Below are 56398 nucleotides of genomic sequence, written 5' to 3' on the forward strand. Positions count from 1 at the left end.
ACTTCGACGTGAACACCGCCTTGCAGTACGACGCGTCGGAAATCGGCTTCCCGGTGCGCAATCCGAGCATCCCCGAGGAATGGACGCCCAATTCGGGAAGCCGCGCGACCATTGCCGGGGACAGCGGTGGACCGGCGACGACTGTCGGCTACATCACCGGTACCGGTGCCTATCTGCAGCTGACCCAAACCACCGCCACCGAGCAATTGCTGGTTCCGTTCGTGGCGGGAGAACCGGTGTACGCGTCGGGAGCACAGAACGTGTCGGGCCGAGACTGGGTGGTCTACGGCGAAGAGGGCTCGCGAACGTACTGGGTCTCCGATTTCGGCGACGTCCGAATACTGCTGGGCGGCACCGCAACCACCGAGGACTTCACGACACTCGCCGCAACCCTCGACGTCACCGAACCGCTCGCGCCCTAGCTGTCCTTCTCGGTGCTGGCGAGCGCGGTCTCGATCCGCTTGCGCGCGCCTGCGAGCTGTTCCTCGCAGCGGCTCGCGAGTTGCTCGCCGCGCTCCCACAGGGCCAGCGAGGCGTCGAGGTCGAGTCCGCCCTGCTCGAGTATCTTGACCACACCGACCAGTTCGTCGCGTGCTTCCTCGTAGCCCAGTTCCGACACCGGCTTGACTTCGTTCTCGCTCATCCGTGCTCCTTCTGTCATTTGACTCTCCCCATGACGGCGGCGGTGACGGCACCGTCGGCCACCCGCACTCTGATCTGTGTACCCGGCGGCGCATCCTCCACCGAACGAAGAACCTCGGGATCCGAGCCGGGAACCACACGCTGCACGACGGCATAGCCCCGGGCAAGTGTGGCAGCCGGTCCCAGCGTCGACAGCCGGGCCCGCAGATGCTCGACGAGCGTGTCCTGCGTCGTGAGTTCGCGCTGAACGTCGCGTCGGGCCGCGTCGGCGAGTCGCCGAATCTCTTCGCGGCGATGTTCGAGCGAGGCCAGCGGGTCCGCCAGCACCGGCCGGTGCCGAAGCATGTCCAGGCCGCGTGCCTCGCGCTCGACCCAGTTACGCAAAGCAGCAGCACTTCTCGATTTCAGTTCCGAGACCAGTGTTCGTTCCGCGACCGCGTCGGGAACCACGAGCTTGGCGGCATCGGTGGGGGTGGCGGCTCGCAGGTCTGCGACGTGGTCGCTGAGAGGACTGTCGGGTTCGTGGCCGATGGCGCTGACGATCGGCGTGGTGGCTCGGGAGATCGCGCGGCACAGAGCCTCGTCCGAGAACGGCAGCAGATCCTCGACGCTGCCGCCGCCACGGGCCAGGACGATGACGTCGACGCTGGGGTCTTCGTTCAGATCTTTCAGCGCGTCCAGAATCGCCGGCACTGCCTGTGGCCCCTGTACCGGGGTGTTGCGAACCTCGAATCGCACCGCGGGCCAACGCCTTTGCGCAACGGTGAGGACGTCCTTCTCGGCTGCGCTGGCGCGGGCGGTGATGAGTCCGATGGTGCCGGGCAGGAACGGCAGCGGGCGTTTGAGGCGCGGGTCGAACAATCCTTCTGCCGCGAGAAGAGCTCGGAGTCGCTCGATCCGGGCGAGCAGTTCACCGACACCCACTGCCCGAATATCGGTGGCGCGCAGCGAAATGGTTCCGCGACCGGTGAAGAACGACAGTTTGCCGTACAGGATGACTCGTGCGCCTTCGGTCAACGGAATGGGCGAACGTTCGAGCAACTGAGGTGAACACGTCACCGACAGCGACATGTCCGCCGACGGATCACGCAGCGTGAGAAAGGCGGTGCGGGTGCCGGGGCGCGCGTTGATCTGCGTGAGCTGCCCCTCGACCCAGATGCTGCCGAGTTTGTCGATCCAGCCGGCGACCTTCATGGCAACCGTGCGCACTGGCCACGGTTGTTCGGCGGAACTCGCGCCTGCCTGGGTGGGGCCGGACTGGGTCGAGGGAGTGCTCACTTGGCCTTGGCGGTGGTGATGCGGTTGGCGAGCATCGTCTTGAACGGTGCACGGGCGAGCGTGCCGTTCTCGTAGTCGAGGAGAGTCTCGAGGTCCTCGACCGAGAGCGTGCGCAGGCGTGCGCGCAACTGGGCCAAGGCCAGGGTGTCGAAGTCGATCATCTCGACGATCTCGGGCTTGTTCACAGTGGGAGCGCGCTTGGCCGAGGGGTTCTGGACCGGCTCGTCCAGGGGTGGCGTCGAATAGAGCGCGAATCGGCCGTTCGCCGCGATCGGCTCGGGTGCGTCCGGCACATCGACGTCATCGGTGACGACAGGTGCATCGAAGGCGTCGTCGCCGTTCTCGTCGAATCCGTCCTCGTCGAATTCGGCCCACGCGGGCTGCTCTTCGCGCGGAGTGCCGACGACCGGCAGAGTCGCGATGATCAGATCGCCCTTGATGGCCAGTGCCGTCACCTGCTGCTGGAATCGCATTCCGCGGGCCAGCGCTTCGCTGACGACGGTCATCGGCAGCATCAGGGCAGACCCGGGAAGCTTGCGAGCCTCTTCCACGACGGTCACCGCGACGCCTGCGGCCACGCGTGCTGCAAAGGGGACTCTAGTCATGCCCACCAGACTGCCCGAAGTCGTGAACTTTGGGTAGCCGACAGGCGGGAGAAGCAGCACGTTGCGCACCAGCACGTATCCTGGAAGGCATGTCTTCGGCCGTTCCTCTGAATCTTGGTATTACACAGTCCGCCGGTGCGGGTAAGTCCGCGTACGCCGGGGGCAAGCGAGTGCTCCTCGCTGAACCGCGTGGCTATTGCGCCGGCGTCGATCGTGCGGTCGAGACCGTCGAGAAGGCACTGGAACAGCACGGTGCGCCGGTGTACGTGCGGAAAGAGATCGTGCACAACCGGCACGTGGTCGAGACGCTGTCCGATCGCGGCGCGGTGTTCGTCGAGGAGACCGACGAGGTACCCGAGGGTGCGCTGCTGGTGTTCTCGGCTCACGGCGTCTCGCCGGCCGTGCACACGTCCGCGGCCGAGCGAAATCTGCGCACCATCGACGCCACCTGCCCGCTGGTGACCAAGGTGCACCAGGAAGCGAAGCGGTTCGCTCGTGACGACTACGACATTCTCCTGATCGGTCACGACGGCCACGAAGAGGTCGAGGGCACCGCCGGTGAGGCTCCCGAGCACATACAGCTGGTGGACGGCCCCGACTCGGTCGACAGCGTCACCGTCCGTGACGAGAACAAGGTGATCTGGTTGTCGCAGACGACACTGAGCGTCGACGAGACGATGACGACGGTCGCCAAGCTGCGCGAGCGATTCCCGACGCTGCAGGACCCACCGAGCGACGACATCTGCTACGCGACGCAGAACCGTCAGGTCGCGGTGAAGGTCATGGCACCGGAATGTGACCTGGTGATCGTCGTCGGCTCGAAGAATTCCTCGAACTCGGTGCGTCTGGTCGAGGTCGCGCTGAGCGCCGGTGCGCGGGCGAGCTACCTGGTCGACTACGCCAAGGAAATCGATCTCGCGTGGCTCGACGGGGTGGAGACCATCGGAATCACCTCGGGTGCGTCGGTCCCGGAGATCCTGGTGCAGGGCGTCATCGACCTGTTCGCCGAGCACGGATACGCGGACGTGCAGCCGGTCACCACCGCAAACGAAACCTTGGTGTTCTCGCTGCCCCGCGAACTTCGCCCGGCTCGCTAGGGCCTGTACTGCTGTTCAGGCCGATGCGGGTGGGGAATGTTCAGTCGGTGCGTCGGTCGCGGTAGCGAACCTGCGGCACCGGATGCGGGGGAATGTCATCCCGTGCAGAGGCCGGCAGCGAGTACTTGCCCGACGAATCGTTGGCGGGATAGGTGTTGCCGCCGGGAGCACTGGTCTGGGGTGTCACCACCGGGCGTCCACCGGTGCTGTAGGGGTCGGCCACCTCCCGAGGAGGTTGCACGCGCGCCGAACGTTCGCGGCGAGGTTCGGTCGAGTACCGAGGTTCGGCCGGCCGCGGACGCTGAGGCTGCTGAGACCGGGTTTGCGGATACTGCGGCCGCTGGTGATCGGGTTTCTGCTGCTCGGGTCTGGCGTAGTCCGGTCGAGGTGAGTCGGCGGCGGAGTATCGAGTCTGCGGAGATGCCGGCGGCGCGGACGAGCGACGGTCGGTGGCGGACCGGGGACGAGAATCGGTGCTTCTGCGGCCGACATACGGCTCAGCCACGATGTCGGTGGCCTCGGTTGGGGACACGGTGCTGCGATCGGCCGATGGGGCAGCTCGCCGGCGAGTGCGGTCGGGCCGCTCCTCCTGAGCTCGTCGCTGGGCCCTGCTGGGCTTGTCTTCACTGGTCTTGGCGCTGCGCCGAACCGTGTCACTGGACTTCGGGCTGCGCCGAACCGCGGCGGCATGTGTGTTCTGCCGTTTGAGCATGATGCGCAGTGCACCGAGTCCGACAGCCGCGACGGTGCCGAGCAACATCAACGGAAATCGATTGACCAGCGGAATCGCGACGTTGAGAAGGATGTCCTTGAGGCCGGTGCCGGGGTCTTCGGTGAAGTACTGGTAGGACAGCGGCACCGCCACGAACAGAATCAGCGGGGCTTGCACCATTGCGGTGAACAGCCCGCGGTAGCGAACCAACACCACTGCAGCTATACAGCCGAGAATGTAGAAGAACGCGAACGCGCCGGTCAGTTCCGTCCCGCGGGCGGCGTCGACGAGGAAGCCGAGAAAAGTCAGTCCCACGGCGATCGCGACAGCACCCCATGCAGGTACGCCGGGCAGGGTCGCGAGGATGGATCGGTGAGCCAGCGGTACCCCGGAGCGGGCACGTTGGGAGGTAGACACCCCTCGAGGTTAGCCGTAGTTCAGCCGACTGCATCGTCGACATGACCGAAGTCGCGCCGGTAGCGGGACGAATCGGACAGTGTAGGTCGTGCGTCCACCCGACCGATCTGCACCGGCTCGGCGTCGAACAGTTCGAGTTCGTGCAGTTTCCGCGCCGTCACACTCACCCTGCTGTCGACCGACCCGACGGTGGAATTGAAGGACTCCACCGCCTTGCCCAGGTTGGCTCCGAGCTTGTCCAAGTGCGCCGACACGACCCCGATGCGGGTGTACAGCTCTCGGCCCAACTGTTGGATGCGCGCCGCGTCCTCGGCCAGTGACTCCTGCTTCCAGGTGTAGGCGACGGTGCGTAACAGCGCGACCAGTGTGGTGGGGGTGGCCAGGATCACGTTCCGACCGAAGGCGTACTCGAGCAGTCCGGTATCCGATGTCAGTGCAGCATCCAGGAACGGATCACCGGGAACGAACAGCACCACGAATTCCGGGGTCGGCTCGAACGCCTGCCAGTACGCCTTGTCGGCCAACTGGTCGATATGTGTACGCAGTTGTTTGGCGTGCCGTCGCAAGTTCTTCTCGCGCGCCCCGGAATCCTCGTCCTGAGCGGCGTCGAGGTAGGCCGCGAACGGCACCTTGGCGTCGACGACGATCTGTCGACCGCCGGCGAGACGGACGATCATGTCCGGTCTGATGCCGTCCTTGCTGACCTGAGTGTCGAAATCGCAATGTTTGACCATGCCCGCCAGCTCGACGACCCGCTCGAGCTGGATCTCGCCCCAACGTCCCCTGATCTGCGGTGCGCGCAGTGCCGTGACCAGCTGGCCCGTCTGGGTCGAGAGGTGGATCGATGCCCGGTGCATACCGGTGACCTGCTCCGACAACCCCGCGTAGGCCTTGATCCGGTTGTGCTCGACTTGCCGCACATGCTCGGAGAGGGCATCGACGGCGTCGTGCAACGGCTCGACCAGGTGCGAGACCTGCTGACCGATCACGGTCGAATTACGACGCGCGGAATCCTCGTTGACCGCGCTCAGCGACTGGCGAAGCAAGGCCTCGTGCTCACGCATCGCGGCCAATTGAGCCTCGGCTCGCACCGCTCGATCGCCCGTGCGCGAGGCGTGCAGCAGCCAGCCGACGACCGCGCCGATGCCGAGGGCAACGAGCAGGCCGAACGCGGTGAGAATGTTCATGGCGCAGATGATGCAGGACGGCACCGACAAGTTCGGTCGGCCCAGTTCGTGGCCCAGGCTCACTTCCCGACAGGCCGATGCACCTCGAGGAGTTTGTCGGCGGCACCCGATAGCGTCGTCGGTATGAGAATCCTGCACACCTCGGACTGGCACATAGGTCGCACCTTTCACGGTGTCGACCTGTTGGCCGATCAGGGCGCGGTGCTGGGGTCCATCGCGGAACTGGTTGCGGCGCAATCGATCGATGTGGTGGTGGTGCCGGGTGACATCTACGATCGCGCCGTGCCCAGTGCAGATGCCGTCCTGGTCTGCAATCGCGGGCTCGAATCAATTCGGGCAGCCGGTGCCGTCATCGTCGCGACCTCGGGAAACCACGATTCGCCGGCCCGCCTCGGGGCCGGTGCTGCGTTCGCCTCCGCCGGAGGCCTGCACCTGATGACTCGGGTGGGCGATGTCGCCACCCCGGTCGTCATCGAGGACGAGCACGGCGACGTTGCGTTCTACGGCATTCCGTATCTCGAGCCCGAAACCACGCGTCTCGAACTCGATGTTCCCGCCGCGCGCACCCATGCCGAGGTACTCGGAGCCGCGATGAATCGCGTCCGCGGTGATCTCGCGGCGAGAACCGAGGCAGGGCAACACGTTCGCTCGGTCGTGCTGGCACATGCGTTCATCGTCGGCGGCGAGGCGACCGGTTCCGAGCGGTCCATTTCCTCGGGCGGTATCGAAACCGCGCCCGCGGCGGCCTTCGACGGAGTCGACTACGTCGCACTCGGCCACCTGCATTCTCCACAGGTTCTCACCGACAGGGTGCGGTACTCCGGTTCGCCGCTGCCGTATTCGTTCGGTGAGCGATCACACCGGAAAGCGGTGTGGATCCTCGAACTCGACGCGAACGGGCTCGGCAGCGTGGCACGAGTAGACCTGCCGGAGGTGCGCGGGCTCGCCCGCATCGAGGGCACGGTCGAGCAATTGCTCTCGGACACGGCCTATTCCGAGTTCGAGGACCATTATGTCTCCGCGGTGCTCACCGATGACGTCCGCCCGGTCGACGCAATGCGACTGCTGCAGCAGCGTTTTCGATATGCGATACATCTCGAGTGGCGCCGCCCCGAGGGTTCCGGCGAGCTTCGCTATCGCGACCGTGTGCGTGGGCGCAGCGATCTCGACATCGCCACCTCGTTTCTGACGGACATGCGTAGCGCGCCCACCGCAGCGGAGTCCGCACTCCTGGCTCGTGCCCTGGTCTCCGTGCAGCGTGAGAGCGAGGCGACTGACGGTACCGCCACCACCGGCGACCGCGGTGCTGCATGAGGCTGCATTCCCTCGAGATCACCGCATTCGGCCCCTTTGCCGGCACCGAGACGGTCGATTTCGATGCCCTCGGGGCAGATGGGCTCTTTCTGCTTCACGGCCACACCGGGGCCGGTAAGACGACGGTGCTCGACGCCGTGGCGTTCGCGCTGTACGGAACCGTGCCCGGGGCTCGTCGCGAGGGCAAGCGACTGCTGTCCGATCACGCGGCCGCGGGTGCGGTACCTCAGGTGACCCTGGAAGCGACTCTCGGTGGTCGACGCATCAAAATAGTGCGCAGTCCGGAGTTCCTGCGGCCCAAGCTCAGAAGCACCGGCACCACCAAACAACACGCCAAGGCCAGTCTCACCTGGCTCGACGGTCGCGGGCAGAATCTCACCCGGCTGAGCGAGATCGGTGACGCCGTCAATGCCCTGCTCGGCATGAGCGCCGACCAGTTCTTCCAGGTGGTACTGCTGCCCCAGGGGGAGTTCGCGCGGTTCCTGCGAGCCGACAGCGACGAGCGAGGGAATCTACTCGAAAGACTCTTCGACACAGGACGATTCGGTGATGTCGAGGAATGGTTCGCGCAGCGCCGCCGGGAACTGGCCGCCGAACTTGCCGACGCACACCACGCCATCGACATCATGCTCGGCAAGGTATCGCAGGCATCAGGAGTGCCCGAGCCCGTGAGCGAGGACGGTGAACAGTCGGATCCGCTCGAGTGGGCGGCCGACGTCCTCGGGAACGCCCGGCAGAATCGGACTCTCGCGCAGGGTCGGGCGGTGCTGGTCGACGCGGCAGCTCGGCGTGCCTCCGATGCGCTCACCCAGGCCACCGCCACCGTCGACCTGCAGCGGCGACGCCATCTCGCCGAGGGGCAACTCACGCAGTACCGGGAAGGGGATGCGGCACGTGCGGCGCTGAGAACCGAGCTGGCCGACTCGGTGGCCGCAGGACCGATCGCCGAGGCTGCGGCCGACCTTCTCCTGGCACGCGCTGCCGCCGACGCGGCGACGACCGCGCTCGCCGCGGCCGAGCACTCGCTGCCGAATTCAGCTGAGGGGCAGCGCTTTCACGACGCGCTGCACTGGCCACCCGCGCCGGGCGATCCGTCGGCCGAGCGCACTGTGGTCGCCCAGTTCGTGCGCGACTGGACCACCGACGTCGCGCGGATGCAGTCGTTGCTCCAAGTTGCGCGTGAAGCAGACCGCATCGAGGGAACCCTCGTCGACTATCGAGCACAGCAACGCATTGCCGCAGCGCAGATCGACCGCACCGTGCAGTTGCAGGCCTCGATGCCCGAGAAGATCTCGGCCGCCGACGCGCGGGTGGCACGAGCAGAGGCCGCCACGGCAGAGTTGCCGGGCCTCGACGAGCGTTGCGAGCGGGCCCGCGCTGCGGCCGAGTCGGCAATCGAACTGGTACGCAAGCGCGCGGTTCTCGTCGCTGCCGAACGCGCCCGCGACACCGCCGGTGCAACACACAACACGGCCTGGGAACGCCTGCTCGATCTTCGTGAGCGCCGCATCGACGGGATGGCAGCAGAACTGGCGGCCCGTCTGGAACCGGGCGAGCCGTGCGAGGTGTGCGGATCGGAGCTGCACCCCCATCCCGCCGCGGCACAGGCGTCGACTGCGTCGAAAGCGCAGGAAGACAAGGCTGCAGCCGCCGAACGCGCCGCGGCCACCGAGCGGGACCGAACGGTCGCGGCCGTCGCGGAGGCCAAACTCGCGGTGGACCTCCTGCACGATCGCACCGGGGGAGTGGCCCTTGCGCAGCTGACCCGGATTCTCGACGTCGCAACCAGCGCGGTGCAGGCTGCTCGTACGACGGCCGCGGACGTCGGTGCGGCGTCGGCTGACTCGAGCCGATTGCGCCGTGAATCGGACGCGCTCGCGGTCACTCTCAACGACCTCGTCGCCTCGCGTGGCGCGGTGGACGAGCGCATATCGGCCACCGAGGAATCGCTGGGGCGGATGCGCGCGTCCGTGGCCGAGGAAGTGGGGCAAGGCCAGTCGCTGGCCGAACGAATCACCGAGCGTGAAGCATTGCTCGACGGTGCCCGCAGAATCGCGGAGGCGCGGATCGCCTGGCTCGACGCCACCGCGCAGGCCGACGCGCTGCGCGGCGAACTCGACCGACGGGTGACGGCGTCGAATTTCGATTCCGTCGACGCCGCAGCCGGGGCCGTTCTCACCGCCGATCGGGTTCAGCGGATCGAGAACGAGCTCCGCGCCGCCGACGAGCGTCGGGCACACGCCGAGCACGTACTGCGCGAGCCCGCCATCGTCGCCGTCGCCGGGCAGCCGCCGGTGGATCTGGATCCGCTCCGATCGGTGTGCGACGAACTCGACGGCGAGGTCAGGTCCGCTGCCGCAACGGTGGCGGAATGCCGGAGGCGTGCAGACGATCTGGAGCGTCTGATCGCCGAATTGCTCACCGCGGCCCAAGCGATCGCGCCGCAACGGGCCGAATTCGACGAGCTCGCCAACCTTGCGGACGTGGTGGCCGGGCGGGGACAGAATGCCCGGAAGATGTCGCTGCGGTCCTATGTTCTCGCGTCCCGGCTCGAGGACGTCGCGGAGTCGGCATCTGCGCGGTTGCGTCGAATGTCCTCGGGGCGATACGAGTTCGTCCATTCCGACGAGGCTGGAGCCCGAGGTAAGCGCGGTGGCCTCGGCCTGGATATCCGAGACGACTACACCGGCGTCGTGCGTTCGGCCAAGACCCTCTCGGGCGGCGAAGCGTTCCTCGCGTCGCTTGCGCTCGCATTGGGGCTCGCCGATGTCGTGGCCGCCGAATCCGGTGGCGTCGTGCTCGACACGATGTTCATCGACGAGGGTTTCGGCACGCTCGACGCCGACACACTCGAATCCGTGATGGCCGTCCTCGACGAACTACGGGCAGGCGGACGCGTCGTCGGCGTCGTCAGTCACGTCGACGAGATGCGCCAACGCATCCCCAGTCGGCTCTACGTCAAACGGGAGCGCACCGGATCGACGCTTCAGGTCGTCGCGTCCTGATCCGAGGACGCATCTTCCGATTCGGCCTTCTCGTCCGCGTCCCTCGATGTGGCCAGGTCTTCGGCCGTCGGGGCCTGATCTTCGAGTTCGTCCTGGGCAGGCTCGTTCGACCGGGCGTCGACCTGCTCGGACAGGTATCGGATCAGCACGGCGGCAACCGCAGCAGTCGGGACGGCGAGAAACGCACCGATGATGCCGAACAGCGAGCTACCGCCCGTCACGGCGAGCAGCACGATCGCCGGGTGCAGATTCATGCTGCGGCTCTGCAGAATCGGCTGCAGCACATTGCCTTCCAACTGCTGCACCGCAACGATGATGGCAAGCACGATCAGCGCCGTCGTGAGCCCGTTCGCCACCAGGGCGACGAGGACCGCGAGTGCACCTGCGACGAACGCGCCGACGATCGGGATGAAGCCACCGAGGAACGTCAATGTCGCAAGAACCAGTGCCAACGGAACGCCGAGAATGATCAACCCGAGGCCGATGAAGAAGGCATCGATGAAACTCACGATCGCCTGGGTTCGGATGAATCCGCCCAGCGTCACCCACATCCGCGAGAGCACCTCGGCCAGGTGGCGTCCGGCCCGCCCGCCGGAGAATCCGTGCAACCACGGCAGGAACTTCGGTCCGTCCTTGACGAAGAAGAAGGAGAGTACGAGTACCAAGGCCAGCGTGATGAGGATCGAACCGGCGGCCGATACGCCGGTGAAGACGCCCGAGGCGATCATCGTGCCGCTGTCCTGTAGCCGCGAGACGATGGCGGAGACAGCGGAGTCGATCTGGTCCTCGCCGAGGTTCAGCGGTGGTCCCTTGACCCAGTTCTGAACCTGCGTGATGCCGCCCGAGGCTTTGTCGACCAAATCCGGCGCCTGCTCGGCAACCGAGGGAATGATCAGGGTGATCACGCCGCCGATGACGACGAAGAACACCACCAGCGAGACAGTGGCGGCCAATGCGGCCGGAAAACCGAGCCGCATCATCAACTTCGCCGGCGGCCACAGCACGGTCGCGACGATGACCGCCAGCAGTACCGGCAACAGGATCACCCACAGGTGACCGATCAGCCAGCCCAACACCCATGCCCCGGCCGCAATCGAAATCAGGATGAGCGACCACTTGGCAATCCACAGGCCGCCGACTCCGATGAGGTCACCGCGATCCTTGTCGGGCTTGGCCGATGCCCTGGATGTTCCTGACGATGCCGATTCGGTCACTGGGCTTCCTCACGCTCGGCGGATAGCAGATCGTGAAGAACCATAACGCCCGGTGTCGGCCGGTCGAATGCCACCGTCACCCGAAGCAGTGCCGGTCAGACCTGCTCGTGCGTCAGCAACCACGTCTTCACCGGCAGACCCCAACGAAAGCCGCCGAGAGCGCCGCCGATACGGACCACCCGGTGGCACGGCACGAACAGCGCGGTGGCATTGCGAGCGCACGCCGACGCCGCGCCGCGGATGGCAGCGGGTCGGCCCGAGAGCTCGGCGAATTGGGAGTAGGTCACCGGCTTTCCGGGCTCGACGGTGCGCAACACATTCCAGGCGTGCATCAGGAATTCACCGGACCGTTGGGCGACGGCGATCTCGTCGATGCGATCCAACTCGCCGCGGTGGTACGCGTCGACGGCGGCGGTGATCGCACCGAGATCGGCGCAGGTGCGCACGGTGTCGGGTCGTATCGCCGGGTGAACCAGCATTCGTAGTCCCTCGACGTCGGCGGTCCAGCCCGAGGCGAGGACGCGCTCCTGTGCGTCGACGATGGTGGTGAACGGGCCGATCGGGGTGTCCTGAGTGGCGGAGGCGGCGGTCATGCTTGTCTTCTTTCCAGTGCGGTGAGCCATAGGTGCATCGAGACGTAGGAACGCCAGGGTGCCCAGCGTGCGGAATTCTTCAACGAGACACCCAGTGCCTCGGCACCTTGTCGGACGACGAGGTCGGTATCGAGGAGAACATCGGGATCGCCGAGCAGGCGCATCACGACGTACCGAGCGGTCCACGGTCCGATACCTTTGAGCGCAAGCAATTCTCGTTCCAGATCGGGAGCTTCCCGCGCGGGATGCAGCACGACGGTTCCCGACGCGATGGCGTCGGCGACGCGGATGACGGTCTGCACGCGGGCCGCGGGCCCGGTGAGAACCTCGTGGCCACGTTCGGCGATGACCGCGGCCTCGGGAAACAGCCGGGTGACGGCTGCGTCACCCAGATCCAGCGGTGCCCCGAGAGCATCGACGAGCCGGGCGGTGTGGGTGGCCGCGGCCTTCAACGAGATTTGTTGTCCGATCACTGTGCGCAGCAACATCTCTGCGCCGTCGACCACTCCGAGCGCGCGAATGCCCGGGTGGGCGTCGACGCTCGGGGCCAATTGTGGGTCGTCACGCAGGGCGTCGTCGACGGCGAGGGGATCGGCGTCGAGGTCGAGTAGATGCCGGATTCGGGCGACAGCGGGAGCGAGATCGCGCATGTCCTGCAATGTCACTGCAGCACTGACGAATCCGTCCATAACCCGCAGTGACACCAGTCCGGCAGCGTGCGGCAGGCGCAGCGATCGCACGTAGGTACCGTCGGAGAACGATTCGATGCCGTCGACCACATGGCCTCGGAGAAACCACTCGATCCAACCGCGGTCCAACGGTGGGCGGTAGGGGAGCCGCAGGGTCACTGTTCCTCCGGCGGTGGGAGTCGCGGTGCGGTGCGCTTCCCGGCGCAGGGTCGTCGGATCGACCGCGAAGACTTCCTTGACGGTGTCGTTGAACTGTCGAACGCTGGAAAAGCCTGCAGCGAAGGCGATGTCGGCCATCGACATGTCGGTGGTTTGAATCAGAGTGCGGGCGGTGTGTGCCCGGTGCGCGCGAGCCAAGGCGAGGGGGCCTGCGCCGACCTCGGCCGTCAACACCCGGGTCAGTTGGCGGCTCGAGTAGCCGAGAGTGCCGGCCAGCCCGTCGACGCCACCGCGCTCGATCGCTCCGTCGGAGATCAGCCGCATGGCGCGGGAACTGAGGTCCGAATGAACGTTCCAGCGTGGGGAACCGGGAGTGGCGTCGGGCTGGCAGCGGCGACAAGCGCGGTAGCCCGATTGTTGCGCCGCCGCTGCGGTGGCGAGAAACGAGACGTTGCCGGGCTTGGGCGTGCGAGCCGGGCAGGAGGGCCGGCAGTAGATGCCGGTGGTACGGACGGCGGTGAAGAACTGGCCGTCGAACCGCGCGTCACGCGAGGAGACCGCGCGATAGCACCGTTCGAAGTCCAGTTCCGGCACCTGTCGTTCGCTGCTCATGGCTCTACTGTGTCAGCGCGACCCCGCCAGTGCTAGCGGAAATCGGACGGGGCTGCGCCCCTCGTGCGCCTTTTGCACCCCTCCAGGTATGCAAAAGGCGCACGAGGGCGGAGCCCTAACAGCAGCGGGCCCCTGGGTTCCGGTCTGCTTCTGCGTGCCGGTCCTTCCAGTACTGACGCACGGTCGGTGGTTCCTGCCCAGGGTGATGCCGAGCCAGGTGGGCGACGTAACGGTCGTAATCGTGATCGCCCATCACCGAGGTGATCCACCACCACAGCCCGCGCATCTAGTGCCCCGCCCCGGGTCGACGCACGGTGCCGGCGTCGATGAGTCGGTCCCATTCGGCTTGAATTTCCTTCTCCGCTTTCGTCGGCACGAATCCGGCGGGTCCGAAGATCTTCGACGGTACTTCCGGCTCCTCGTGGTCCGGAAGCCCGCCCGCGCGGACGGCCTGGATGCATACGGCGATTCCCGCGCCGGCGACGATCAGCACCAGGAGGGCGAAGAGGATCGACAGTGTGCCCTGGATGAAGGTGTTGCGAATGACCGCATCGATGGCCTCGGACGTCTTGGCGTTGCCGAATTCGCTGAGCCCCTGTGCTTTCGCGTCACGGAACTGCGAGTTCTGGGTCCAGTAGCCGATCGCCGGAACCGAGGAGAAGATCTTCTGGTACGACGCGGTCATCGTGACGATCAGGTCCCAGGCCAGCGGGAGCCCGGGGATCCAGGCCCACTTGTACAGTCCGCGCTTGACCACGATCGTCAGTACGACGGTCAGGGCGATGGCGGCGAGCAACTGGTTGGCGATGCCGAACAGCGGGAACAGTGTATTGATGCCGCCGAGCGGATCGGTCACGCCCATGAGAAGGATGGCACCCCAGGCGATGACGACGATGAACGAGCAGATCCACGCACCGGGACGCCAGGACGGATCCTTGAACTTCTTGGCCGACTCACCGGGCAGGTTGCCGATGCTGTCGGAGAGCATGAAGCGCGCCACGCGGGTACCGGCGTCGACCGTGGTGAGGATGAACAGGGCCTCGAACATGATCGCGAAGTGGTACCAGAACGACTTGAGCCCTGGCCCGCCGAACACCTGATGCAGCACCTCGGACATGCCGAACGCGAGTGTCGGTGCGCCGCCGGTGCGGGAGATGATCGACTCCTCGCCGACATCGGCTGCGGCCTGGCTCAATTCGGCCGCCGAAATATCGCCGCCGCTCAAGCCTTGTCCGTTGACGTAGGTCGCTGCGGTATCCGCGGTTCCGCCGGTGAGCGCCGTCGGTGCGTTGAGGGCGAAGTAGAGGTGCTGGTCGAGAATGCATGCGGTGACCAGGGCCATGATCGCGACGAACGACTCGGTGAGCATGCCGCCGTAGCCGATCATCCGCATCTGCTTTTCCTTCTCCAGCAGCTTCGGTGTGGTGCCCGAGGAAATCAGCGCGTGGAACCCGGAGAGTGCGCCGCACGCGATGGTGATGAACAGGAACGGGAACAGCGATCCGGAGAAGGCGGGTCCGTTGCCCTCGGTCGCGAAGGAGGTCATCGCAGGCATCTGAATCTCGGGCCGCGCGATGAGGATTCCGACGGCGAGCAGCGCGATGGTGCCCACCTTCATGAACGTGGACAGGTAGTCGCGCGGTGCCAGGAGCAACCAGACCGGCAGGATCGAGGCCATCAGGCCGTAACCGATCAAGCACCATGCGACGGTGACCTTGGAGAGCGTGAACCAGTCGGTGCCCCAGTCTGTTTCGGCCACCCAGCCGCCTACAATGATGGCCATGAGCAGCAGGACGACGCCGATCAGAGATACCTCGGACACTTTGCCCGGACGGAGGTAACGCAGGTAGACGCCCATGAAGAGGGCGATCGGGATGGTGAGGGCGATGGAGAAGACGCCCCAGGGGCTCTCGGCGAGCGCGTTGACCACGACGAGTGCGAGGACGGCGATGATGATGATCATGATGACGAAGACGCCGATCAGCGCAGCGATGCCGCCGACGACACCGAGTTCGTCTCGGGCCATCTGCCCGAGGCTCCGGCCGCGGCGTCGGGTGGAGATCCACAGCACCAGGAAGTCCTGAACTCCGCCGGCGAATACGACGCCGATGATGATCCACATCGTGCCGGGTAGGTAACCCATCTGGGCGGCGAGGACGGGGCCGACGAGGGGACCGGCTCCGGCGATGGCTGCGAAGTGGTGGCCGAACAGCACCCGACGGTCCGTCGGCATGTAATCCTTGCCGTTCTCCAGGATTTCGGCCGGGGTCGCACGATCGTCCCGGGGGAGGACTATCTTGCGTTCGATCAATCGGGCATAGAAGCGAAACGCGAAGATGTAGGTGCAGACGGCCGCGATGACGAACCAGACGGCATTGGGGTTCTCGCCGCGAACGATCGCGATGATCGTCCAGGCAACGCCGCCGAGCAGGCCGATGGCCACGAGGAGCAGACGTTTGGCGGTCGTCATCGGATGCGTCTCGACGACCCCGACAGGGGGCAGATCTGGATCCGTCTTCAGCAATTCGACGTGTGGATCGCCGGCCGCTTTCAGTGACATGTGTGGGTCTCCAAGCTCGCAGTTGTGACTGCGATCACCCTATTGGCGACGAGTTGGTTCGTCCTCGGATTGACGCATCGCGCTGCGCCCGGCGGTCGTTGGAGTGCGACGAACGGAAGGCAGCCGGAACGAACCGGAGCGTCAACTGCCGAGCGCGTCGTCGACGGCCCGGGCACTGAGTACCTGGTCCAACACCATTGCGGCGCTGCCGATGACTCCCGAGAGGTCCCCGTGGGTCGTGGCCTGAATGGTCAGAGCCTTGGTGGCCAGCGCGGTGGCGTTTCCGTAAACGGTCTCCCGCAGCCCGGCGACGAAGATGTCGTAGGCATTGGCCATGTCGCCCCCGACGATCAGTACCTCGGGGTTGAGCAGGTTCACGGCTCCGGCCAGGGTTTCACCGATGTGGCGTCCACTGTCGCGAATGAGTCTGCGGGCTTCGGGGTCACCGCTCACCGCGAGGTCGACGACGCCGCGGATGTGGCCGACTTCTCGGCCCTGTTCGGCGAGCGCGCGTACCAGCGCCCAGCCGCCGGCGATGGCCTCGAGGCAACCGCTGTCGCCGCACCTGCATGCAACTCCGGCTGCGGCTGCGGTTTTGGTGTGGCCGAATTCGCCTGCGGCTCCCAGCGATCCACGTTGCAACGCCCCGCCCGCGACGATCCCGGCACCGAGACCCGTCGAGGCCTTGACCAGTAAGGCGTTCTGGAATCGATCACGATTGTCCCGGCGTTCGGCGAGAACCATCGCGTTGGCGTCGTTGTCGAGAAACACCGGAGCCGACGTGATGTCGGCGAAGAACGGTGCCAGCGGCACCCCGTCCCAGCCGTGCATGATCGGCGAGTCCAAGCTGCAGCCTCGCTCGGTGTCGGCGGTGCCGGGGATGGACAGACCTACCCCGAGGATGCGATGCCCGGTCCGGTGCGACTCGTCGAGCAATGCCTGCAGCCGCTTGGTGATCTGCGGCATCAGCTCATCCGGGCCCACGCCGATCTCCTGGTCGACGGTATCGCCGGCGAGAAACTCTCCACCGAGAGTGAAGACGCCCAGTTGCGACCGGCTGCGTCCGATCGCGGCGGCGAGTACGACGCCTGCGTCTACATCGAAAGACACTCGCGCCGGAGGGCGTCCGCCGGTCGACTGGGTGTCCTCGGTTTCGATGACCAGTCCGAGACCGGTGAGTGCGGCGACGCGGGAGGCTACGGCCGACCGTGACAGGCCGGTGATCCGGCCCAGTTCGGCTCGGGTGTCGGCCTCTCCGTCGCGAACCAGAGCGAAGATCTCGCCTGCGGTCGCAGGCGGAGCGCTCAGGCGCGGCATCGACATATATGCCATTCAACCAACTGGCAACTTCTACGGCAACACCCTAAGAATTGCTACTTATAACTTTCAAGAACATAAGTTGGGTTGCTGATGTGCTTAACTCCACTTAGGCTGGGTCTCGAGAGACCGAACATCGGAGATGCTCATGGACACACTTCATCCGGTCCTGCGTCAGGTCACCGACCGCATCGCAGACCGTAGCCAGTTCGATCGCACCAAGTACCTCGCCCGAATCGCAGCCGCAGGGGATCGCGGTCCCGCCCGCGGCCGCCTCGCGTGCGCCAACATCGCCCATGGCTTCGCGGCCTCCGGCAAGGCCGACAAGCAGGCACTGCGCGGCATGGTCAAGCCCAACATCGCCATCGTGTCGGCGTACAACGACATGCTTTCGGCGCACAAGCCGTTCGAGACCTACCCCGCAGTGCTGAAGAGGTCCGTCATCGACGCCGGTGGCATCGCACAGTTCGCCGGTGGCGTGCCCGCCATGTGCGACGGCATCACCCAGGGCCGCGACGGCATGCAGCTCTCGCTCTTCAGTCGCGACATCATCGCGATGTCGACGGCAATTGCGCTGTCTCACGACATGTTCGACGCCACCCTGATGCTCGGCGTGTGCGACAAGATCGTTCCCGGAATGCTCATCGGCGCACTGAGTTTCGGCCATCTACCCGCGGTGTTCGTGCCCGCCGGTCCGATGACGTCCGGACTTCCCAACGGGGAGAAGGCAAAAGCCCGACAGCTCTACGCCGAGGGCAAGGTGGGCCGGGAAGCGCTACTGGACGCCGAGGCCGCGTCGTATCACGGCAGTGGCACGTGCACGTTCTTCGGAACGGCCAATTCCAATCAGCTGCTCATGGAGGTCATGGGCCTACATCTGCCCGGCTCGTCGTTCGTCAATCCCGGAACTGCAATGCGCGACGCGTTGACTCGTGAGGCCGCCCACGTCGTCACCGGTCTGACCTCGCTCGGCGACAATTACACCCCGGTGGGGGAGGTCGTCGACGAGAAGTCGATCGTCAACGGCTGCGTCGCACTGCTGGCCACCGGTGGTTCCACCAATCACACGATGCACCTCGTCGCCATCGCGAAGGCCGCCGGAATCACGCTGACCTGGCAGGATCTGTCGGACTTGTCGGCCGTCGTGCCACTGATGGCCAGGATCTACCCGAACGGCAAAGCCGACGTCAATCACTTCCATGCAGCAGGTGGCCTCGGGTTCGTCATCGGTTCTCTGCTCGACGCCGGGCTGATACACGAGGACGTCACGACCATCGCAGGCAAGGGCCTCACGCGCTACACGCAGGAACCCAAGCTCGACGGTGACGGTGTGATGTGGCAGGACGGCACTCGAATCAGCCACGACAACAGCGTGTTACGTGGAGCAACCGAGCCGTTCAGTGCTGACGGCGGACTGAAGATGCTGACCGGGCCGATCGGAAAGTGCGTCATCAAGACCTCCGCACTGGCCCCCGAACATCGGGTGGTCACCGGACCGGCACGTGTGTTCGACGACCAGGCGGACTTCCTCGAGGCATTCGACGCGGGCCTGCTCGACAGCGATTTCGTCGCCGTCCTGCGCTACCAGGGCCCACAGGCCAACGGTATGCCAGAGTTGCACAAGCTCACCCCGGCCCTCGGAATCCTGCAGGACAAAGGCCGTTCGGTCGCGCTGATCACGGACGGCCGGATGTCCGGTGCTTCCGGAAAAGTCGCTGCGGCGATCCATCTCACACCTGAGGCTGCGAGCGGTGGACCGATTGCGAAAATCCTCGACGGTGACATGATCACTCTCGATTCCGTCGGTGGCACATTGTCGATCGACGTTCCGCTCGCCGAGTTCGAGGCACGGCCGGTGACCGGTCGAGTGTTGGACGCCGACGAATGGTCCAGTACCGGACGCGATCTGTTCTCCGGAATGCGTGCGCTCGTCGGCCCGGCCGACGAAGGCGCAATGTTCGTGATGCGCTGAGTCCCTGTAACTCCAGAAGAAGGTAAGAACGTGACTGCATCCCTGCTCGACCGCGTACCCGTCATCCCCGTCGTCGTCATCGAGGACCTCGAGCACGCCGTGCCCATCGCCCGTGCCCTGGTGGCCGGCGGAGTACCCGTCATCGAGCTGACCCTGCGCACCCCGGTGGCGCTCGATGCCATCGAGCACATCGCGGCGGAGGTCCCCGAGATCCTGGTCGGTGCAGGCACTATCGTCACCCCCGGCCAGGCGAAACAGGCCGCCGATGCGGGTGCTCAGTTCCTGGTCTCGCCCGGTTGCACACCGTCCCTGACGAAGGCCATGCGAGACACCGGGTTACCGCATCTGCCCGGTGCTGCAACGGTGTCCGAGGTACTCGCGCTCCTCGAGGCCGGCTACACCGAGCTCAAGTTCTTTCCGGCCGAGGCGTCGGGCGGTGCGAATTTCTTGAAGTCGATCCATTCGCCGATCCCCGCCGCGCGATTCTGCCCGACGGGTGGCATCTCCACCGCAAACGCGTCGACCTACCTGGCGCTGCCGAACGTCGGCTGCGTCGGCGGTTCGTGGCTCACTCCGGCCGCAGCTGTCGCAGCACAAGATTGGGATGCCATCGTCGCTCTTGCGGCAGCCACGGCCGAACTGGTGTGAGCTGAACTCTCCGCAGATGGAACCAGATGTCACGGTGCGGCGTCCTACTAGCTGTCCGTCATCGAACCATCGGGGGAAATCTTCATGTCGTATCCGTACGAGCAGCCAGCGTCTCAGCCGTATCCAGCAGCGCAGCCCTATGCACAGGCACCCACCCTGCCGGCCTCCAATGCAGGGTGGGCCGTCGTGGCCGTCATCTTCTTCTGGCCGTTGGCCATTCCGGCGTTCAACCATGCGCTGAAGGTGCACCCGCTGTGGCTGATGGGTGATGCGCAGGGCGCGCACTATTCGTCGAATCGCGCCGGATTCTTCGGAAAGCTCTCGCTCGGAGTCTTCGCGGTGTTCATCGCGCTCTATATCGCCTTCATCGCACTGGTCATCGCGAACTCGTGATCGGCGGCTCAGCGGTCACCCGCGGGTGACCGCGATGCCGCCGTCCACGTACAGCGTCGTTCCGTGCACCATCGCTGCGCTGTCGGACACCAGGAACAGCACGCCGTCGGCGATGTTCTGCGGGGAGAGCACCTTTCCTGCCGGCGTTCCTGCTGTCATGGAGTCCAACACCGAACGAGCATCCTCGTTGCCCGGCGTCAGCGTCGCGCCGGGCGCGAGAGCGTTCACTCGAACACCACGTGGGCCGAACTCGGCGGCCCAACTGCGAACGAGCTGCTCGTCGGCGGCCTTGGTGGCGGAGTACATCGCTGCGAAGGGGCTCCCCATAGCGGCCATCCACGAACCGATGTTCACGATGACTCCGCTGCCGCGCTCGGCCATAGAGGGTGCCAGTTCGCCCACGAGCACGTGCGGAGCTCGGACGTTGACGGCAAGCATCGCGTCGAGCTGATCATCGGGAAGGTCTGCGGTGGCGGTGGCCGGATAGATGCCGGCGTTGTTGACGAGAATGTCCACGCGACCACCGAGTGCGACGTTGGCAGCCCTCGCGAAGTCGCGGATGTCCTGGTAGCTGCTGCAGAGGTCCACCGATACGAACGTTGCCATCCCACCGTCGGCGGTGATTCGATCGACCACTGCGGCTCCACGTGCGGCGTCCCGGCCGCTGATGATCACCGACGCTCCGTGCGCGGCGAGGGTCGTTCCTATTGCCGCGCCGATTCCGCTGCTCGATCCGGTGACGACGGCGGTCCGTCCGATGAGTTGCTGTGATGTAGAAGAAGTCATGACGTCATGTCTATGTGTGCTGCCGCCGGCGAGCCAGGCGTCGGTCAACCTAGGTCTGTCATGACCAGGCTCGTGGTCGCCGATGTCGCTATGTTGACATCATGAGCAATGACAGGTCGGCCCTCAGCGCCTTTTTGCGTGACCGGCGCGACCGAATCACTCCGATCGACGCCGGGTTGCGTACGTATCCCGGTGCCAGGCGGGTGCCGGGGCTGCGGCGAGAAGAGCTGGCGGTGCTGGCCGGAGTGAGTCCGGATTACTACAGCAAACTCGAGCAGGGTCGGCAGGCGAATGTGTCGCCAGAGGTACTGCGGGCAATCGCCCGGGCCTTGAAGTTGGACGAGGTGGAGTCAGCGCATCTGCTCGATCTCGCCTCCCCGGCCGGGCCCGTGAGCGATGCGCCCCAGCAGCCGAATCCGGGGCTGCTTCAGGTGATGAAGGCGCTCGATCATGTTCCGGTGATTCTGCTCGGGCGCAGCGGGGTCATCCTGGCCAGCAACTCGCTGGTTCGATCCGTGCTGAGTCTGCCGTCGTCCGCCGGGCACTCGCTGTTCCACTACCTGTTCCGCAATCCCATCGCCCGCGAGCGAATCGTCAATTGGTCGCAGTTCGCGGCGGCCTCGGTCGCCGGGCTGCGCCGCGATCTCGCTCGTCGACCGGGGGACCCTACCCTCCAAGCATTGATCGACGAATTACGTTCGGCCGAGCCTTGTTTCGAGCAGTGGTGGAGTGGCCAGGAGGTGGGCGAATTCGCGGGTGCAACCAAGATAATTCAGCACCCGGCGGCGGGTACCCTCCAGTTCGACATCGAGATTCTGGCCTCGCCGAGCGAGCCGGATCAGAGTCTGATCGTCTACACGGTCGAGGAAGGGTCGAGTACCGCGAAAGTCCTGCCGATCCTGGCGAGCTGGGACCCGAGTTCGGCGATCACCTCGTGACCGGTGAACTCGGTCGGATCACGTGATTCTCACGCCGCTCGGGGTGCACGGAATCGACGCTGCCCGGGCACTGTCCGAGCTGGCGGTGTCCTCAAAGTAGACTCCATAGACCGTGAGCCTCACCCTCGGAATCGTCGGACTGCCCAATGTCGGCAAGTCCACCCTCTTCAACGCACTGACCAACAACGATGTGCTGGCCGCGAACTATCCGTTCGCCACCATCGAGCCCAACGTCGGTGTGGTCGCGCTGCCGGATCCCCGGCTCGAGAAGTTGGCCGGGGTGTTCGGTTCGGAGAAGCTGGTGCCTGCGCTGGTGTCGTTCGTCGACATCGCCGGCATCGTCAAGGGTGCGTCCGAGGGCGCAGGCCTGGGCAACAAGTTCCTCGCCAACATTCGTGAGGCCGACGCCATCTGTCAGGTCGTGCGCGTCTTCGCCGACGACGACGTGGTGCACGTCGACGGTCGCGTCGACCCCAACGCCGATATCGAGGTCATCGAAACCGAACTCGCGATCGCCGATCTGCAGACCCTCGAGAAGGCCATCCCGCGACTCGAAAAAGAGGTGCGGATCAAGAAGGATCGCAAGCCTGCGCTCGACGCGGCATTGGCCGCGCAAGCCGTGCTGAACGAGGGCAAGACGCTGTTCTCGGCGAAGGCGAAGCTGGACTTCGAGCTGCTCGGTGAATTCCAGCTGCTCACCACCAAGCCCTTCCTGTACGTCTTCAACGCCGACGAGTCGGTGCTGACCGACGACGCGAAGATCGGCGAGCTCGCTCGTCTGGTTGCCCCCGCCGATGCGGTGTTCCTCGACGCGAAGATCGAGTCCGAGTTGCTCGAACTCGACAAGGAATCGGCAGCCGAGCTGCTCGAATCCGTCGGACAGACCGAGCCCGGTCTCGACGCGTTGGCTCGCGCCGGCTTCCACACCCTCGGTTTGCAGACCTACCTCACCGCGGGCCCGAAAGAGGCTCGAGCGTGGACGATTTCGCAGGGTGCTACCGCGCCCCAGGCGGCAGGCGTCATTCACACCGACTTCGAGCGCGGCTTCATCAAGGCCGAAATCGTCTCCTTCGACGACCTGATCGCCGCAGGTTCGATGGCCTCGGCCAAGGCGGCAGGCAAGGTGCGCATCGAGGGCAAGGAATACATCATGTCCGATGGCGATGTGGTGGAGTTCCGCTTCAACGTCTAGCCTGACGCGCGACATCACTAGGTCACCCGGGCACATCACTTGGTGGCAGCCCACTGGCAGCTCGCGGCCCCGGTAAATACTGAACTATTCCGATCGGTGCGGAACAAAACAGTCTGAATCCCGGATTTTTCACAAGTTGCTGACGATTGGTCCGATTCTCTCCCTTCCTTCGTGCAAGACTGCCTCGACAACAGCGGTCGCACAGCGCCGCGGGCAGTGGGGGTTCTATGTTCGGCGTGCGGCCGGTTCTGGTGGGGATCGCAGTTCTGCTCACCTTCGTAGCGGGCGTGCCCGCCGCTGCTCAAGACATCGACACCGAAAATCCTGCACCGAGCCGGCCGGCGCGGATCGAGAACCGAATCGATACCGGCCCGACGCTGACGTTGCTGTCGGTGTACTCGCCGAGCATGGATCGGACCATCGAGGTGCAGGTTCTGACCCCCGCGGAGCGTAGAGGCCCGCGCCCGACGCTGTACATGCTCAGCGGATCCGGTGAGAACGAACCGTCGAGCAGCATCTGGCTTCGCAAGGGCAACGCGGCGGAGTTCTTCCGTGACAAGAACGTCAACGTGGTTCTCCCGCTTGCCGGTCCAGCGAGCTTCTACGCCGACTGGGAGAACGACGACCCCCGCCTCGGCCGCTACCGCTTCGAAACTTTCCTGACGCAGGAGCTTCCGCCGTTGATCGACGCGGAGTTCGAGGGCAACGGCAGTGACGGTGTGGCGGGCCTGTCGATGGGCGCACAGTCGGCGATGATGCTGGCCGCCCGGAACCCGGACAAGTACTCGGCCGTCGCGGCGTACAGCGGGTGCTTTCTGTCCGAGGGCATAGTCGGGCAAACCCTCATGCGAAGCATCGTCGCCGCCTACGGCGGCAACGCGAACAATATGCTCGGTGGGCCCCTCAACGCGGGCTGGGCCGCCCACGACCTGCTGGTGAACGCAGAAGCGCTGCGCGGAATGTCCATCTACCTCTTTTCAGCCAGTGGCCTCCCCGGTCCGCACGAGCGGTACGAGACGCTCGAAGACCTCGACACGCTGGTGATCGGCGGGGCGATCGAAGTGGGCACCGATTTCTGCACGGGCCTGCTGCGTGACAGGCTCGTAGAGCTGAACATCCCGGCCACGTTCGATCTGGGCAGCCCGGGTACGCACTCGTGGCCGTACTGGGCCGACCAGCTTGCCAAGAGCTGGCCGACGCTGGCCGCGGGGCTCGAGCCGTGAGCTTGGAAGCAGCTGCGTGACCGACTCGAGGGCAAATTCTCGGCTCGACGAGGCGAGTTCCGCATCGTGTATCAGATCTACGAAGACCGAGTTGTCGTGCGAGTGATCGCAATTGCTCATCGACGGGACGTCTATCGGTAGCTCCACCGGTGAGCGTGGTCGTCTGCGGCTCACATCGATATTGGCTACGCTCCGAATCAGACGATAGGAGAACGTAGATGGGTCTGCAGGAACTCGAAACGTTGGTGAACCAGACGGCCACCGCCGGTGAACCTTTCGAGCGTGGAGCCGATGAGGCGGAGCAAAGATATCTGTCCTCGCTTGCGGCCCGGTCGAGTACGAAGCTGATCTGTGAGGTCGGGTTCAATGCCGGTTTCTCGAGTTGGGCATTTCTCGAAGCATCGCCCGATACGACCGTCGTCTCCTTCGACCTCGCCGCTTACGCCTACAGTGATGCTGCGAAAGCCCATATCGACGAGCACTTTCCGGGCCGTCACACCCTGATCCAAGGCGATTCGCACACCACCATCGCCGCATATGCGAAGGAACATCCGGACAAACGATTCGATGTCATCTTCGTCGACGGTGACCATTCGGTGGAGGGTGCTCGCGCGGACCTCGACGATCTGCGAGCGCTCGCCGCACCGGACACGGTCGTGATCATGGACGACATCACCCCGTGGCTCTGGTTCGGTGAAGGCCCCACTCAGGCCTGGCAGGAAGAAGTGGAAGCCGGCCGGATTCTGCACACCAGCTACTTCCGCGACGGCGAGCCCGTCGACGAGGTGACGCCCCCTGCTGCCCGCGCCTGGGCCGAAGGACGCTACCGCTTCTGACGCAACCGTTTGCCCACGGATTGTTCAGATGCCTACCTGTGAGGGTGGGCATCTGAACAATCTGTGGGCAAATGACTACCCTTTGCCGCGCAGTCTTTTCTCCAACGGCGTCGGGAACGACGGAACCACAGCGGTACCGTCGAGCAGGGCGGTGAGGCGTTCGGACTCTGCTGCAACGGCTTTCGACACCGTCGATCCGACGTCCTCGAGCAATTCGGTGACCACCTCGCCGGATCCAGTCACCGCCCAGCCGCCGACGATGCGGCCGCCGGACCAGATGGTCGGACCGATGTTGCCGAAGGTGTCGAACAGCGGGGCCTTGTGCTCACCGAGATACCAGGCGCGGTGCTTCCATCCCATCGGTGTGGGATCGAGCGCGGGCAGCAGCATGACGCTGGTGCCAGCAGGCTTGTCGAAGGTAGTGCCGGGCAGCATGATTCCATCACCCTCGGTCAGTTCGACCGTCACGGTGTCCAGGCCGGAGACTGCCCCACGAGTCTGTGTCTTGTTCCAGCCCGTCCACCATTGCAGGTCGTCGAGAGTCGCCGGACCGAATACCTCGAGCCAGCGTCGGGCAAGTTCGGCTCGTGCCTCGGTTTCGTCGAGATAGGGAATTCCGTCCGGCCACCAGTGATCGATCGGTGCCCATGCATGCCGCCGAGAAGTCCATGCTCCCCGCGGCTCCACGCGTACCAACTTTCCTTCGGCGGCCATCATCACCAGCACCTCGGAGGTGACGTATCGCTTGACGTCGTAGACCTTGTCGGTGGTCGGCAGCAGCGCGGTCTTGAGGCCGGGGACAGTGGACGAGAGCTCGGCCCCGGTCGCCGTGCCCATCGAGCGCAGCGCCGCCTCCGTATCTTTTTCCGTTGCTGCAAGCCAGGATTCGACATCGTCGATCACCGGTTCGGTCGGTAGTGTCGAGACCTGTTTGACCAAGCGCGCCCGCATGGTGCGCGCGACCCCGAGGCTCGCTGCAGAGTGGATCATCGGAACGTCGTCGTGAGCGACGACGAACATCGTGCGACGCATCGCCATCAGGCGGACCAGGCTTCGACGCTCGTACATCGCGTCGCGAACATCGGACAGTCCTAGTGATCGAGCGCGCGCCAGAACAGAGAGGTACACCGTCGCCGGGTCGGTGGCATGCAGTGCGAGCAATGACGACACCACCGCGTCGGTGGTCGAGGCGCGTGAGAAGTGCTGCGCGACGAGCCGGTGTCGCCGCTGTGCATCGGTGATCTTCACCGGCTCAGTGTGACGGCTTCTGGGGCACGAAACCATGGGGAGGTTTCGGCGATAGTCCAGCGGCGGTGTACGACGGGCGGATGCCGGGTGCGGCTCAGAGTCTGGCTTGGGCCAGGCGTTGGCTCGAGACGCATTCGGCCAGTTCGGCACGAATCTTGTCGCGTTGCGATTTCGTGAACCGCCAGATCTGCAAGGACAACGCGTGCTGTGCGTCTGTAATGCTGACACCGAGTAAATCAGCGACCGCTTGTTGTGCGTCCGCATCATCGTCGGATTCGCTTATCGTCTGCATGAGCTCGCCCCAGCGGTCAACGGCGGCGACGAGGACCGTGAGCACTTCAATCCGGTCGGCCAGCATTCGTACGACGAATGCTGGATCGTCCGGGCCGCCCGGGATTGCGTGTATCGGTCCGTCGCCTCGAAAACTCTCAGCACCCATATGTTCAGCATGGCAGACGGACAGTCCCCGTTGGCCGAGGTTTCGACTGCGTAGGTGCAGCGCTGTGGCTGGGAATTTCACGTTGCCGCTTCGTCCAGGACTGCCATGCTGCGGCAGGCTGGATTTCTCGGCGCTCTCGTATTTGTCGAAGATGTCCTTGGGTAGCGCGCTTTATGGGATGGTGCAGTTTCCGGTCGACGGAGGGAAATTGGTATGCGGGTTCGTCAGTCATCGATGCCCGTTGCGTGTGCGATTCTCATTTGTTCCACCGCGGCGGGGTGCGGTGCCGTGGGAACTGACGCCGTCGAGCGGACGAACGCCCCGGCCGCTGTCCACGCTTCGCCGACCGAAGACGTCACCTCGGACGGGACGCGTGATCCAGTCCCCGACCGGGTCACGGTCACTCAACCGGCTCACGTCGACACCAATGTACGGCCCGCCGACGTACCCGTATGGCCCGGTCCGGATCCTTCCGACTTCCTCGTCCCGAATCCGCCGGCAGGAGAAATTGGTCGACTCGCCGGTGCGGAGGCAGAGGATGTCTTCGTCGCGGCGCAGAAAAATCCCGGTGAGTTTTGGAACGTCGGGGGCGTCGTGCTGTGGTTAGTGGTTACGTAGTCCGGCGCGCGCAACGCCTGTTCAGTCGACTCGAGGAATCGACTGCGCGTGCAAGTCCGGTGTTGTTCACTTCCAATCCGGAATGCGCAGGAAGAGGCAGGGCGGATTCGATTATTCGAACGGCGGAATTGCTGTCTTCGAATCCTGCAGCAATTTCCACAGACTTGGAGAAGGTCCGATCCGGTCCGGTGGCCTACCTCCGGGACTCCGGATGCGGCGTTGAATGTAGATTGTGGCGACAAGTTCAGCGTGATGAGAGTAGCGAGCCCTGCACTCTTGGATTTCGTGGTTGTTGCTGTTCATGCTCAGAGGAAGCGCTGTTGAACAGAATCCGTCAGATTTTTCGACGTCCGATCAGTTGGGTTCTCTGTGCGCTTGTCTCCGCTGCATCCGTCCTCTTCGCAGGCTACAACTTTCAGGGCGACAGCCGTTGGGATGTTTTTCTGCAATGGCACCGAGGTCCGCCGCTTGTTGCGTTGGTCCTGGTTGGTTCGATCTGTGAGATTCTCTTCGCGAACGGCCGGATGCGTCGAACGCGGGCACTCATTTTGGTGCCGGCGGCGATCTTTCAACTGAAAGATGCGCTCTTTTTCCTGTACGCCCCGGATCCGACCAGGTTGCCGGGTATCGCTAGCGCCGTACTGATCCTGGTGGCTGCTGTGGTTGCGCTGGAGAAACAAGGTTCGGAAAGGTTTGTCTGATTTTTTGGCCGACAGGCCCGGGTCGCACTGGACGGCCCGGTGCCGGGTCGCTGGCTTATTGATACTCGGCCTGGGAACCTGGGAGGACATGAACCGATTGGGAAGAGGGTGACGGACACATGGTGCTTGCAGTGTGTGTCATCGCGCTTGCTGTGCTGCTCCACGTCGTGGCAGCTCGAATCGCGTCGCGTGAGAACTACGGCCGTAGGTTGCCCACCGTGAACGGCTCGTATCCGGTCAGGCCTGTCCAGCGTGCCCGAAGCGCTCAGTCCGCTGGATGGATGCTGAGTATCGTCGGTGCGCTACAGCTCGGCAATCATTTCTGGTTGACCGAGCCGTGGCTGGCCATGGGCGTCGTGGTGGCGGTTCTTCTGCTGGTGAACGGCTTACCGAGTGTGCTGGTGACTGCGCTGCACAACAGCAATCTGCGGACGGAAAACTAGGGCCGGAACAATTCCGACGCCTGCCACTGATAAGCGATCAGGACGTAAAGACTTTCCCAGGATTCAGGATTCAGGATTCCGTCGCCGGCGTGGGAGATGTTGGCGATTGTCGTCTCGTACCTCCGCGGGGAGAGATTTCGACAACTGTTCGACGAGCGACATGCCTCGACTGTTGCTGCGACCTGCACCTCCGCGGCTGAACCGACTGTTCTGGCTGCCTGGCCGACAGCGGGTGCAGCGCTCAGATCTCGATCCCCGTCGCCTCGACCACGCTGGCCCACAGTGCATCTCGCACCCGAGGGGAATCTCCACGCCAGGACGGGTAATGCGTCGGCCGCGGAGCTCGGTCGTGCCAGAACGTGCCGGTGCTGGTCAACGCGGGGTCGGCTGCCACGAGCCAGACGATGGTGTCGGCACCGTCGTCGGCGCTGCGCAGAATCGGTCTCAGCACCGAACCGAACATCGGCATCGAACCGGTGACGCCGGGAGTGGCTGCCCAACCCGGGTGCATGCTGTGCACCACCGGGTCGTCTTCTTGCGAAAAGTGTTCGGCCAGTTGCTCGGCCAGCACCACCTGCATGCGCTTGGTCCTGGCGTACGCCGTCATGCCGGAGTACCGGCCGCTCTCGTACTCGAAGTCCGAGTTCTGCATCGGCACCGCATACATGCCGCCGCTCGAGACGAAGACGACCCGTGATCCGGCATCGAACAGTTCTCGCAGTCCCACCGTCAACGCGACCGGCCCGAGAACATGGGTGGCGAAAGCGGATTCGTGTCCCTGAGCGGACATCGTTCGCTCCTCCGGCATGACCCCGGCGCAGTGCACCAGAGCGTGCACCGACGTGAGTTCCGAGGCCAGCGCTGCGATCAATGCCGCCACGGAATCGAGATTGCTGACATCGCACTCACGCACCACCAGGGAGGCGTCGGGCACCTCGGCTCGGATGGCAGCGACGGCGGACTCGAGTCGCTCGGCGGACCTGCCGACCAGATGCACTCGCGCTCCGAGCCGGGCGAGTTCTTTCGCCGTCGCCGCGCCCAATCCCGACGACGCGCCGGTCACCACCACGTCGATGGGGGAGGGAAAGGGTGCCGGATCGGCGGCCCAGAAGCGCCGACGCACCGTGGCACCGATTCGGGAGTATCCGGGAACGACAGTTCTGTCGAGGATGGTGTCCACCGTGCGGCTCAGCAATGACATAGTGCGCAAGTACCCCGAGGTGTCGGGATATATGCGCGTCGGCGCCGGCCGCTCGATGCCATGATGAGTCCATGGCGCACCCCACGGTCTCCGACGTCACCCGCGACATCCTCGCCGAACTGCCTGCTCATCGACGCGAGACGTTCCAGCTGCGTCTCGAGCAGTGGTTTCCCGATCTGCACGACGCGGTCACTGCCGTCTACCCCGACCCCGACGCCGTGGCGGCAACACTGGTCGAGATCGCAGCGCGTGCGTACGCAGCCCGCGCCGAGGATCTGCATCGGCTCGATCAGCGCCGATTGCTCGAGCCCGACTGGTTTCAGCAGCCCGACATGTTCGGCTACGCCTGCTACGTCGACCGGTACGGCCAGACCTTGCGCGGCGTGGGCGAACGTCTCGACCATCTAACGAACCTCGGCGTCACGTATCTGCACTTGATGCCGTTGCTGCAACCTCGGCCCGGTGACAACGACGGAGGATTCGCCGTGATGGACTACCGCGCGGTGCGAGAAGACCTGGGCACCAACGAGGATCTGCGTGCGCTCGCGGACACCCTTCGTGCACGCGGCATCAGCCTTGTGGTCGACCTCGTGCTCAATCACGTTGCCCTCGAACACGAGTGGGCGGTGAAGGCGCGCGCCGGCGATCCGAAGTATCGAGACTACTTCCTGATCTATCCCGATCGAACCACCCCGGACTCCTACGAGCGCACGCTCCCCGAGGTGTTCCCGGACTTCGCACCCGGCAGCTTCACCTTCGACGACGAACTCGGCGAATGGGTGTGGACGACGTTCAACGAATGGCAGTGGGATCTGAATTGGGCCAATCCCGCTGTGCTGCAGGAGTTCGCGAGCATAGTCCTGCATCTGGCCAACCTGGGCGTCGAGGTGCTCCGCCTCGACGCGATTGCATTCCTCTGGAAGCGGCTCGGTACCAACTGTCAGAATCAACCCGAGGTGCACGCGGTCACCCAGGCTCTGCGCGCCACCGCTCGACTCGCTGCTCCGGCGACCCTGTTCAAGGCCGAGGCGATCGACGGACCCCGCGACCTCCTGCCCTATCTCGGGCAGGGCCGGCACACGGGTCGAGTATCGGACATCGCGTACCACAACTCGTTGATGGTGCAGGTGTGGTCGATGTTGGCAACGGGCAGTACGGCATTGGCGCGTCACGCCTTGGCGTCGCTGCCACCCACGCCGCCCAGCGGCACCTGGGTGACGTACGTTCGCTGCCACGACGACATCGGCTGGGCCATCGACGACGGCGACGCAGCCTCACTGGGACTCTCTGGCGCAGGGCATCGACACTTTCTGGCCGACTGGTATTCCGGCGAATTCGACGGCTCCTGGGCCGAAGGCCTGGTGTTCCAGTACAACCGGGACACCGGCGACCGCCGGATCAGTGGAACCGCGTCCGCGCTCACCGGGCTGGGCCCGTCGCGTCTCGATCCCGACGGCGCGTTCGGGCGAATCTTTCTGGCGCACGCCATCATTGCCAGCTGGGGCGGTATTCCCGTCGTGTGGAGCGGCGATGAGCTCGGCTCCCCGGGGAATGCGAACTGGGCCGACGAACCGGCTCATGCCGAGGACAACCGGTGGGTGCATCGGCCGCGCGTGACCGATGCCGATCGAGAAGGCCGATTCCAGCAGGGGAGCGATGCGCAACGGGTGTTCGACGGTATCGCCCGCATCGCGAAGGTACGTGCCGGCCTCCCGATGTTGCACGCCGAGGCACCGGTGGACGTGCAGACCGATACCGATGACGGTCTGCTCGTGGTGCGCAGGCGTCATCCCAGCGGCACGCTGCTCGGCCTCTACAACGTGACGGCCGAGCATCGAGCCTTCCCGCACGCTCAGCTGATCGAGCTCGGCATCCCGGCCCCGACCGAGGTGCTATCGCAGCACGATCTACACGTCGACGACGCCGGATCGGTGTGGATGCCGCCCTACGCCGCGTGGTGGATCGTCGACAACCCCCTGCGTTAGACAACCCCTGCGTTAGGCAACCCCCTGCGCTAGAAGAGGCGGGCCCGTGATCGGGCTGTTACCCTCCCCGAGACGGTCGGTCGATACGAACAAGGGGACAATCTCCATGCTGCATGGTCGGATACGAAGTCTGGTGCTCGCTGTGGTGGCGGTGTTGGTCGCCACGATGGCAACGGTGCTGATGGGGACCGGTGTGGCGAAGGCCGACTCCGAGCTCGTCTACGTGTACTCGCCGTCGATGGACAAGAACATCCCGATCAAGGTCCTCACAGCGGCCGGTGGCGGACCCGCTCCCACGCTGTATCTCCTCGACGGCCTCCGCGCACCCGAGGACAACAGCGGCTGGCTCATCGAGACCGACGTCGAAAGCTTCTTCGCCGACAAGCACGTCAACGTGGTCATTCCGTTCGGCGGCGGCGGAACTTTCTACTCCGACTGGCAGCGCGACGACCCCAAGCTCGGACGGGTGAAGTGGGAAACGTTCCTCACCCAGGAACTGCCGCCCTTCATGGCCGATCGTTTCGGCAGTGACAACGTCAACAACGCCGTGGCCGGCCTGTCGATGAGCGGCACCTCGGCACTGAACCTCGCCGCACACCGCCCGGACTTCTACAAGGCGGTCGCCTCGTTCAGTGGCTACCCGACCGCGAGCAGTCCCGGATTCGCGCAGGGCATCTCGGTGGCCGTGGGCGAGATGGGCGGCAACGCTCGCAACATGTGGGGTGCGTGGCCTTCCGCGGACTGGATCCGCAACGACCCGTCGCTCAACGTCGGCGCGCTGCGCAATACGGCGGTCTACGTTTCCTCGGGAAGTGGCTCACCCGCAACGGACCCTGTGTTCAACCCGACGAGCAGCAGCTTCGACCCCGTCAGGTTCGCGCAGATGGTGCCGCTCGAAACTGCAGCGGGTATGAGCAGTCGCGCCTTCGTGCCCCTCCTACAGGCGGCAGGCGGACGGCCCAACGTCAAGATCACCGGCACCGGTGTGCACTGGTGGAACCACTGGGAGCAGCACCTGCACGAGGCGTGGTTCGAGACCATTGCCCCCACAGTCGGCGGCTGACCAGATTATCTGCAAGCGCGTGCTTGAACCGCAGCGATACCGTGCCGCGCAGGCTGCCCGCGCTCATCGCCCACATTCCTTTCGGTAGAGGTGAGAGCGACTCGGGCACCCAGGGATTCCTGAGGGTCAACCCGTATGCGAACAGCAGCAACGAACGGACGGTTGGCTGCTGTGCTCCGTTCGGCTCGTGCTTGTGGGTGACCTGCCAGGCAGACTTCCCGTAGCCGATGCCTTGTCGGAAAGCGGCACGGGCCGTCGTCCTGAGTCGATAGGCCACCATCGCGTCGGGTGCGTGGCCGAGAGTCAGGCCGGCCTGCTGAATGCGCCAGGAGAGGTCGGCGTCTTCGCCGCCACCGAGAAAGGTCTCGTCGAACTTTCCCACTTCGTCGACGACGCGCCGCCACATCCCGAAATTGTTGCCGTGCGCGTACGGAAGATACTCGGTGTCGAATCGCTCCTCCGGCGCCGGAACCACTCGCCAGGTGGACACCTCCGCCGAATTCAGTGTCCGTACCTCGATCGGTCCCCCGACTGCGTCGAAGGATTCCGCTGCCCGGGTCAGGGCGGTGAGCCAATTCGGGTACACGGCATCGTCCTGGTCGGTGAAGGCCAGAAAATCGCCGTTGGCCGCGTCGATCCCTGCATTCCTCGCGTGTGGGGTACCCCTGACGTCGGAGCTGTCGATCCAGCGGATGTTCAGCGGCGACTCGAAGTGCGCAACGTGCTCACGGAGCCCGTCGGTGGACCCGTTGTCGCTGAGAATGACCTCGAACTCGCCCTCGTAGTCCTGCGCGGCGAGCGCTGCCAACTGAACGTCGAGATCGGGTAGACCGTTGAAGGCCGGCACGATGACAGATACAAAACCAACTGGCATGTTTATTGACGTTACCTGGGTGAATCCCGTTATTCTGACCGCTATGACGACACCGAGGATCACCGTCGACTACACGGTGCTCGACTGCCCGGAACCGGCTGCGCTGGCGCGCTTCTACAGCACCATCCTCGGTTGGGAGTCGGTGCGCGACGACGGCGACTGGGTGGTGATCCACGGCCCGGGCGAACTCCGTCTGGCATTCCAACGGGCACCGGAATTCACCCCGATCGACTGGCCGAGCGAGGGCATCAAGATTCACCTCGACCTGGTGGTGGACGACATGGAGCAGGCACGAGATTTCGTCGTCGATGCCGGGGCCGAACTGATCGACCACGCTCAGTCCTCGTTCTGGGTGTTCCGCGATCCCGTGGGGCACATCTTCTGCCTGTGCAAGCGAAGTTGAGCGACTCCCAAATGGCCGGTGAAGCCGCTCCCGTGCTCGTGGAACGCTCGGCCGTCGTGCGGGCCGACGCCGCAACCGTGCACGCACTGATCGACAACTTTCACGAGTGGGTGAAGTGGTCGCCCTACGAAGGCATCGACCCCGATCTGATGCGCACATACGCCGGTCCCGACGCTGGAGTCGGAGCCTCGTACGCGTGGTCGGGTAACCGCAGAGCCGGGGCCGGGACGATGACCATCATCGAGTCGGTTCCCGCTCGGCGAATCGTTCTCGACCTCGCGTTCACCAAGCCGTTCGAGAATCGGAACGTCACGACGTTCCTGCTCGAGCCGACTGCCGACGGCACGCGCGTGACCTGGCGAATGTCGGGCAAGCAGAACGTTGTTTTCAGGCTGATCGGGAAAGTGTTCCCGATCATGGACAAGCTGGTCGCACCGGACTTCGAGAAGGGCCTCAGGCAACTCGCGGTTGTGGCAGAGCAGGCCTGAGCTCGTTCTCTCGCAGATCCGCCTGTTCGATGAGCCAGCGCGCGAGTACCTGGCAGCCGGTGAATTCGCCTTCGTACGGTTCGCGCGCGTAGGCAATGTGCCGACCGCCGCCGGGGTTCGCCCACTCGAACCGATGCCAGCGCATCGACTGCGGCAGATAGCCGGCAAGCTCGGCGGCTGCCGTGCGGAGGCGTCGAACATCTTTCTTCCACTGCGAGGGCCGGAGGCGGGTTCGGGTTGCGTTCTGGAAGCTGTTGCTGCGCAGTAATGTCCACAATTCTCGCAGCCAGATCTTGGGGGTACGAAACGACATCCATCGGGTGAGGTCGGCGATGTCGCGAATCAGACTGTCGTCACTGGCGTTGCAGATCATGTCGGACTTCAGGCCGATCCAGCGGATCGGAATCGACTCCGGTAGAGCCGGACCCACGCCGGCGACGCCGCGTCCGGTGCACTCGCTCACCGCACCTGCCGGTTGTTGCGGATCGGACACCAGGCCTGCGGCAACGATGCGACTGCCGTCGATCGTTCCGTCGTCGACGAGACCGAGGACCTCGCGCACGACGCTCGCTCCCTGGGAGTATCCGATCAGCGTGATCGGTCCCGTGGTGCCCTCGATCGCACGACGCAGGCGTCGGACGCCGATCGCTGCGCTGTGCCGAAAGGACAGGCCACCGAGCGCGACGGGACCGTACGACGCCGGGTAGCCGACCCACTGGCCGATGAATCGGTCGTCGAGGGCGCCCATCACGGAAGCCAGCAGTCCGGTCACCCGCGGCCGTCGGTCGGACGGACGCGATTCCCCGGTACCTCCGACGGCGAGTACGGTGACTTGTTCCTGGCTCATGGGTATCAGTGTGGTGCGCGAACCTGAGCCCGCTCCCCGGCAAATGCTGAGAACTCCCTGGCAGTTCGGTCCCGATCATGCAAGTGCAGCGCGTACTTCACGTAGGGCGTCACGAAGAAGCGCCTCGTACCCATCCGGGTCGGGGACGGCCGCGCTGTTGGAGGTGATGCCGACGGTGACGGTGTCGCCGATGCCATGGACTCCATGGGTCAGGCTCATGGCAGGGGAGAGCGCGGGGAAGCCTGCGGTGAAGCGGACCGAGCCGCCGCAAAGCGTGAGGTCCGCAGCACCGCGCGAGACGCTGGATACGACGGTGTTGCCGGTGACCGTCGGCGGAGTCACGGTCGGATCGAACTGTGCAACGCCCCATTCGGCCAGGAACGCAGGCACGTGGGCCTCGGCGGCGTCCTGTGATGCACGGGCCGCTACCGACAGTGGATGATTCGCGCGCGCTCTGCGCGCGGTCAGATCGGCCGAGACGAGCCGGCTGCGAGTGAGAATATCCGGTTCTTCGAGGTACAACCCGACGCCGACGTTGCCGAAGTTGTTCCGTGCGTCGCCCCGTGCTTGTCTGGCGAGGGTCACCTCCGCGGCCAGATCGGGCGGATTGCCGAGAAAGCGTTGCAGGGCCACCGATATCGCAGTCATCGCGAAGGTGGTGATGGTGGTGCCGGCGGACTGCAACTCGGCCTTGGGTAGCACGATGGTCCGAATGGACGTCCGGCCGCTGGGCGCAACGTCGACGGCGGTCAATGGGCGTGAGCGCGCCGGTGGGGGGATCGCCCCGGAGTCGGTGGCCTGTCCGAGGAGTTCCGCATCGCGTCGAGCACGAGGTCCGAAGCGAATCATCGAGGTCACGTGCAGCGGAAAGGTTGCAGCGGAACGGGATACGGACATCAGCTCGGCTAACGGTGGAACGCGAGTCGCCGACGGGTGCGGGCGGGAGCCGGTGCCTGCCGAGCAGATCGCGAGCAGTCTGCGTTGCCACTGAACCGTCGGCGGCTGCGTGCGAAAGTTGCAGCACCGCAACAGCGGCGGGCCGGCCGCCGCCGGGCGCGTCGGCGACGTTCGGATACAGGTGCAGGTGCCACACCGACACCCGGGGGTCGACTTGATGCTCGAACGACGCTGCGATCGCGTCGAGGCACTCCCGCCAGGTACGCGGCTTCTGGTGGACGGAGATCGCGTCGGAGCGCGGATTCGCTGTGGTCCACCGGGGATAGTCCAGGCGCAGCGGCGCGTCCGTGATGTGTGTGCGCAGCACATCGATTCGAGTGCTGCGTTCGTACAATCGCGTCACCTCGGCGTCGAGGTTCTCGGGTCCGTGATCGAAGCAGAACAGCAAGAATTGATCGCTCGGAATCTTTGCCGACATCCAGTACGCACGCGCATCGGCCGGGTGCAGGCGCGGCGTCGTCGAGTGGCGTTCGGGGTGGTTGTCGTCGATTCGGGCACGGGGCACCCGACGAGCCTATTCGCCGCGGCGAGAATCTCTGGGGTAGCAAACGGACCGGTCTCGTTCTGTGAACTGTCACCAGCGCGAGCCGAGGACTTCTTCGGTGGCCTTGCCGATTTCCAGCGGCATCGGCGCTAACCTGTGGCAATGCATCGTCCGCCCTCGCGTTCGCGGCGCAGTGGCACCACAGGGTGGGAGTCGTGACGCCCAGAGTGGCCTCGGGGTACCGCGCCGGCCTACGTTCGTCGACCAACGCCGCCGCGTTGGCCGACTACGTCACCGACATCTCCTACACCGAGTACGGCTCCGCGGCCTGCACGCTCGGGGTAGCGGCGGACAACACGGTATTTCTCGCCCCGGCATTGACCGTCGACGGCATCGGTGTGTTGCGCTCGTCGGATTTCGGAGAGTCTTGGCGCGCATCGGTACCGCAGGGCGTGCAGAGCTGTCGCCATCGGTCGTATCTGTATTTCGACGACGTGGCCGACCGCCTCTTCATGCACGCGGGCCGATTCGACGCGATGCCGCCACGTCCGCTGCGAACGGGCTTCACCCTCGGAGTCAGCGAGGATCGCGGTGAAACCTGGCGCACCCGAAAGGTGGCATCCAAAGCCCGGATGGACGCGAAAATATTCGGCGGGCCGCGCACCTCGAGCACCGGGCGAGTCACGTATCTGTCTGCTCCGACTCCGTTCGCGGTGCGAGTTCGGCCGTTGCTCAACGTCACCCGTCACGTGATCTGGCGGTCCTTCGACGGCGGCGTGAAGTGGGAGGTGGCGGGCGGTTTCGATATCGATCCCAAGAACATTCCCGGGCTACCGGGCCGGGAGTACGTCGCATTCGGCAAGGGCGTCGTCGCTGCGGACGGCACTGTTTACATCGGCGGCCGCTACGGTCGACGGTTCGCCGTGGCAACAAGTCGCGACGAGGGTCTGACCTGGGACGTTCGAATGGTTCCCGGTTCTGCGCTGGCGAGGTACCACAATCCGTTGCATTTTCTGCTGCGCGGTTCACGATATCTGGTGCCGGAGTCGATCGCCGTCGACGACGAGGGAAACGTCTTCGTGGTGTGGCCGGACCGTGACGGATTGCTCCATGCTGCGTGGTCCTCCGACGGAGCGGTGAGCTGGTCGAGGCCGGTGGTGGTCTCGGCACCGGGGGTACGTGATGCCCGCTTCGGGGCCATTACGGCCACCGGGTCCGGGCGGGTGGGAATCGCCTACTACGGACGCGAGAGGGGGCAGGCCTTCCACGGATTCATCGCGCAGTGTCGTGATTTCCGCACCGGTAGCCCGGTGTTCGTCGGTGGCAAGTTCAACGAACCCGATGCGCCGCTGTTTCCGCACGGTTTTCGCAGTGGCTTCCGAGATTTCGCGTTGGGGCGCTCGCTCAACGACAACGTCAGGGTTCATTTCGCCCCCAACGGTGACCTGCTGGCCGGGGCCACGATGCAGATGCGCGGCAGAAACAAGCAGCGTCCCTGGGCGGCCCGCTCGGAACACACCGAGATGCAGGCAGTGCTGGGCCGGCTGGGCCGGATCGTTGCAGTCTGAACAGAAAGAAGGCCCTGCAGCGTTGCGCTGCAGGGCCTTTCGGAACCGACGGTGCTCGTCAGGCGACGTTGATCAGCCCGACGGTGGGGAAGAAGAAGCAGCTCTTGTCGGTGCCGTCCAGAGCCTTGTGGTTCACCGTGCCGAACACCGCGGCGAGAACGGTTCCCGATCCGGTCTCGACGGGTACAGCGCGGGCACCGGCGGCAGGTAGGGCGTTGATGGCGTCGACGACGAAGGGCTCCGCGAGGGCCTTCAGTTCGTCCGGAATGCCGGAGTTGGCGAGGATCGACTGGGCGAGCGTGGTCGCCAGGCCACCGAAGTCGGCGAAGCCACCCTGCAGCGTGTTGACGTTGAACCAGGCGACCTGCATTCCGGTCTTGTCGGCCGAATCGTTCACGATGCCGGCGGGGACGAAGGCGAACATCGTCTCGCCCTGTTCGACGGCATTGAGCTCGGGGAGCTGTATCGAGGGTAGGCCCGCAATCGTGGGGATCGAGGGCGTGGTCAGTCGAGGCCACGGGCCGGCCGCTCCGCCTGCGACACCCGGAACGATGCCCAGCGGCGAACCTGCCGTCGCGGCGCAGTTGATGGCTGCGGTGGGGTAGAAGAACGGGGTGATGCCGAAGTCGGTCAGAGCCTTGTTGGCAGCATCGAGCGCAGCGAACGGATCGACGCTCGCGTCCTCGGCGACCGGGGTACGCGAATCGGCAATGGCGGTCGCGGCCTCCAGCGAGGCTCCGCCCTGGCCTTGCAAAGCGGCGATCGCCTGGGCCAGCGGATCGGTCGGTGCCGGATCGGCCGCCGCAGTGGCGGGAACTGCGAGCAATGCCGCGCAGGAGAGCGCGACCGCGCCCGCCAAGCGGCTGAGGCGTCGAGACATGTGTGACTCCTGTGACTGATGTGGCCAATGTTGCATGTGCGCTGATACCACCACACATGATCTGAGCGCCACAAGTTCTGGCACGTACCGTTGTTGAATCGAGACGGTTCACTCGAGACGGTTCGATCGAGACCGTCCACGCTGCTCATCCCACGTCGATGCCGAAGTCTCGGACGATCCCCTCCAGGCCGGAGGCGTAGCCCTGGCCGATTGCGCGGAATTTCCATTCGGCTCCGCGACGGTACAGCTCGCCGAACACCATGGCGGTTTCGGTGGAGGCGTCCTCGCTGAGATCGAAGCGGGCGAGCTCGCGCCCGTCGGACTTGTCGACGACGCGGATGAAGGCGTTGACGACCTGACCGAAGTTCTGCCCCAGAGTATCGGCATCGTGGATGGAGACCGGGAACACGATGGAGTCGATCTCCGGGGTCAACGCGGCCAAGTCGATGTCGATGCTCTCGTCGTCGCCCTCGCCCTCTCCGGTCCGGTTGTCGCCGGTGTGCTCGATGGCGCCGTCGGGAGAGCGCAGGTTGTTGTAGAAGACGAAGTAGAGGTCGCTCAGCGCCTTCTTGGTGGAACCGAGGGCGATGGCGCTGGCGTCGAGGTCGAAGTCACCGCCGGTAGTGCTGCGCACGTCCCAGCCCAGTCCGACGGAGACGGCGGTCAGGTTCGGTGCTTCCTTCGTCAGTGAGACATTTCCACCCTTGGCGAGAGTTACGCCCATGTCCATCCACTCCTTCGCGTGTTCGTCCGTGCATCGTCCTACCCACCCTATTCATGCCTGCGTTCGCGGTGCTCGAGTTGCCGGTGTGAACCACGGGGCAACGTGCGGGGTGTGAACTATGGGGCTGGCGGTACCGATGGGATTGTGGTGGGATACGACAAAAGATCACAAATTAGCAGCGGTGGTGCAGTTCTGTAGGTAGGCGCGCCGCGGCGATCGAACGACAACGGAGATTTTTGTGCAGGTTTCGCGACGTGGATTGTTCAAGTACGCCGCTGCAGGGTCCGCTGCCGCCGTCGGATTGGTCGCCCTGGGAACGACCACTGCACATGCCGAGGCCGGACTGGGAACACTCGTCGACTATTCGGGCGGGGTGCCGTCCGCCTCGGCGATCAAGGAGGCCGGTCACCTCGGGGCCGTCCGGTACGTCTCCGACCGCCGTCCCGATGCCAAGTGGATGATCGGCAAACCGATGCTCAAGCCCGAAGCCGAGTCGCTCACGTCCGCAGGGTTGGAAGTTGTCTCGAACTACCAGTTCGGAAAGGGGGACACCTCCGATTGGCGTGGCGGATATGCCGCGGGCGTGAGGCATGCCGAGCGTGGCCTCGATCTGCACCTGGCTGCCGGTGGTCCTGCGGACCGCCCGATCTACGTCTCGATAGACGACAACCCCACCGCAGCGGAGTTCGCGACTGCGATCGTGCCGTACATCCTGGGATGGCAGTCGGTGATCGGAGCCGAGAACACGGGCATCTACGCCAATGCGCCGACCATCGAATTGGCCTCGGTGGCAGGTCTGGGCCAATGGTATTGGCAGCACAATTGGGGATCGCCGAAGGGCTTCGTTCATCCGGCGGCTCATATCCATCAAATCCGCATCGACAAGGATTCTGTCGGAGGAGTCAAGGTCGATATCAACAATGTGCTGAAGGCCGATTACGGGCAGTGGTCGAAATCCACCGCCGATATCTTCTGAATTCCATCGATGTAATTCATCGTTTGCGAATCGGCTTTGTTGCGGCGCGCACCGTCCGGCGATTGCCACATTTCCTATTTCGCAACACGCTCGAATGCACGTCACCCCCGGCTGGTATCAGCCGGGGGTGACGTGCATTCGGTACCTGTGAAGCTACGGGACGTAGACCGTGCCGATCGTAGGGAGGAAGGTGCAGCTGCGAGGAGCGGCTGCGGGATCTGCCTGCGACTGCGTGGTGATCGAGCCGGAGATGACCGACAGCACGCGTCCGGGTCCGGTATCGGCGATCGCCGACAGTGTCGCGGGGCCGTCGGTGTTGATCATCGCTGCGCCGGTCAGGTCCTGCGTTCCAGATCGACGGTTGTCGATGTTGAGCCAGGTAACGGTGAGAGGTGCAGTCTGCTCGGCGGCGATCGGAGCGGTGCCGAGCGCGGTGAAGACGAAGCCTGCCTGGCCCGCGCCCGGTCCGGGAGGAGGCAGGGTGGCCGGGCCCGGGACTGCGAGAGCAGTTCCGACGGAATCGGCGGTGTCGGAGATGCAGCCCGTGCCGAGTGTCGGGTACAAGAACTGGGCGATGACCGGGCCGTCGGTAGGCAGCTCGGGGCCGCCGCCGCCGGATCCGTCGAGGAACGTGATGACCGTCTCGAGCAGTGACTTCAGCTGCTCCGGAAGCTGCGCCGTCGCAAGCAAGGCACGGGCCTGACCCAGCAGGTCTGCGGCCGGCGCGGCTCCGATATCGGCGGGCCCGGCTGCAGCTCCGACGATGGCAGGCGCAAACGAAGCAAGTGCTTCGACGTCGCGAAGATCGGGCAACGGCTCGCCGGGTGCGGGGAAGAACTGAGCGATCAGCGCGCCGGGATCAGTCGGTGCCGCAGGTAGGTCAGCTGGGGCCATGGGCACCAGTGGCTGTGCGGATGCGCTGGTCGGTACGACGAGTGCGGCGGCTGCGGCTACGGCCAATGCCGTAACGACGCGACGCGTTCCGCGGGTACGAAGCACGGTGATAATCCCCATTCTGATCATGACGCGGGCCCTCGGCGACAGCCGGTGCTCGAGGGGTCACTCTATGTAGCGCAATCCCCGATGTACAGCCGTTGCGGTCGAGCCCTCCCCGTCGCATCTATGCCAGGGCAGTCTATGTGTTCCACGGTGCGAATTCTCCGTAGGGGCCAAACGATAGCGTGTTACTGGAGTGGTCAGTGTTAAAGGTGATGCAAATGTTACTCGGCCGCCCGTGCAGTTAGGGAAGGTAAGAGGCGACCTATAGGCTCAGCGATCGATATACGGCATCTATACCGAACGGAACCGCACGCACCGTGAACCGAATTGTTCGGCTGGCCCCCGTTCTGCTGGCAATCTCGGTGATCAGCCGCTTCGTCTGGGCGTTCGTGACGCCCAACGGTATGAACCTCGTCGATCTGCACGTCTACGTCGAGGGCTCCGCCGCACTGCTCGGCGACAATCTGTACGACTACACGTATTCGGTGCAGACCCCGGACTTTCCGCTTCCGTTCACGTACCCGCCGTTCGCGGCGCTGGTGTTCTTTCCCCTGCACTTCCTGCCGTTCACGTTGGTCGGGGTCGTGTGGCAGGCCGCGACGATGGTCGCGCTGTTCGCAGTGGTGCGGCTGACGCTGTCGATGATTCTGGGCGAAGAACGCAGCGCCGAACCTCGTTGGGTTCGCATCGCGACGCTCTGGACTGCTCTGGGGCTGTGGTCCGAACCCGTACGGACGACGCTCGACTACGGCCAGGTCAACGTGTTCCTCGTGCTACTGGCGATCCTTGCGGTCCGCAGCACTCGGTGGTGGGTGGCAGGCGGACTCGTCGGCTTCGCCGCTGGGATCAAGCTCACTCCGGCCATCACAGGGCTGTACTTTCTGGCGACTCGGCGGTGGAAGGCCGCGGCGTTCTCGGCAGTGGCCTTCGCACTCACGGTCGCGGTCAGCTACGCGGCGCTCGGTCATCAGGCCGCCACCTACTTCACCACCCTGCTCGGCGACGCCGATCGCATCGGCCCGGTCGGCTCGGTCTGGAATCAGTCACTGCGTGGGGCCCTCAGCCGGATCGTCGGCTCCGACGTCGGGCAGGGACCGCTGTGGATTGCAGCCGCAGCGATCGCGACGGTCCTGGCGATCGCGGCATGGCGTGCGATCGATCGCAGCGACTACCTGGGTACCTTGGTCATCGTCCAACTGCTCGGCCTGCTCATCTCGCCGATCTCCTGGTCGCACCACTGGATCTGGGTGATCCCGATGGTGATCTGGCTGGTACACGGGCCGCTGCGCACCGTCACCGGGGCCAGGGTCGTCGCGGGCTACTGGTTGGTGACGGTCATGGTGGGCGTGCCGTGGTTGCTCAGCTTCTTCCAGGAATCGATCTGGACCATTCCCCGTCCCGCATTCGAGGCGTGGGCGGGCGCGGTCGACGTGATCGGATCGGCTCTGTTCCTCGGCTGGGTCGCCTGTGCCGGTCGCGTCAGGAGTGGAGCCCGCGGAACGACCGTGTGAATCAGCACGCCGCGATCAGAGCATCGATCCGACGCGCCAAATCCACATCCTTCTGGGTGAGCCCCCCGGCCGAATGTGTCGACAGTACGAACGTCACCGTCCGCCATCTGATGTCGATGTCGGGGTGGTGGTCCGCCTCCTCTGCGGCCTCGGCCACGCGGTTCACCGCGTCGATCGCCGCTGGGAACGACGTCAGCTCGACGGTTCGTGTCAAGGATTTCTGCACTACCGTCCAGTCGGTGAGCTGGGCGTCCTGAATGTCGCGGTCGGTCAGCAATTCGGTCATAGAAGGATGGTGGCATGTCCGGTACCCCCACCGCTGTGGTTGTCGCAGCCGCGTTGACCGATGGCGGCTCGCTGCTGCTCGCGCAGCGGACTCGTCCCCCGGAGCTGGCCGGACGCTGGGAACTGCCGGGCGGAAAGGTCGAGCCGGGGGAGTCCGAGGAGGAGGCTCTGGCGCGGGAGCTGCGTGAGGAGCTGGGCGTCGAGTGCGCGATCGGAGCCGCATTGCGCGGTGACGTCGACCTCCCCGGCGGGCTGGTGCTGCGTGCCTACCGTGCGGTGCTCGTCTCGGGAACGCCTGCGGCGCTGGAACATTCGGCTCTGCGGTGGGTGGGTGCGGACGCGTTGCCGACGATGGATCTGGTCGATGCGGACCGACTCTGGCTGCCTGAACTGCAGGACATTCTGCTCACTTCGCCCGGGCGGTCTTCAGGCCCTTCTTGAGGTCCTTCTTGGTTGCGCCTGCCGATTCGAGCTTCTTCATTCGCATGATGACCACGGGGCAGGTGAGGCACCGAACCTTCTTGCGGCAGCATTTTTTCTTGGGCTTCATTCCCGAGATATCCTTGGCCTTCACCTTGCCCATGAGAACCAAGACTAATGGGTGGCGCAGGTCACAGACCTGAGGGTGGCGCGGGGAACCGTCGGCTTACGGGTAAACTCGACCAGTCGCGAGAACCTCGCGGTGCAGCGCGCTTCTCTAGCGACATAAGCACGCTAGCGAACAAGAGCCCGCATTCGACTCCAGGAGAATTTTTCGCGTGAGCGCCCCAAGCAGTGCAGACAACATCGACAGCACCACCACTTTCCGCAACGTAGCCATCGTTGCACACGTCGACCATGGCAAGACCACCCTGGTCGACGCCATGCTTCGGCAGTCCGGCGCGTTCGAGGAACGTGCCGAAGCGATCGACCGTGTCATGGACTCGGGTGACCTCGAAAAAGAAAAAGGCATCACGATCCTGGCCAAGAACACGGCCGTTCACAAGCGCAATGCCGACGGCACCATCACCGTCATCAACGTGATCGACACCCCTGGCCACGCCGACTTCGGCGGCGAGGTCGAGCGCGGCCTGTCCATGGTCGACGGTGTCGTTCTGCTCGTCGATGCCTCCGAGGGCCCGCTGCCGCAGACGCGTTTCGTGCTGCGCAAGGCGCTCGCCGCGTCGTTGCCCGTCATTCTGGTCGTCAACAAGACCGACCGTCCCGACGCGCGTATCGAAGAGGTCGTCTCGGAGAGCCACGATCTGCTCCTCGATCTCGCCTCCGATCTCGACGACGAGGCGTCCGAGGCAGCCGAGCTCGCACTCGACCTCCCCGTTCTCTACGCCTCCGGCCGTGAGGGCAAGGCGTCGCGCGTTCAGCCCGAAAACGGCCATGCTCCCGACGCCGAGAACCTCGACGAGCTGTTCGAGGTGCTCCTCAGCTACGTGCCGGCTCCCAAGGGCAACGTCGATGCGCCGCTGCAGGCGCACGTCACCAACCTCGACGCCTCGGCGTTCCTCGGCCGCCTCGCCCTGGTTCGTATCCACAACGGTCAGCTCTCCAAGGGACAGACCGTGAGCTGGATGCGTGAGGTCGACGGCGAGCCCGTCGTCCAGAAGGCGAAGATCACCGAGCTGCTCAACACCGTCGGTGTCGAGCGCGTGCCCGGCGAGAAGGGTGTCGCAGGCGACATCGTCGCCGTCGCAGGCTTCCCGGACATCATGATCGGCGACACCCTCGCCGATCTGGAAAATCCGGTCGCTCTGCCGCGCATCACCGTCGACCAGCCGGCCATCTCGGTCACCATCGGCACCAACACGAGCCCGCTCGTCGGACGCGTCAGTGGTCACAAGCTCACCTCGCGCATGGTCAAGAGCCGCCTGGACCAGGAGCTCATCGGTAACGTCTCGCTCAAGGTTCTCGACATCGGTCGCCCCGATGCCTGGGAGGTCCAGGGTCGTGGTGAGCTCGCGCTCGCCATCCTCGTCGAGCAGATGCGTCGCGAAGGCTTCGAGCTCACCGTCGGCAAGCCCCAGGTGGTCACCCAGCAGGTCGACGGCAAACTGCACGAGCCCTTCGAAGAGCTGATGGTCGACACACCGGAGGAATACCTCGGCGCTGTCACTCAGCTGCTCGCAGCCCGCAAGGGCAAGATGGTGCAGATGACGAACCACGGCGCAGGCTGGGTTCGCATGGAATTCATCGTTCCTTCGCGTGGCCTGATCGGTTTCCGTACCGAGTTCCTCACCGACACCCGCGGCACCGGTATCGCCAACGCCGTCTTCCACGGTTACGCACCGTGGGCAGGCGAGATTCGTGCGCGTCACACCGGCTCGCTCGTATCCGACCGCCACGGCAGCGTCACCCCGTTCGCGATGATCCAGCTGGCCGACCGTGGCACGTTCTTCGTCGAGCCGGGTGCCGACACCTACGAGGGCATGGTCGTGGGTATCAACCCGCGTCAGGAAGATCTCGATATCAACGTCACCCGCGAGAAGAAGCTGACCAACATGCGTCAGTCTTCCGCAGACGTCATGGAGACCCTGGCCAAGCCGAAGAAGCTGGACCTGGAAATGGCCATGGAGTTCTGTGCAGGCGACGAGTGCGTCGAGGTGACCCCCGAGGTCGTCCGCGTGCGCAAGGTGCATCTCGATTCCAACGAGCGGGCCCGCGAGCGTTCGCGCAGCAAGACTCGCGACAAGGCTGCTCTGTAAGAATCATCCGTGCGGGAGAAGCGGCGTGTCACATTCGTGGGGCGTCGCTTCTGTCGTACCGGTAGCCCACCACGAAGGAGATCCTCGTTGCGCACGGTGCTGATGCCGATGGTTCTGGTTTCTGCCATTGCTCTGGTTCTCACCGCGTGCACGGCGGATCCGCCGCCGCCCATCGAGAGCGTGGAGACTCCGGTCAGCACGACGATGGTTCCGGCCAAGACCGGTGATCCGGTGGTCGTCGCCATCGACGATGTGGGCATCGGATTCAACCCGCACCTGCTGGCAGACCAATCGCCTGCGACGGCAGCGGTCAGTTCCCTGGTGCTGCCCAGTCCCTTCCGCCCAGTTCGCAATCCCGAGACCGGGGTGACCACCTGGGAGCCGGATATGTCGTTGTTGATCTCGGCCGAGGTGACCTCGCAATCTCCGTTCACCATTCGGTATCAGCTGCAGAACGCAGCTCAGTGGTCCGACAGTGCGCCGATCACCGCGGAGGATTTCCGCTATCTGTGGCAGGAGATGATCACTCAGCCCGGCGTCGTCGATTCTGCGGGATACGCGCTGATCACCGACGTCGCGTCCTCGGGCGGCGGCAAAACGGTCGATGTGACGCTCGGTTCTCCGTATGCGGCGTGGCAACGTCTGTTCACGGACCTGGTGCCCTCGCACCTGCTCAAGGACTCGCCCGGCGGTTTCCAAGGTGCCCTCAACGACACCGTGCCGGTCTCCGGTGCCCGGTTCAACATCAAGACTGTCGACCAGGGCCGGGACGAGATTCTGCTCGAACGCAACGATCGATTCTGGGGCGAGCCTGCAACGCCCGATCGGATCCTCATCCGACGAGGCGGTTCCCCTGCTCAGCTCGCCGATTCTCTGCGGTCGAGTGACGCGCAGATCGCCCAGGTTCGCGGCGACTCGGCCCTACGGGCCCAGCTCTCGGCGATTCCCGGCGTGCGGACCGATACCATTCGGCAATCGCGGGTGCTGTCGATGACAGTGAACGGGCGAGCGCCGAACATGGCCGATCCTGCTGTGCGGCAGGGAATCTTCGGTCTGCTCGATCCGAATTTGCTGGCCACCGTCGGATCGGGCGGCGCGACGGATCGCCGAGCCGCGGCGCAGCTGTCCTCTCCCTCCGATCCCGGATACACCGCGACGGAGCCCGCACCCATCGGCACAACGGCTGCCCTCGACCTGCTTCGAGGTGCCGGCTTCGTCCCGACACCCGACGCGTTGGTGACATCGACTCCGAGCCCGGCCACATCCACCACCGCTGCCCCGACGACGAGTGTTCCGACGGACGGTGCCGACCCCACCGGCGCGGCTGCGACGACCAGCGCTCCGGTGCCGGGAGTCGACCGCCTCGCGGACGCGACCGGCACCGCGTTGCGGTTCGTGATCGGTGCCGTCGAGGACGACGACACCGCGCTCGCTGTCGCCGGAACAGCCGCGGACGAACTCGTCGGGGCAGGCATCGATGCGACAGTGACTCCGCTGCCTGCCGATCAGTTGTATTCGACGGCGTTGACCGATGGCATCGTCGATGCGGTGGTCGGGTGGACCAGTGCGGGTGTCGACCCGGCGACGGCGCTGGCCTCGCGATTCGGCTGTGTCGCGGACCCGACCCCGGACGGCGCTTCCGCCGTACAGGCTCCGCGCAACCTGTCGGGCTTGTGCGTACCGGAACTTCAAGCGACGATCGACAGGGCTCTCGCGAGCGGTCTCGATTCGTCCGAGATTCGAAGCGAAGTCGAGCCCGAGCTGTGGTCGCTGGCGTCGACGCTGCCGATCATGCAGGACTCGTCGGTGGTGGCGGCAGTTCCCGGTATCAGCGGCGTCTCGTTGACGGGCCCCGTCGAGGTGGGCATTTTTTCGGACGCCGCGCAATGGATGCGGACGCCCCGGTGACCGCGAGCAACGAAGAAGTGAGCCGATGACCGACGACAGAGCACCTGTGATGACGGAGCAGGCGATGACGGAGCCGCAGCGGTTGCTCCTGGTCCATGCCCATCCGGACGACGAGACCATCACCACCGGCGGCACCATCGCCCACTATGTGCGGGCCGGTGCCGACGTTACGGTGCTGACCTGCTCGCTCGGTGAGGAGGGGGAAGTGATCGGCGAGGCGTGGGCCGATCTGGTCGTCGACCGTGCAGATCAGCTCGGTGGCTATCGCATTCTGGAACTGCACCGCGCGCTCGCGGCGCTCGGCGCCAACCCGCCTCGGTTCCTCGGTGGGCGGGCCGCTGGCGTGACTCGGGGATGGCCGGGACGTCGGCCGCACGCAATCGGCGTGCATTCGTCAACGCCGACCGCGACGAGGCCCTCGGAGCCCTGGTGAAGGTCATGCGCGAGCTACGGCCGCAGGTCGTGATCGGATACGATCCCGAGGGCGGTTACGGTCACCCGGATCATCAGCAGGTGCATTCGCTGGTGACCGAGGCGGTCGAGGTCTGCGGGACGCAGTCGTACCCTCGGGCCGGGTCGCCGTGGGAGGTGTCGAAGTTCTACTGGACCGTCACCGGCCACGAGCAGTTGCAATCGGGACTTGCCGCGATCGACGACATTCCGGCCGGATGGCGACTCCCTGCCGAGGGTGAGCTTCCGAGCGTGCCCGAGAACATGATCACCACCAGCGTCGACATACGCGGTGTGCTCGGCGCCAAGCGCGACGCGCTGCGCGCACACGCCACCCAGGTGACCGTCGCACCGTCGGGAAGTGAGTACGCACTGTCCAACGACATCGCCCAACCGATACTGCTGGACGAGCAGTACGTACTCGTCAGAGGCGAGCTCGGTGCCGATGAGACGGGCAGGGAGACCGATCTGTTCTCCGGCGTACTAAGCTGTGCTCCGCATCACTGAATCGATCAGAGAACTGATCTCACCACAGCAGGGGCGGAACACTTATGTACAACTGGGTAGTGCAGGACGCAATCGTCGCGTTCGTCGATTCTCTCAAGCCGCAGTTCGGCGCACAGGCAGATCTGTACCAGTACGTTCTGGGCCAGATCGCCATGGGTGCGAGCAATCTGCTCACCTCGCTGGGCTATCCGCCGGTTTCCTGAGTGCCGATGCCCGGTTTTTTGAATGCGGTGCACTGAAACAACCGGGGTCAAGGCAGTATTGGGCGCATGATCTCGAAGGCCGCGTCCAATACTGTCGCCCTGGTGTCCTGGGCTACCGTCGCAGTACTGGTGTTCGACGGCTTTCTGTCCGGAATTCTGTCGGTCTTCTTCCTGCCGACCTACCTCGGTTCGGTGCAATTCCCCATCAGTGCAGTGCTCGGCGGCATCGCCAACGTGGCGTTGATCATGGCCGCGCGCAAAGTCGCCGAACGTCCGATCTGGGTGGCGTCACCACTGGCCGGATGGTTCGTCGCGGTGGCGGCGTGCATGTTCGGCGGCCCGGGCGGCGACGTTCTGTTGCTCGCGGACTGGCGCACCATGGTGCTGATCATCGCCGGGGCAGGGCCGCCCGGAGTGTTGCTGTTCATGTTCCGCTTGAAGGCGATCACAGCAAGCGTGCATGCCGACCCGCATCACGTAGCACGTCCTCGATCATCGTCGGAGTCAACAGTCCGGTGAAGGTGTTTCGCTGGCTCACGTGATAGCTGGCGAACACGGTGATCGATCCCAAATCGAGTCGAACTCCATGGCCGAACTTCGGTGCGGGCCTGGGTACTTCCCACCCGCTGGCAGCCAGTATCGGCAGCAGGGATTGCCAACCGAAGGCACCGAGAACGAGCACCGATCGTAGCGTCGGGCGCAGTAGTCGCAATTCGTCACCCAACCAGGGCTTGCATCTGTCTCGCTCGGCGGGCGTCGGCTTGTTCTGCGGGGGAGCACAGTGCACCGGAGCGGTGATTCGAACCCCGTTGAGCGTCAATCCGTCTCCGATATGCGTTGCCGTGGGCTGACTTGCCAGTCCGACCGCGTGCATTGCGCGGTACAGCACGTCCCCGCTTCTGTCGCCGGTGAACATCCTGCCGGTGCGGTTCGCGCCGTGTGCCGCCGGTGCCAGCCCCACGATCAGCATGGACGCATCGTCCGGACCGAATCCGGGAACTGCTTTGCCCCAATAGTTTTCGTCCGCAAATGCCGCGCGCTTCTCGGTGGCGATCTGCTCGCGCCACTGGACCAGGCGAGGGCAGGCGCGGCACTGTGACACCGCCAGATCGAGCTGCCCGACGGTCTGTGGACGCGCCTTCCTCATGTCAGTTCCTGCGGAGCCAGATGTCTCCGGCCCCGGGGGTCACGGCGTCGATCATCGCCCACGCGTTCTCGACGGGAATGTCGACCACTTCGTAGTGTCCGACGCCAGCAGGCGTTGCGGCGACGATGGTGGCCACCCCGGCGCGGCGCTGGAAGAAAGTCTGCCGCACGGTCCAGCCGATGATTCCCGCTGCCTCGAGGCTGTGTCGGCTCCTGTCGAGCGAGCCGTGCTGGGTGATCAGCCAGCCCGGTAGCACCGCATGGCCGAGGCCGCGGTAGCGATCGTGCGCCAACCCCACGCCGGCCACGAACAGCATCGCGAGCACGATCCAGACGAGAAGCGGGATGGGTGCGCCGACATACTGCGCAATTCCCACACCCGCCGCGAGTACCAGTAGTGGCGCAAGCGCACGGGTGTACCGGCGTCGGCGCGCAGCGGGCCCGTGTCGGAGCAGGGGCCGCTCGGCAGCGCCGTGCAGACCGGCATCGCCGAGCACCGTGGTCATCATGCGCAGAGCCTCGACGCGCGGGGCCTGGGGGAGCAGCAGGGACGATTCCTTCTTCTCGGCACTGACGCCGGTCATGATGGCGTCGAGTCCGGCCCCGTTCACCGCACGCAGCAGGAGCGGTTGGGACAGCGAGGTGCCGCGAAGTCGCTTGCGATCGAGTGTCGACTGGCGCGTGCGCAGCAATCCGTGGCTGACGTGCAGCGTTCGCCCCTGATCGGTGACCGTCAAATTGCCGTAGGTCAACAGGTAGCGGACACACGCGAAGATGCTCGACACGACGAGCAATGCCACCAGCGCGGCGACAACGAACATCGCGATTCCGAACTGCTCGGCCGAGTCGATGCTGTTCGAGACCACCGACGACTCGGCCAGTCTCTGGCCCAGCCCGTACTGGAACAGCACGCCGACGGCTGCGGCGATGGTGACGATGCCGGTGATCGAGAACGGTGCGAACCGCACCCACGAGAACTGCCAGTGTGCGATCTCCACACCGGGATCCGTCGCCGCCGTGGGCATACCGTCGGTCGCCGGGATCTGCCCCGACACTCGCTGCAGCAGATCTCCGCGGAGTGCCGGCACGAGAGAGGTGTCGAGTGCGTTGAGTTCGAAGGCTTCGCCCTTGCCCGCCTGCTGGCCGGTACCGATCCGCAGGATGGACAGTCCGAGCACCCGGTGCAGTACGTTCGCTTCCACGTCGACCGAGCGAATTCTGTTGCGCGGGATGGACAGAAGCTTTTTCTGCAATACCCCGCTGCGCAGTTGTACGTGCACCGGGCCGATCCGGTAGCTGGTGGTGAACCATCGCAGGATCGCGAACACGACGACGACCGCGAGGATGCCGAGACTCCAGAAATGGTTGCCACTCTGGCTGCCGAGGAAGAACGACACCAGCAGCACCGGCAGAATCTTGATGGCCTCGTTCACCGGATGCACCAGCAGCATCCGCTTGTCCAGACGCAGCCACGGCTGCTCGTCCTCGACGGCGAGCAGTTCTTCCTGTTGGTCGGTGCTGCCCGAGGTCACGTTGCGTCTCCGACGGTGCGGCCGGCGATGTCGGTCAGTCGGGCGACCGTCTTGTCCGCGACGTCCTGATTCAGCGCGGTTATTTTCACCGCTCCGGCAGATGACGCGGTCGTGACGGTGACCGTGGCCAACCCGAGCAGGCGATCGAGCGGTCCACGCTCGGTGTCGACCGTCTGCACTCGCGAGATCGGCGCGATGCGTCGCTCCTGGCTGAGCCAGCCGGTGCGGGTGTAGACCGCTGTCTCGCTGATCTCCCATCGATGCACGCGATACCGCCACTGCGGCACGACCGCGATGTGCAGTGCGGCCAGCACGATCGAGGCGACGAGGACGGCACCGTGCGGCCACGTCGTCCACCGAGAGTCGACGACGGCCCAGACGATCTGCGCGATGAAGACCGGCAGCCACAGCAGACCTGCACTCAGGGCCCAGAGAAGACGTGCACGCGGGGACGGTCGACACTGCGGATCTGTCATCGTTGTCACGGGTACAAACCTAGAGGTGTCCTGTGGCATCCACCACCCGTCGTGCGCCTTTTGCACCCCTCCAGGTATGCAAAAGGCGCACGACGGCGACAGCCGTCGCCACCGCGGGTGGCACGGCCGTACCACGAAGGCGCATGATCGACGGGTGACTTCTCTACCTGACTCTGCACCTGCCCCCTCCGCGATGCGACGAGTGTTGCGTCGCGCTCGCGATGGTGTGTCGCTCAACGTCGACGAAGCCACGGTGTTGCTGCACGCCCGTGGTGAGGATCTGACCGATCTGATGGCCTCGGCGTCTCGGGTGCGCGATGCCGGACTCGAATCCGCGGGCCGGCCGAAGACGGTGTCGTACTCCCGCAAGGTATTCGTACCGATCACCCGCCTGTGCCGCGACAAATGTCATTACTGCACGTTCGTCACGGTGCCGGGCAAGCTCAATGCTGCCGGTCACGGGATGTTCATGGATCCCGACGAGATCATCGACGTCGCCCGCAAGGGTGCTGCGTTGGGGTGCAAGGAAGCATTGTTCACTCTCGGAGACCGCCCAGAGGAGCGGTGGCCCGAGGCCAAGGAGTGGCTCGATTCCCGCGGCTACGATTCGACGCTCGACTATGTGCGTGCCATGTCGATCCGGGTGCTCGAGGAGACCGGGCTGCTGCCACACCTCAATCCGGGAGTGATGTCGTGGCAGGAGCTTTCGCGACTCAAACCGGTGGCACCGTCGATGGGGATGATGCTCGAGACGACCTCGCGTCGGTTGTTCGAGGAGAAGGGGCAGGCTCATTACGGCAGCCCCGACAAGGATCCCGAGGTGCGGTTGCGAACGCTGACCGACGCGGGTCGGCTCAATATCCCGTTCACGACGGGCATTCTCGTCGGGATCGGTGAGACGTTGCGTGATCGGGCCGAGTCGATCATGGCAATTCGTAAGGTGCACAAGTCTTTCGGGCACGTGCAGGAAATCATCGTGCAGAACTTCCTGGCCAAGTCCGATACCGCGATGCGGTCGGTGCCCGACGCGGGGTTGGAAGAGTTTCTGGCGACGATCGCGGTGACCCGCATGGTGGTGGGCCCGTCGATGCGGATTCAGGCTCCGCCGAACCTGGTCGAACCGGAGGAGACCGCGGCGCTGCTCGGTGCCGGCGTCGACGATTGGGGCGGGGTCTCGCCGCTGACCCCCGATCACGTGAACCCGGAGCGGCCGTGGCCGAACCTCGACACCCTCGCCGAGTTGTCCGCGAGCGCGGGTTGTCGCTTGGTGGAACGTACCGCAGCGCAGCCCCAGTACGTGCTCGCCGGTGCGCCGTGGATCGATCCGCGGATTTCGGCGCACGTGCGGGCACTCGCCGATCCCGAGACCGGGATGGCGCGCGCCGGTGTGAACCCCACCGGTCTGCCGTGGCAGGAGCCGGACGAACAGTGGGAGTCCTCGGGCCGTGTCGATCTGAACACCGAGATCGACACGCAGGGCCGGAACACCGAGACTCGTTCGGATTTGGCGAATGCGTTCGGTGACTGGGAATCGATCCGTGAGCAGGTCCGTGATCTCGCCGGACTCGAGCGGGTGGACCGGGATCTGGTGTCGGCGCTGACGGCGGCGGAGAAGGACCCGGCCGGGCTCTCGGACGAGCAGTACCTCGCACTCGCGACGGCCGAGGGCACGGGAATGGATGCCGTCGCTGCCCTTGCGGACGATCTGCGTAGGCAGGTCAACGGCGACACCGTCACCTACGTGGTGAATCGGAACATCAATTTCACCAATATTTGCTACACCGGCTGTCGTTTCTGCGCGTTCGCGCAGCGCAAGGGTGACGCGGATGCGTTCACCCTGTCCACCACCGAGGTCGCCGATCGGGCGTGGGAAGCGCACGTCGTCGGTGCCACCGAGGTCTGCATGCAGGGCGGTATCGACCCCGAGCTTCCGGTGACGGGGTACGCCGATCTGGTACGGGCGGTCAAGGCGAAGGTGCCGTCGATGCACGTGCATGCGTTCTCGCCGATGGAGATCGTCAACGGAGCATCGCGTGGTGGTCAGTCGATCCGTGAGTGGCTCACCGAACTGCGTGCGGCCGGGTTGGATTCGATCCCGGGTACCGCCGCGGAAATCCTCGACGACGAGGTCCGCTGGGTACTGACCAAGGGCAAGCTGCCCGCGGCGGAGTGGATCGAAGTGATCACCACCGCGCACGAGGTGGGGCTGCGGTCGAGCTCGACGATGATGTACGGGCACGTGGACAACCCCTCGCACTGGGTCGGTCACCTGAACGTGCTCAAGAAGATCCAGGACAAGACCGGTGGGTTCACCGAGTTCGTGCCACTACCGTTCGTGCACCAGTCCTCGCCGCTGTATCTGGCCGGGGCCTCGCGGCCCGGGCCCACCAACCGAGACAATCGTGCGGTGCATGCCCTGGCCCGAATCATGCTGCACGGCCGAATCGACAACATTCAGACATCGTGGGTGAAATTGGGAATCACGGGTACACAGGCGATGCTGAATGGAGGCGCGAACGATCTGGGCGGGACCCTGATGGAGGAGACGATCTCGAGGATGGCGGGTTCGGAGAACGGTTCGGAGAAGACCGTCGCGGAACTGCACGAGATCGCCGACGGCATCGGACGACCGGTTCGTCAGCGCACCACCACCTACGGCCCGGCCCCGGCCGTGTCGGTCGCCGGCTTGATCTGATCCCCAGGTCCCTTTTCGAAATGGAGCTTGTCTGACATGGACGACCGTCGAGTCGCCGCGGTACTGAGCAGTGCCGTTGCCATCATTGATCCCGTGCTCGACCTTCTTGCCACACGGGACCCGATCGGTCTCAAGGGTCGGACGTTCCGTGAGTCCTCCGAAGACGATTCGACTCTCGACAACGTCATCGACTTCCTCGCGAAGGCCTTCGACACCACCGACTTCCCGGGCACCGCAGGCTGGGAGGAGCTCGACGGCGACGCGCGCTCGCAGTGGTGGGTCAATCGCATCGGAGCCCTCAACACCGTCGCGGTGGCGTTCCCCGGTGTGTTCGGCATCCTGGTCAACCGTCTGCCGATCCAGGATCTGCTCGGTTTCGCCAACCAAGCCATGGTGCTCGTGGCCGTGGCCCGCGAATCAGGAGTGACCGACCGCGAGACGCACGTGGCCCTGCTCGGGTCGGTGCTGTGCAAGCGTGACCTGACGTCCATCCCGGACAGCGCCCCCGCGAAGAAGGAAGAGTCGCCCAAATCGGGCCCGTTCGCACTGCTCCGCGGGATGTGGCAGATCGCGAACGTGCTGCGCGACGTCACCGGGGAGCTCGAGAAGCGACCGCATCCCCGCGGCTTCTACCGGGTGATCGGCGCAATCCCGGTCATCGGAGGTATCGCGGGATATCTCGGGGAGCGCGGGGCGCTGTCT

54 protein-coding genes and 1 pseudogene (1 of these 55 cut by a window edge) are annotated in these 56398 nt (G+C 65.0%); 29 read left to right on the forward strand and 26 right to left on the reverse strand.

What is annotated here, in order from left to right; translation table 11 throughout:
* Positions 1 to 422 (forward strand): DUF4245 domain-containing protein (locus RHODMAR_RS10235; RefSeq protein ID WP_008714120.1); only part of this gene is annotated, 422 nt, incomplete at its 5' end.
* Here the strand turns inward: RHODMAR_RS10235 and RHODMAR_RS10240 are convergent.
* From RHODMAR_RS10240 to RHODMAR_RS10250, 3 genes are read right to left on the reverse strand one after another with little or no spacing between them, the layout of a single operon-like run.
* Positions 419 to 643, reverse strand: coding sequence for an exodeoxyribonuclease VII small subunit (locus RHODMAR_RS10240; RefSeq protein ID WP_008714122.1), 225 nt, complete (start codon positions 641 to 643; stop codon positions 419 to 421). The two genes, RHODMAR_RS10235 and RHODMAR_RS10240, sit on opposite strands and share 4 nt — an antisense overlap.
* A gap of 14 nt (positions 644 to 657) precedes the next feature.
* Positions 658 to 1920, reverse strand: a complete 1263-nt coding sequence (gene xseA, locus RHODMAR_RS10245) for an exodeoxyribonuclease VII large subunit (protein WP_051047936.1) — start codon at positions 1918 to 1920, stop codon at positions 658 to 660.
* Positions 1917 to 2525 carry a lipid droplet-associated protein gene (locus tag RHODMAR_RS10250; RefSeq protein WP_042938700.1) on the reverse strand — a complete coding sequence of 203 codons (609 nt, stop codon included), beginning with the start codon at positions 2523 to 2525 and terminating at the stop codon, positions 1917 to 1919. The genes xseA and RHODMAR_RS10250 overlap by 4 nt, the downstream gene beginning before the upstream one ends.
* 89 nt (positions 2526 to 2614) lie before the next feature.
* Between RHODMAR_RS10250 and RHODMAR_RS10255 the strand changes: the two genes are divergently transcribed.
* Positions 2615 to 3622 carry a 4-hydroxy-3-methylbut-2-enyl diphosphate reductase gene (locus tag RHODMAR_RS10255; protein WP_008714127.1) on the forward strand — a complete coding sequence of 336 codons (1008 nt, stop codon included), beginning with the start codon at positions 2615 to 2617 and terminating at the stop codon, positions 3620 to 3622.
* Between the two features lie 40 nt (positions 3623 to 3662).
* Here RHODMAR_RS10255 and RHODMAR_RS26950 read toward each other — a convergent pair whose 3' ends face one another.
* Both RHODMAR_RS26950 and RHODMAR_RS10265 read right to left on the reverse strand, forming a co-directional pair.
* Positions 3663 to 4751 (reverse strand): DUF6542 domain-containing protein, encoded by a 1089-nt coding sequence (locus RHODMAR_RS26950; RefSeq protein WP_008714128.1) that lies wholly within the window; start codon positions 4749 to 4751, stop codon positions 3663 to 3665.
* A gap of 20 nt (positions 4752 to 4771) precedes the next feature.
* On the reverse strand, positions 4772 to 5938 hold the full coding sequence (locus RHODMAR_RS10265; protein WP_008714130.1) for a DNA recombination protein RmuC: 1167 nt from the start codon (positions 5936 to 5938) through the stop codon (positions 4772 to 4774).
* Between the two features lie 123 nt (positions 5939 to 6061).
* Between RHODMAR_RS10265 and RHODMAR_RS10270 the strand changes: the two genes are divergently transcribed.
* On the forward strand, positions 6062 to 7252 hold the full coding sequence (locus RHODMAR_RS10270) for an exonuclease SbcCD subunit D (protein ID WP_008714131.1): 1191 nt from the start codon (positions 6062 to 6064) through the stop codon (positions 7250 to 7252).
* Positions 7249 to 10257, forward strand: coding sequence for an AAA family ATPase (locus tag RHODMAR_RS10275; RefSeq protein ID WP_008714134.1), 3009 nt, complete (start codon positions 7249 to 7251; stop codon positions 10255 to 10257). Before RHODMAR_RS10270 ends, RHODMAR_RS10275 begins: the two co-directional genes overlap by 4 nt.
* Here the strand turns inward: RHODMAR_RS10275 and RHODMAR_RS10280 are convergent.
* The 6 genes from RHODMAR_RS10280 to RHODMAR_RS10300 all read right to left on the reverse strand — a co-directional run bounded on the left by RHODMAR_RS10280 (position 10239) and on the right by RHODMAR_RS10300 (position 17407).
* The gene (locus tag RHODMAR_RS10280; RefSeq protein ID WP_008714135.1) at positions 10239 to 11471 is read right to left on the reverse strand and encodes an AI-2E family transporter; all 1233 of its coding nucleotides are present in this window, start codon (positions 11469 to 11471) and stop codon (positions 10239 to 10241) included. The genes RHODMAR_RS10275 and RHODMAR_RS10280 overlap by 19 nt on opposite strands.
* 95 nt (positions 11472 to 11566) lie before the next feature.
* Complete coding sequence (locus RHODMAR_RS10285) at positions 11567 to 12064, reverse strand: methylated-DNA--[protein]-cysteine S-methyltransferase (RefSeq protein WP_008714137.1); 498 nt, start codon at positions 12062 to 12064, stop codon at positions 11567 to 11569.
* Positions 12061 to 13524, reverse strand: coding sequence for an AlkA N-terminal domain-containing protein (locus tag RHODMAR_RS10290; RefSeq protein ID WP_008714139.1), 1464 nt, complete (start codon positions 13522 to 13524; stop codon positions 12061 to 12063). The genes RHODMAR_RS10285 and RHODMAR_RS10290 overlap by 4 nt, the downstream gene beginning before the upstream one ends.
* A 115-nt stretch (positions 13525 to 13639) precedes the next feature.
* Positions 13640 to 13810 carry a YbdD/YjiX family protein gene (locus RHODMAR_RS27510; RefSeq protein ID WP_072692145.1) on the reverse strand — a complete coding sequence of 57 codons (171 nt, stop codon included), beginning with the start codon at positions 13808 to 13810 and terminating at the stop codon, positions 13640 to 13642.
* Positions 13811 to 16084 (reverse strand): carbon starvation CstA family protein, encoded by a 2274-nt coding sequence (locus RHODMAR_RS10295; protein ID WP_008714141.1) that lies wholly within the window; start codon positions 16082 to 16084, stop codon positions 13811 to 13813.
* 141 nt (positions 16085 to 16225) lie between these two features.
* On the reverse strand, positions 16226 to 17407 hold the full coding sequence (locus tag RHODMAR_RS10300; RefSeq protein ID WP_042938684.1) for an ROK family transcriptional regulator: 1182 nt from the start codon (positions 17405 to 17407) through the stop codon (positions 16226 to 16228).
* Between the two features lie 142 nt (positions 17408 to 17549).
* On the opposite strand from RHODMAR_RS10300, the gene edd reads away from it, so the two are divergent.
* From edd to RHODMAR_RS10315, 3 genes are all read left to right on the forward strand, one after another.
* Positions 17550 to 19373 carry a phosphogluconate dehydratase gene (gene edd / locus RHODMAR_RS10305; protein ID WP_008714146.1) on the forward strand — a complete coding sequence of 608 codons (1824 nt, stop codon included), beginning with the start codon at positions 17550 to 17552 and terminating at the stop codon, positions 19371 to 19373.
* Positions 19374 to 19403: 30 nt separating this feature from the next.
* A complete protein-coding gene (gene eda, locus RHODMAR_RS10310; protein ID WP_008714148.1) occupies positions 19404 to 20021 on the forward strand; it encodes a bifunctional 4-hydroxy-2-oxoglutarate aldolase/2-dehydro-3-deoxy-phosphogluconate aldolase in 618 nt (205 codons plus the stop codon).
* Between the two features lie 84 nt (positions 20022 to 20105).
* Positions 20106 to 20414: a CD225/dispanin family protein gene (locus RHODMAR_RS10315; RefSeq protein WP_008714150.1), complete on the forward strand. Its 309-nt coding sequence runs from the start codon at positions 20106 to 20108 to the stop codon at positions 20412 to 20414.
* A 15-nt stretch (positions 20415 to 20429) separates the two neighbouring features.
* Here the strand turns inward: RHODMAR_RS10315 and RHODMAR_RS10320 are convergent, their stop codons facing one another.
* Positions 20430 to 21200: an SDR family NAD(P)-dependent oxidoreductase gene (locus tag RHODMAR_RS10320; protein ID WP_008714153.1), complete on the reverse strand. Its 771-nt coding sequence runs from the start codon at positions 21198 to 21200 to the stop codon at positions 20430 to 20432.
* Positions 21201 to 21301: 101 nt separating this feature from the next.
* Between RHODMAR_RS10320 and RHODMAR_RS10325 the strand changes: the two genes are divergently transcribed.
* The 5 genes from RHODMAR_RS10325 to RHODMAR_RS10340 all read left to right on the forward strand — a co-directional run bounded on the left by RHODMAR_RS10325 (position 21302) and on the right by RHODMAR_RS10340 (position 25389).
* Positions 21302 to 22138: a helix-turn-helix transcriptional regulator gene (locus RHODMAR_RS10325; protein ID WP_008714155.1), complete on the forward strand. Its 837-nt coding sequence runs from the start codon at positions 21302 to 21304 to the stop codon at positions 22136 to 22138.
* A 112-nt stretch (positions 22139 to 22250) separates the two neighbouring features.
* Entirely contained in the window at positions 22251 to 23330 is a 1080-nt protein-coding gene (gene ychF, locus RHODMAR_RS10330; RefSeq protein ID WP_008714157.1) for a redox-regulated ATPase YchF, read from the forward strand.
* 227 nt (positions 23331 to 23557) lie between these two features.
* Complete coding sequence (locus tag RHODMAR_RS10335) at positions 23558 to 24553, forward strand: alpha/beta hydrolase (RefSeq protein WP_008714160.1); 996 nt, start codon at positions 23558 to 23560, stop codon at positions 24551 to 24553.
* Between the two features lie 12 nt (positions 24554 to 24565).
* A complete protein-coding gene (locus RHODMAR_RS29400; protein WP_157226055.1) occupies positions 24566 to 24694 on the forward strand; it encodes a type II toxin-antitoxin system RelE family toxin in 129 nt (42 codons plus the stop codon).
* A gap of 77 nt (positions 24695 to 24771) precedes the next feature.
* The gene (locus RHODMAR_RS10340) at positions 24772 to 25389 is read left to right on the forward strand and encodes a class I SAM-dependent methyltransferase (protein ID WP_008714161.1); all 618 of its coding nucleotides are present in this window, start codon (positions 24772 to 24774) and stop codon (positions 25387 to 25389) included.
* Between the two features lie 75 nt (positions 25390 to 25464).
* Here RHODMAR_RS10340 and RHODMAR_RS10345 read toward each other — a convergent pair whose 3' ends face one another.
* Both RHODMAR_RS10345 and RHODMAR_RS10350 read right to left on the reverse strand, forming a co-directional pair.
* Complete coding sequence (locus tag RHODMAR_RS10345) at positions 25465 to 26637, reverse strand: winged helix DNA-binding domain-containing protein (protein WP_008714163.1); 1173 nt, start codon at positions 26635 to 26637, stop codon at positions 25465 to 25467.
* Between the two features lie 94 nt (positions 26638 to 26731).
* Positions 26732 to 27076, reverse strand: a complete 345-nt coding sequence (locus RHODMAR_RS10350) for a hypothetical protein (RefSeq protein WP_042938685.1) — start codon at positions 27074 to 27076, stop codon at positions 26732 to 26734.
* Positions 27077 to 28014: 938 nt separating this feature from the next.
* Between RHODMAR_RS10350 and RHODMAR_RS28225 the strand changes: the two genes are divergently transcribed.
* Positions 28015 to 28395, forward strand: a complete 381-nt coding sequence (locus tag RHODMAR_RS28225; protein ID WP_008714168.1) for a hypothetical protein — start codon at positions 28015 to 28017, stop codon at positions 28393 to 28395.
* A 119-nt stretch (positions 28396 to 28514) separates the two neighbouring features.
* The gene (locus RHODMAR_RS10360) at positions 28515 to 28838 is read left to right on the forward strand and encodes a hypothetical protein (protein ID WP_008714170.1); all 324 of its coding nucleotides are present in this window, start codon (positions 28515 to 28517) and stop codon (positions 28836 to 28838) included.
* Positions 28839 to 29079: 241 nt separating this feature from the next.
* Here the strand turns inward: RHODMAR_RS10360 and RHODMAR_RS10365 are convergent, their stop codons facing one another.
* Positions 29080 to 30039, reverse strand: coding sequence for an SDR family NAD(P)-dependent oxidoreductase (locus RHODMAR_RS10365; RefSeq protein ID WP_008714171.1), 960 nt, complete (start codon positions 30037 to 30039; stop codon positions 29080 to 29082).
* A gap of 71 nt (positions 30040 to 30110) precedes the next feature.
* On the opposite strand from RHODMAR_RS10365, the gene RHODMAR_RS10370 reads away from it, so the two are divergent.
* Both RHODMAR_RS10370 and RHODMAR_RS10375 read left to right on the forward strand, forming a co-directional pair.
* Positions 30111 to 32024 carry an alpha-amylase family protein gene (locus RHODMAR_RS10370; RefSeq protein ID WP_008714174.1) on the forward strand — a complete coding sequence of 638 codons (1914 nt, stop codon included), beginning with the start codon at positions 30111 to 30113 and terminating at the stop codon, positions 32022 to 32024.
* Positions 32025 to 32130: 106 nt separating this feature from the next.
* The gene (locus RHODMAR_RS10375) at positions 32131 to 33087 is read left to right on the forward strand and encodes an alpha/beta hydrolase (protein ID WP_042938687.1); all 957 of its coding nucleotides are present in this window, start codon (positions 32131 to 32133) and stop codon (positions 33085 to 33087) included.
* On the opposite strand, the gene RHODMAR_RS10380 is transcribed toward RHODMAR_RS10375, so the two are convergent.
* Positions 32996 to 33961, reverse strand: coding sequence for a glycosyltransferase (locus RHODMAR_RS10380; protein ID WP_008714179.1), 966 nt, complete (start codon positions 33959 to 33961; stop codon positions 32996 to 32998). The genes RHODMAR_RS10375 and RHODMAR_RS10380 overlap by 92 nt on opposite strands.
* 43 nt (positions 33962 to 34004) lie before the next feature.
* Between RHODMAR_RS10380 and RHODMAR_RS10385 the strand changes: the two genes are divergently transcribed.
* Both RHODMAR_RS10385 and RHODMAR_RS10390 read left to right on the forward strand, forming a co-directional pair.
* The gene (locus tag RHODMAR_RS10385; RefSeq protein WP_042938688.1) at positions 34005 to 34364 is read left to right on the forward strand and encodes a VOC family protein; all 360 of its coding nucleotides are present in this window, start codon (positions 34005 to 34007) and stop codon (positions 34362 to 34364) included.
* Between the two features lie 11 nt (positions 34365 to 34375).
* Positions 34376 to 34852 carry an SRPBCC family protein gene (locus tag RHODMAR_RS10390; RefSeq protein WP_008714184.1) on the forward strand — a complete coding sequence of 159 codons (477 nt, stop codon included), beginning with the start codon at positions 34376 to 34378 and terminating at the stop codon, positions 34850 to 34852.
* Here the strand turns inward: RHODMAR_RS10390 and RHODMAR_RS10395 are convergent.
* Entirely contained in the window at positions 34818 to 35699 is an 882-nt protein-coding gene (locus tag RHODMAR_RS10395; protein WP_008714186.1) for a PE-PPE domain-containing protein, read from the reverse strand. The two genes, RHODMAR_RS10390 and RHODMAR_RS10395, sit on opposite strands and share 35 nt — an antisense overlap.
* 75 nt (positions 35700 to 35774) lie before the next feature.
* Entirely contained in the window at positions 35775 to 36596 is an 822-nt protein-coding gene (locus tag RHODMAR_RS29015) for a WS/DGAT domain-containing protein (protein ID WP_051047938.1), read from the reverse strand.
* Positions 36597 to 37355: 759 nt separating this feature from the next.
* Between RHODMAR_RS29015 and RHODMAR_RS10405 the strand changes: the two genes are divergently transcribed.
* Complete coding sequence (locus RHODMAR_RS10405; protein WP_157226054.1) at positions 37356 to 38708, forward strand: sialidase family protein; 1353 nt, start codon at positions 37356 to 37358, stop codon at positions 38706 to 38708.
* A gap of 58 nt (positions 38709 to 38766) precedes the next feature.
* Here RHODMAR_RS10405 and RHODMAR_RS10410 read toward each other — a convergent pair whose 3' ends face one another.
* Positions 38767 to 39588 (reverse strand): hypothetical protein, encoded by an 822-nt coding sequence (locus tag RHODMAR_RS10410; protein ID WP_008714194.1) that lies wholly within the window; start codon positions 39586 to 39588, stop codon positions 38767 to 38769.
* A gap of 145 nt (positions 39589 to 39733) precedes the next feature.
* A complete protein-coding gene (locus RHODMAR_RS10415; protein WP_042938708.1) occupies positions 39734 to 40312 on the reverse strand; it encodes a TerD family protein in 579 nt (192 codons plus the stop codon).
* 238 nt (positions 40313 to 40550) lie between these two features.
* On the opposite strand from RHODMAR_RS10415, the gene RHODMAR_RS10420 reads away from it, so the two are divergent.
* Positions 40551 to 41288 carry a DUF1906 domain-containing protein gene (locus RHODMAR_RS10420; RefSeq protein WP_008714199.1) on the forward strand — a complete coding sequence of 246 codons (738 nt, stop codon included), beginning with the start codon at positions 40551 to 40553 and terminating at the stop codon, positions 41286 to 41288.
* Positions 41289 to 41441: 153 nt separating this feature from the next.
* On the opposite strand, the gene RHODMAR_RS10425 is transcribed toward RHODMAR_RS10420, so the two are convergent.
* Positions 41442 to 42302 (reverse strand): Rv1157c family protein, encoded by an 861-nt coding sequence (locus tag RHODMAR_RS10425; RefSeq protein WP_008714201.1) that lies wholly within the window; start codon positions 42300 to 42302, stop codon positions 41442 to 41444.
* A 278-nt stretch (positions 42303 to 42580) separates the two neighbouring features.
* On the opposite strand from RHODMAR_RS10425, the gene RHODMAR_RS10430 reads away from it, so the two are divergent.
* Positions 42581 to 43798, forward strand: coding sequence for a mannosyltransferase (locus RHODMAR_RS10430; protein WP_081605958.1), 1218 nt, complete (start codon positions 42581 to 42583; stop codon positions 43796 to 43798).
* A 1-nt stretch (position 43799) separates the two neighbouring features.
* Here RHODMAR_RS10430 and RHODMAR_RS10435 read toward each other — a convergent pair whose 3' ends face one another.
* Positions 43800 to 44084 (reverse strand): 4a-hydroxytetrahydrobiopterin dehydratase, encoded by a 285-nt coding sequence (locus RHODMAR_RS10435; protein WP_008714205.1) that lies wholly within the window; start codon positions 44082 to 44084, stop codon positions 43800 to 43802.
* A 14-nt stretch (positions 44085 to 44098) separates the two neighbouring features.
* Between RHODMAR_RS10435 and RHODMAR_RS10440 the strand changes: the two genes are divergently transcribed.
* Positions 44099 to 44524, forward strand: coding sequence for a (deoxy)nucleoside triphosphate pyrophosphohydrolase (locus RHODMAR_RS10440; RefSeq protein WP_008714207.1), 426 nt, complete (start codon positions 44099 to 44101; stop codon positions 44522 to 44524).
* On the opposite strand, the gene RHODMAR_RS28655 is transcribed toward RHODMAR_RS10440, so the two are convergent.
* Positions 44490 to 44666, reverse strand: a complete 177-nt coding sequence (locus RHODMAR_RS28655; protein WP_086000251.1) for a hypothetical protein — start codon at positions 44664 to 44666, stop codon at positions 44490 to 44492. The genes RHODMAR_RS10440 and RHODMAR_RS28655 overlap by 35 nt on opposite strands.
* Positions 44667 to 44841: 175 nt before the next feature.
* Between RHODMAR_RS28655 and typA the strand changes: the two genes are divergently transcribed.
* The 5 genes and pseudogenes from typA (at position 44842) to RHODMAR_RS10460 (ending at position 50366) form a co-directional block, all read left to right on the forward strand.
* On the forward strand, positions 44842 to 46779 hold the full coding sequence (typA, locus tag RHODMAR_RS10445) for a translational GTPase TypA (protein WP_008714209.1): 1938 nt from the start codon (positions 44842 to 44844) through the stop codon (positions 46777 to 46779).
* A gap of 102 nt (positions 46780 to 46881) precedes the next feature.
* Positions 46882 to 48687 carry an ABC transporter family substrate-binding protein gene (locus RHODMAR_RS10450; RefSeq protein WP_042938711.1) on the forward strand — a complete coding sequence of 602 codons (1806 nt, stop codon included), beginning with the start codon at positions 46882 to 46884 and terminating at the stop codon, positions 48685 to 48687.
* A gap of 64 nt (positions 48688 to 48751) precedes the next feature.
* Positions 48752 to 49644, forward strand: a pseudogene (gene mshB / locus RHODMAR_RS10455) (N-acetyl-1-D-myo-inositol-2-amino-2-deoxy-alpha-D-glucopyranoside deacetylase).
* 44 nt (positions 49645 to 49688) lie between these two features.
* The gene (locus RHODMAR_RS28660; RefSeq protein ID WP_008714214.1) at positions 49689 to 49847 is read left to right on the forward strand and encodes a hypothetical protein; all 159 of its coding nucleotides are present in this window, start codon (positions 49689 to 49691) and stop codon (positions 49845 to 49847) included.
* Between the two features lie 66 nt (positions 49848 to 49913).
* Positions 49914 to 50366, forward strand: a complete 453-nt coding sequence (locus tag RHODMAR_RS10460; RefSeq protein ID WP_008714215.1) for a hypothetical protein — start codon at positions 49914 to 49916, stop codon at positions 50364 to 50366.
* Here the strand turns inward: RHODMAR_RS10460 and RHODMAR_RS10465 are convergent.
* The 3 genes from RHODMAR_RS10465 to RHODMAR_RS10475 all read right to left on the reverse strand — a co-directional run bounded on the left by RHODMAR_RS10465 (position 50293) and on the right by RHODMAR_RS10475 (position 53001).
* Positions 50293 to 50994: a uracil-DNA glycosylase gene (locus tag RHODMAR_RS10465; RefSeq protein WP_008714216.1), complete on the reverse strand. Its 702-nt coding sequence runs from the start codon at positions 50992 to 50994 to the stop codon at positions 50293 to 50295. The genes RHODMAR_RS10460 and RHODMAR_RS10465 overlap by 74 nt on opposite strands.
* Before the next feature lies 1 nt (position 50995).
* The gene (locus RHODMAR_RS10470; RefSeq protein WP_081605961.1) at positions 50996 to 52444 is read right to left on the reverse strand and encodes a PH domain-containing protein; all 1449 of its coding nucleotides are present in this window, start codon (positions 52442 to 52444) and stop codon (positions 50996 to 50998) included.
* Between the two features lie 77 nt (positions 52445 to 52521).
* On the reverse strand, positions 52522 to 53001 hold the full coding sequence (locus RHODMAR_RS10475) for a PH domain-containing protein (protein ID WP_086000252.1): 480 nt from the start codon (positions 52999 to 53001) through the stop codon (positions 52522 to 52524).
* 76 nt (positions 53002 to 53077) lie between these two features.
* Here RHODMAR_RS10475 and RHODMAR_RS10480 point away from each other — a divergent pair, with 76 nt between their 5' ends.
* Both RHODMAR_RS10480 and RHODMAR_RS10485 read left to right on the forward strand, forming a co-directional pair.
* On the forward strand, positions 53078 to 55696 hold the full coding sequence (locus tag RHODMAR_RS10480; RefSeq protein WP_442970047.1) for a bifunctional FO biosynthesis protein CofGH: 2619 nt from the start codon (positions 53078 to 53080) through the stop codon (positions 55694 to 55696).
* Positions 55697 to 55732: 36 nt separating this feature from the next.
* Positions 55733 to 56398 carry the 5' portion of a hypothetical protein gene (locus RHODMAR_RS10485; protein ID WP_008714221.1) on the forward strand. Its footprint extends 81 nt past the window's final position, so 666 of the gene's 747 nt are visible here — the first part of the coding sequence; its start codon is at positions 55733 to 55735; the stop codon falls past the right edge of the window.

Source organism: Rhodococcus sp. AW25M09, assembly GCF_000333955.1.
GTDB lineage: Bacteria > Actinomycetota > Actinomycetes > Mycobacteriales > Mycobacteriaceae > Rhodococcoides.

Coding starts and splice junctions, on each gene's coding strand:
- RHODMAR_RS10450 (WP_042938711.1), top strand. CDS start 46,882: ATGCCGATGGTTCTGGTTTCTGCCATTGCTCTGGTTCTCACCGCGTGC.
- RHODMAR_RS10290 (WP_008714139.1), bottom strand. CDS start 13,524: ATGAGCAGCGAACGACAGGTGCCGGAACTGGACTTCGAACGGTGCTAT.
- RHODMAR_RS10470 (WP_081605961.1), bottom strand. CDS start 52,444: ATGCTGCTGGTGCATCCGGTGAACGAGGCCATCAAGATTCTGCCGGTG.
- RHODMAR_RS29015 (WP_051047938.1), bottom strand. CDS start 36,596: ATGTCCGTATCCCGTTCCGCTGCAACCTTTCCGCTGCACGTGACCTCG.
- RHODMAR_RS10395 (WP_008714186.1), bottom strand. CDS start 35,699: ATGAGCCAGGAACAAGTCACCGTACTCGCCGTCGGAGGTACCGGGGAA.
- RHODMAR_RS10295 (WP_008714141.1), bottom strand. CDS start 16,084: ATGTCACTGAAAGCGGCCGGCGATCCACACGTCGAATTGCTGAAGACG.
- RHODMAR_RS10440 (WP_008714207.1), top strand. CDS start 44,099: ATGTCCGGTACCCCCACCGCTGTGGTTGTCGCAGCCGCGTTGACCGAT.
- RHODMAR_RS10385 (WP_042938688.1), top strand. CDS start 34,005: ATGACGACACCGAGGATCACCGTCGACTACACGGTGCTCGACTGCCCG.
- RHODMAR_RS10350 (WP_042938685.1), bottom strand. CDS start 27,076: ATGGGTGCTGAGAGTTTTCGAGGCGACGGACCGATACACGCAATCCCG.
- RHODMAR_RS10275 (WP_008714134.1), top strand. CDS start 7,249: ATGAGGCTGCATTCCCTCGAGATCACCGCATTCGGCCCCTTTGCCGGC.
- RHODMAR_RS10320 (WP_008714153.1), bottom strand. CDS start 21,200: ATGACTTCTTCTACATCACAGCAACTCATCGGACGGACCGCCGTCGTC.
- RHODMAR_RS27510 (WP_072692145.1), bottom strand. CDS start 13,810: ATGCGCGGGCTGTGGTGGTGGATCACCTCGGTGATGGGCGATCACGAT.
- RHODMAR_RS10255 (WP_008714127.1), top strand. CDS start 2,615: ATGTCTTCGGCCGTTCCTCTGAATCTTGGTATTACACAGTCCGCCGGT.
- RHODMAR_RS10360 (WP_008714170.1), top strand. CDS start 28,515: ATGGTGCTTGCAGTGTGTGTCATCGCGCTTGCTGTGCTGCTCCACGTC.
- RHODMAR_RS10285 (WP_008714137.1), bottom strand. CDS start 12,064: ATGACCGCCGCCTCCGCCACTCAGGACACCCCGATCGGCCCGTTCACC.
- RHODMAR_RS10250 (WP_042938700.1), bottom strand. CDS start 2,525: ATGACTAGAGTCCCCTTTGCAGCACGCGTGGCCGCAGGCGTCGCGGTG.
- RHODMAR_RS10460 (WP_008714215.1), top strand. CDS start 49,914: ATGATCTCGAAGGCCGCGTCCAATACTGTCGCCCTGGTGTCCTGGGCT.
- RHODMAR_RS10335 (WP_008714160.1), top strand. CDS start 23,558: ATGTTCGGCGTGCGGCCGGTTCTGGTGGGGATCGCAGTTCTGCTCACC.
- RHODMAR_RS10435 (WP_008714205.1), bottom strand. CDS start 44,084: ATGACCGAATTGCTGACCGACCGCGACATTCAGGACGCCCAGCTCACC.
- RHODMAR_RS10325 (WP_008714155.1), top strand. CDS start 21,302: ATGAGCAATGACAGGTCGGCCCTCAGCGCCTTTTTGCGTGACCGGCGC.
- RHODMAR_RS10300 (WP_042938684.1), bottom strand. CDS start 17,407: ATGTCGATGCCGCGCCTGAGCGCTCCGCCTGCGACCGCAGGCGAGATC.
- RHODMAR_RS10425 (WP_008714201.1), bottom strand. CDS start 42,302: ATGGGGATTATCACCGTGCTTCGTACCCGCGGAACGCGTCGCGTCGTT.
- RHODMAR_RS10480 (WP_442970047.1), top strand. CDS start 53,078: ATGCAAAAGGCGCACGACGGCGACAGCCGTCGCCACCGCGGGTGGCAC.
- RHODMAR_RS10315 (WP_008714150.1), top strand. CDS start 20,106: ATGTCGTATCCGTACGAGCAGCCAGCGTCTCAGCCGTATCCAGCAGCG.
- edd (WP_008714146.1), top strand. CDS start 17,550: ATGGACACACTTCATCCGGTCCTGCGTCAGGTCACCGACCGCATCGCA.
- RHODMAR_RS10380 (WP_008714179.1), bottom strand. CDS start 33,961: ATGCCAGTTGGTTTTGTATCTGTCATCGTGCCGGCCTTCAACGGTCTA.
- RHODMAR_RS28660 (WP_008714214.1), top strand. CDS start 49,689: ATGTACAACTGGGTAGTGCAGGACGCAATCGTCGCGTTCGTCGATTCT.
- RHODMAR_RS10340 (WP_008714161.1), top strand. CDS start 24,772: ATGGGTCTGCAGGAACTCGAAACGTTGGTGAACCAGACGGCCACCGCC.
- RHODMAR_RS28655 (WP_086000251.1), bottom strand. CDS start 44,666: ATGGGCAAGGTGAAGGCCAAGGATATCTCGGGAATGAAGCCCAAGAAA.
- RHODMAR_RS10390 (WP_008714184.1), top strand. CDS start 34,376: ATGGCCGGTGAAGCCGCTCCCGTGCTCGTGGAACGCTCGGCCGTCGTG.
- RHODMAR_RS10475 (WP_086000252.1), bottom strand. CDS start 53,001: ATGACAGATCCGCAGTGTCGACCGTCCCCGCGTGCACGTCTTCTCTGG.
- RHODMAR_RS10415 (WP_042938708.1), bottom strand. CDS start 40,312: ATGGGCGTAACTCTCGCCAAGGGTGGAAATGTCTCACTGACGAAGGAA.
- RHODMAR_RS10375 (WP_042938687.1), top strand. CDS start 32,131: ATGCTGCATGGTCGGATACGAAGTCTGGTGCTCGCTGTGGTGGCGGTG.
- RHODMAR_RS10265 (WP_008714130.1), bottom strand. CDS start 5,938: ATGAACATTCTCACCGCGTTCGGCCTGCTCGTTGCCCTCGGCATCGGC.
- RHODMAR_RS10270 (WP_008714131.1), top strand. CDS start 6,062: ATGAGAATCCTGCACACCTCGGACTGGCACATAGGTCGCACCTTTCAC.
- RHODMAR_RS10370 (WP_008714174.1), top strand. CDS start 30,111: ATGGCGCACCCCACGGTCTCCGACGTCACCCGCGACATCCTCGCCGAA.
- RHODMAR_RS10410 (WP_008714194.1), bottom strand. CDS start 39,588: ATGTCTCGACGCCTCAGCCGCTTGGCGGGCGCGGTCGCGCTCTCCTGC.
- RHODMAR_RS10365 (WP_008714171.1), bottom strand. CDS start 30,039: ATGTCATTGCTGAGCCGCACGGTGGACACCATCCTCGACAGAACTGTC.
- RHODMAR_RS10240 (WP_008714122.1), bottom strand. CDS start 643: ATGAGCGAGAACGAAGTCAAGCCGGTGTCGGAACTGGGCTACGAGGAA.
- RHODMAR_RS10465 (WP_008714216.1), bottom strand. CDS start 50,994: ATGAGGAAGGCGCGTCCACAGACCGTCGGGCAGCTCGATCTGGCGGTG.